Source organism: Rhodococcus sp. NPDC056743 (assembly GCF_042790355.1).
In the GTDB taxonomy this organism is placed as follows: Bacteria; Actinomycetota; Actinomycetes; order Mycobacteriales; family Mycobacteriaceae; genus Rhodococcus_F.
This window is the reverse complement of the sequence record NZ_JBHTZI010000015.1, coordinates 1-57,671: the sequence shown is the minus strand read 5'-3', so window position 1 is coordinate 57,671 and position 57,671 is coordinate 1. Positions and strand designations below refer to the sequence as shown.

Sequence of the window (57,671 nt, the reverse complement as noted above, 5' to 3'; positions counted from 1 at the left end):
GGAAATCCGTGCCGTACTTCGTAAACTTCATGAGTAACTACCAGTTCGGCCAGAAATACGCTGCGGCAGCCGGAGATCGCGAGTCGCGGCTGCTCGATGTCAACCGGATCGACACTGCATCCGTCCGCAAGTTCGGTGAGATCGAGGCCGGAAATGCCCGAACTCGGAAGTTCCGCGACGACACCGTCGATCAAGGTTGGGAGAAGCTGTTGTGGATCCCGCCCAGCCTTCCCTACCTCACTGCAGGTGGACCCTTTGCAGATCCCAATCTCGCGCAGATAACCAAGCGCCTGGTGTTCTCCAGCTGGTCCTCCACGCCGCCGGCTGTCGCTTCAATCTTGAGCTATCACGCGGAGCATCGTTTGATGCAAGGGCATTCATCGATAGTTCCCAATGATTCCGAGAGTCTCCGGGCAATCGGTTCGCCACTGGAGTATCGCGCGTCGAACCCGCAAATGACCACGCTTGCTTTGTTCTGGCCGATGCCACACCTCGCAGCACTAGCTGACCCGCTCGCAACAGCGCGTGATCATGTCGACCCAGTCGACACTACGACCTTCGAACATGTTGTGGCAGAGAAGTTTCGATCGATAGTTCCCCAAGATCGCGAGACCTCGAGCGCAACTGGTGCGCAACACTTCTACTGGTCATGGCCGATGCATGTAGAACGTCAGCATCTGGATTTGTTCGATTTCAGCTCGCACGATTCGAGTTGGCTACGCGATGTCCTTCAAGCTCGCTTTGATCGCGATTCCGATGATGATGAGCCAACCAATATCGATCCATTCCTCGCACTCGCCGAAGGTTCTACTCCGCTAGCTGACGGTCGGATGCCACCCGATCTGGCCGAAGTGACGGCCAAACTCGCTGCACACTCCCCCGCAAACTGCGCTTGGCGCTCACTGAAGCGATTACGAATTGCCCCGGAAGTCACTGAGATCGATATCTGGGGAGCGGCAGCCACAATTGCGGCTGGACTCCGATCTACGCTCAACCGTTGGCAAAGCGCAGTGCTTCTCCGACAGCTGTACCCGGAGCTGCCATATTGGCGACAAGTTCTGCAATACTGCGCCGACGGAAACCTACAGGCCGTACTCGACGAGTATCTCGGCCAGCTGACGCCTAGCCACGAGGACGTACCGCTCGACGCAAATAGGCTTTACGAAATCGCCAATTCGGTGGAGGAGGCAATGTCAGTTCGAGTGGGTCAAAGCCTCTCTCACGACCCCCTCGACGAGGCCGATAACATCCGCTTCCGAACACATCTGGCCGTTCAATACGGCGGTAAGTCGGAGAGCGATGAATCACTACGCCCCGCTCACATCCGGCACGCCTTCAACAGCCCGTTCTGGCCGTTCATCGTGATCTCAACCAGTGCCGGCCAAGAAGGGATCGACTTCCACCCCTGGTGCCATCATGTGGTGCACTGGAATACACCATCGAACCCTGTAGATTTCGAGCAGCGCGACGGGCGCGTCAATCGTTTCCGTGGACATGCCGTGCGACGCAACCTCGTCGAGCGCCACCGCATCAGCATTCTGGGCGCTCATGACGTTCATCCGTGGACAGCCGCGTACACAATTCCCGACGAGGACCTGGGTGGATTGGTCCCGGATTGGATTTATCCCGGCTCGCACAAAGTAATTCGAGAGTTGATGCCCTACGAGCTAAGTATCGATGGTCCGCGGCTTGAAAAGGCAAAGTCAGGAGTTGCCCTGTACCGGCTCGCTTTCGGGCAGCCCCGGCAGGAAGACCTAATCGAACTCCTCAAACATCGCGATGTCGATGGTGAGGCCGCAGCCAATATGCGCCTCGACCTCACCCCGCCGCATCGAGAGAAAGACTGAGATCAGTCTTCATCCACCTCAACGCCGTAGCCGACAGCCATAGCGCCAAGGCCGTGGTTATGCCCCTGACCTACCGCCCGGAGGCGCCAAATATCTCCGCGGCGGTAGATCTCGGCGAGCACCATGGTTCGTTCGACAGTTCCAAGATCGAGCACAAATGTGGCAAATGTTCCGTCGGGACCATCAACGCTGACCGATACGGCACCCAAATCGCCGAAGGTCCGTTCACCGTCCACTGCAGCCGCTATTGCAACACGCTTGCATTCGGCAGGCAGAGAGTCGAGATCTGCACGAATACTCTGCTCGCTGTCCCCGTCGACGGAAAGCTCCACTGCGCCGTCCTCATCCACGGTGTTGTTGTAGAAGACAAAATCCTGATCGGAATCAATCTTGTTGGCGCCGTCCAAGAGGAAGGCAACTACGTCAACGTCGAATTCGTCGCCGACATTCTCGGCCCGCCACGCAACATTGATCGACCAAGTCGGCTGAGCTACAGGAAGATCAACAACCTCGCCACGCATCAAAATAGGTGCAGACAAGCGTGATTCAAGCTTCATATGTGCGGGAACCACACCAGAGACCAACGCCTCGTTGACATCGGATTCTGTAATCTTCGGGAGCCCCCGGTCGGTGACCCTGGCCATCCGCTTGTCGGACTCACCGCCCTCCAAGATCAGAACCTCAGTGACCGCAGTGGTGAAGTTGAGTGACGGACGAGCACCGAGCTGAAGAATGCGTGACCGCATGATCACGCCGTCGAGGTGGCTGCCGCCTAGAATCAGTACCCGGCGCCCCTGCCACGCTTTCGCCTTTCGATTCGCGAGAGGTGATGCAGTCGCGATAGTGGACGGACCGACGACGGGACGAGGTTGCGCCGGTACGACAATCTCCGGCACCAGAACTGCCGCACGCTCGACCTCGATAACCTCAGGGAACGTCGCTGTGTCAGGCTCTGAAACCACGTTGGGCACCACCACCGGAGCACCCTCGCTCTTGATCTCACCCGGCATCGCACGTGCCAACAAATCTTCGAGCTGCTGCTCCGAGATGATGGGAATTCCGTCGGCCTCGGCCTTTCGTACCTTCCCACTCTGCGATGCGGCGTTGTCGCACACCACCACACTCGTCTGTCGACTCACGGTATTCATGACATCGAAACCCGTGTTTGTGAGCCGGGTTGCCAAAGCAATCCGAGGTATGCGCGTCGGACCGCTGATGACTACCTTCATGCCCTGGACCAGCCCACGCGTCAGATCGAGGCGTCCAGGATTCGCGAATGACGACGGCACACGCTTGATCTGCTGCGGGTGAACCGTGACCCGGCGATCCTTACAGCCGACCACTGGAAGCGGGAGTTGCAGTGTGTCGGCAAGTGATGCGCTCCGCCCGAAGACCTCGACCAGTACCCGAGCATCGTCATACGCGTCGTGTGCGTTGAGTTGCTCGATCTTCCAGTACTCGGCCAACGTTGCAAGCCGATGATTGGGCACATCGAGCTCCAGACGACGCGATAGCGCCAGTGTGCACAATCTCTTCTCGATCGGAGTACCGAAACCTGCGCGTTGAAACTCTGCGTCGAGGAAGCCGTAGTCGAACGACGCGTTGTGCGCCACCATAGTCCGGCCCGAGAGCAACTCACCGAATTCCTCGGCAATGTCTTCGAAACGCGGTGCACCGGCCAATCGGTCGGGACTGAGGCCGTGAACGTGGACGGGTCCAGGATCGCATCCCGGATTGAGCAGCGTCGAGAACTGGCGCTCTACCGATCCATCCTCACGCAGGACTAATGCGGCGATACTGAGCGCACGATGCGACGCCGACCGCATTCCTGACGTCTCGACATCGAGAACGACCCAGCGGTGGTCCGCAGGCAGACGAAGCGTCTCGGCGTGGCTCAACGCACTAGTCATCGAAATTCCTCCATCAGAAAACTATTCAAACGATCGGCTGGGTGGTCGATTGACACCGACATCATTCCTGAACCGTCCGACAAATCGTATTACGGGATACTGACAGTCTGTTGGCCCTATCGAAAACCGTTCGGAAGCGGCCCCCGCACCAATCTAGCGAACACTCATAGCAATCTTGCGTTTGGAATCAGATGAAAGTTGAGTCTCGATGAAGTCGTTCAAACGTTCCGGCGTCGTTTCGACGCGGAGCGCGACTTCCAGGATCGACCATGTGTCGTAGTTATCTTGTTCTCCGAAAGTTATGACACCGACCCCATGCTCCGCTGCAGCACTTCGCACTGACAACAAATCATCGGCCAAGGAATCTCTGCGCACCTGTGGAATATGCAGCAATACATAGGCATGAGTGGCGCTCCTCCTGTGCGCTAACGCCTCGTAAACCGCCGTAACATTGATCTGATCAGCAGGCTTGACCTCAAATGACACCACTTCGATGTACTTGCCTGGGAGGTAGTCGTACTCCTTCAGATTGATGGCGACGATGTCAGGCCGGGTCCAGCGACCACCGGTGGAGCGCCTCCCTTGGTCCGAGGTATCTTCGACAACAATCGAATTCGAGCGAGTCTCGCGGCTCCAGGATTCACGAAGCGTGTCGACCAGTGGGCCGTACAGGTGACGTTCTCTAACCCGCGCGGGAATACGCACCCCACCGACCGATTCAACGACCTGGCCTGCGAGTTCAGTTCCATCGACTTGGTCCGGCGCGCGGCGCAGAGTTCCCCCACCACCAAGCCCCGCAATCGCAGCCTGTTTCCGGATCAACCCTTCACGAGTTTCCCAGTATTTTGTCTTCCTCCAACGCAGAGCTTTTCGGGTAGTGATATTCCCCTGGGCAGATCCGTCCTCAGGCAACGCTTGGTAGAGCGTGTATTCGTCGGTATTCAACTGAAAGTCGATCACTGCGGTCTCCAATACGAGAGGAAATTAGGACATCTTTGTTTGAAGTGAAATCAACGGAATGCACTCCCCTTCGAAGTCAGTGCCTTCACCCGCTCGACGGTCCAGACTGCAAGCACATCCACCTTGCGCTTACGACCCGTCTCCTTGTGGGTGTCGATTTCCTGCTCCGCGATGATGTCCTTGATCCCGTCCGCATCGAGGGCCGAAAGACGCTCCAACAGAACTTCTTCCCCTTCAACCTTGAAGATCTCGAACGGGTCGAAGGCCCCCGGCTCGCGTTTCACCTTCGGTGCCGCGGCCCGACGACGCGGTGCCGGTGCAGGAGCTGGTACGACCGCGGATGATCCGTCGGACGGAACCGCAAAAGCTTCTTCGATTGCCTTCGCGAATCGCGGGGTACGGGCGGCCTCCTCCGCGACTACCTGAACCAGCTTGGCCAGCAACACCGATGCCGAGGCATTCGTCGCCCCCAGCTTCAAGAGCGCAGCACCGGTTTCCTGCACCTGCACCCGACGACGTGCTTCATCGATACCCGCACTCATAGCTTCGCCTGCGCTTCCGTGAGAATGTTCTGCGTGATCGCACGCATCTGATCGAACTGACCTGCGTTGCCGTACTTCACTTTCAGGGTGCCGTACGGATGAAACTCCGCTGATGCGGCAATCTGATTCGACTCCGCGAGATATTCGGGCAATACGTGTGGGACGTTGGGATCGCGTCGAAGATTCCTGACGGTGGTCCGGTGCACCGCGGAATTCGACTTGTACTTGGTGATCACCAACCCCAGCTCGAAGAGCTCACGGCCAATTTCCCTGCCGAACTTGGCGATGTGCGTCTGGATCTGCGGAATGCCGTATGTAGAAAGCACATCCGGGATCGTAGGAATGACATAGCCGTCAGCCATAGCCAACCCGTTGAGCGTGATCGGGCCCAAGTTGGGTGGGCAGTCGATCAGCACGTAGTCGTAGTAATCCATCACAGGACCTACAGCGTCGCGCAACAACTCGACCGGCTTGGTGGAACTTCGGTCAGCCACCCGAAGGGCACTGATCTCCTCCTGCAACTCGATCAGATCGAGCGACGAGGGCAGCAGATCTACACCGGTGACGCGCTTGACCGGCGAGACCCCACGCTGAATGGTCCCATGCAAGTCGAAGTTCGACGTACCTTCAACCGCGTCACGGAAGATGGTGGCGCTGGTGAGCCCCTTCTTGTTCAGCTCGAGCCAGTGATCCTCACTGATCATCATGGTGGTGAGGTTGATCTGCGCATCAAGGTCGATCAGCAACACACGCTGCCCGAATTCGAGCGACATGAACTCCGCCAACCCGGCCGTGATCGTCGTCTTACCGACGCCACCTTTGAGGTTGATTGTCGCAATGGTCTTTGCCATCAGAATCCGTCCCTGTTCTTCACCGCTACGCACCTAGTTTGCATCGACTATCGCACCTGTCCCTGATTGTTTCACTCGAAAACCGATCCGCCCCAACGGTTCCGCGGCTTGCGGCAGCGCATACGAGAACAGTGTCGCGAAGTCGCGCGAATCCACCGGACCGGCCTGTGCCCGCTTCAACTGGCGTGGACCCGGATCGTTGGCAAACACCAGAATCAACGCGCCGCGAGTCTTGCGGTGCAGTGCGCCGGCAAGAGGCCCACCGTTCTTCTTCGAACTGCCGGCGATGTGTTCGATGGCATCACGCTCGCGAACGGCGGTGCCTGTGAAGCCCGTCCGATACTCACGCTCTTGACGCTTGCGATTGACGATCGGAAGTTTCTCGTGCCAGCCCTTGATCTCGGTGGCCTCACGCGTCTTCGGCTGTGGCAGAAGAACGGCAAAATCCTCGAGCAAGCCGGATTCGATTGCCGCCGAGAGCGCTTCACGGTGGGGCCCGAAGTTCCAGCCCGTCGCCCACTCGAACTGATCGACTGCGTCCAGAACTACGGGAGCTGGGACGATTCCGTACCGCGCGGTGAAGGACCGCACAACATCTTCCTTGTCCACAAAGTTGAATGTCCCGGAATCGCCGAGCGACTTCAACACCGGACCGACAGCAGCAAAATGTCGGGCATTGATCGAGCCGTCACCGCGCGGCGGCTGCATCGTGAAACTGAAACTCTCGCCGCCCATACCGCGATAAGCCAGCTCGGCGTTGAACATCTTGTTCCGTGCGGTGGGCTTGAGCCACGGAAGCTGCTGGAACACCATTGGCGGCACATCGCGCGGGGTGACCCACGGTTCGCCATTCTCGTTCACGCCGCTGAACCGAGTCAGCTCATTCCGGAACTCTTCCTCGTCCCGCACGATGGCCTCGAACGCCTTGTACATGTCGTACTCGGCACCGGCTGGTCCGCCGACCGTACGACCGATGAACAGTCGCACCAAGTCTCGGTATCCTGGGCGGAAACCGAACCATCGGCCCATCTGCATCAACGTGTCGGCTTGGCCGGTTCTGCGGGTGTAGTACGTGATGGTGAGTCCCTCGACCGTGAAGCCTCGACTCAGCTTCGTACCGCCGACGAGAATCTTCCATACGCCGCGTTCCTGGAAGTCGAGGGAATCCTGCTTGTAGTCCTTCTCGGCCGCACCATTGACCACGATGACGGGGCTAGTACCCTCGGAGATCTTGTCGTAGGCAGCGCCGATGAACTCCTCCAACTCGGCAAACGAACCAGGATTTTCCAGTTCACTGCCCCGAGCCGCACTCACCACCGCAAAGTCTTCGGCCCAGAGCTTGTCCAGCCGGGAAAGACTTTTGGCCTGGCTGTATCCGGCCGATTTCCACAAGGCCTTGAAGTCGTCGGCTACGGCGTCATGCTCGGCCTGCTTCACCGATTCGTGCACCAGCATCGTGTGGTGCCGATACGGCTTGGCGCCCTTCGATTCCCGAAATAGCTTGATTGCCCCGGTCAGGACAAACGAGTCGAGCGCTCGCAACTGCTCGGCTGAGCGATCCTCGTCGCACTCGGCTCGAAGATCCCGTACGTATGCCTTCTCATTCGAATTGGCCGGCGTCTTGTCGTCGTCATCCACATCGTCGAGATCGTGAAAGTCCGCACCACCCATGTACGGGCCGGGCCGCTCGAGGCTGACGATGAAGTCCGAAGGAAAGACGTTGACGCTGTCTTCCGGATCGACAAACACATTGGCAAAAGGTGTTGCGGTGTAACCGATGTACTGGGCACGCTTGAGGAGACCGAGGATCTCGGCGATCTGGCCGTTGATCGCCGTCCGCTCGATCTGCTCGGTTTTCATCTTCTTCGGATCAATTGTGTTCACCGACGCCTGATCTGCCTCGTCATCGATGATCAACGCTGGGATCTGATCGAGTTCGGTGGGAACTTTCTTCAGGTCCGCGACCAACTTCTTGAGGCTCGAGACATTCTTCTTGACCACAGCAATCCGAATATTGCTGGGGTACAGATTCTTCGGATCATTGAGCGGAAGTGAGTGATCCACTGTCTCGAAGTGCAACGCGCTCAAGCCCGCAAGCAGGCTCTTGTAGTCGAACGTCGACGTGGTGAGTCGACGAATTGCGGGAATCTCGTTGGTCTTGTTGGGATCGATTTCGTGCTCGAGAAAGTTCCCGTCGCGCCAATCTTCGTCGTTGGCGTAATCTTCGTCAACGCCCGCGCTGATGTTCTGACGGCCGACCAACTCCATGTCGAGGCGTCGCTGCGTCTGGCTCCTCAGAATCTCGATAGTGCCGGTCAACACGATGACCAAGCGGTACCCGGCGTCGATTGCCTTGGCCACTACGCCACTGAAATTCGCCGTTTTTCCGCTCTGGACATAGCCGACCACCAGTCCCTTGGACTGATACGGTTCCGGCCTGGTCGGGTCGGCGAGCCGGTGAACGACCTCAGTGGTTGCTACATCCAGTTTGCCGATTGTCTTCTCGTCCCAGTTCTTATCCGCCAGAACTCGCTTGTAGGCACGCCAGTAGAAGTCATGCTCGCGCCTGCGCTCTGCGGTGTACCAGGGATCCCACGGCTGCTGAGCCGCAATCACCACGGGCCCACCTTCGCGGGGAAACATCGTACTGAGTTCGTCGTGCACGTGCGCGGGCAGTCCGAGCAATTCGTAGATCAAGGTTCGACGCTCGCTGCTCTGCGCAGCAGTTGCGCCGACCCACGTCTCGACGCTCTCAGCGTCCCACTGACGCAATCGTGAACGCAGAGCGGTCCGCACGGCAACAGCACTGTCGTCGAGGAAGACGTCAACAATGTCGGCGATGGTCAACCCGTCGGGATAGCTGGCCCGCAACCGTGCATTGACCGGGTACAGAACGTCTTCGGGTGGAAACCCTTCGCCCAGTTCGCGTGCCACAGCACGGAAGACTTCCTCGCTCACTGCGCTACCTGCTCTCGATGTGCCGCCATTGCAGAGATCAGGACTTCTTGCCACGCCTGCATCTTTTCCTTCTGCCGCGCGCTGATCCTGATGCCCTCGAACATTTCGCCGACCAGCAGATAGATCAGCGACTTCAGCACCGACGCGTCCGTGGTGTCGAGACTTCGGTGCCCCAGCAGGTCGCGCCGAAAGCGCGCATTGATCCACAAGGTGCGCGTTTTGAGGTCTACTTCGAAGAATTGATCCCTCGCCAATGCGCGCCATCCGATGGCAACCGGATCAGCACCAACGGTGAATTCGAATGCGTCGCTGAACGAATCGAGCACATCCTCGGGCAAACCCGAAGACGGCTCTACGACGCTGATCGGCCGGGGCTGATGACTACGCGCCGCGCGGACCGAGTTTTCGGCGTCGTCGAGATAGGAGCGGAAGTTCCCGGTTCCGCCTGAGAATACCGCGCCATCGAGGGCAGCCGCCGCAGTCGCATCGAGAGTGACTCCCGATTTTTCGGGATTGATCGTGATGTGCTGCAACACGTTGTCGTCGAGGTCGACCGCAACGCGGGCCAATCCGTAATCCGGACGCCCCCGAACAATCCCGTTCCAGCCACCGATCTGCAGGAGCCGATCGTGTCGATAGAAGTACAACCCTTGCTGATCCCTACCGGGCGCACCGCTGAGTCGAAATTCCGGCGCATTGCTCCGAGCCGGCCAGATATGGGCATTGGCGACTAAAACCGATCCGTCGACCGACGCACTCAGCTGCTGCGGGTAATTCGGGGAGCCGGTGCGTGGGTAGGAAAACGGATCGAGCGCACCCACCGAGCGCAACGCCCCGGCCCGGCCTGCCTCGAGGTCGAAGACATCGACCGTCAGTGCGACTCGGCCGGATTCGATCAGTCGATGGAACACCACACCGAGGTGGCTGCGCACGTCGTTGATGGTTTGTTCGAGCCAACTGGTCTGCTCGTCCTCGTTGGCGGACATCAGAAATGTTGTGATGCCGCGCCATTCGACGATGGTGCCGGAATCGAACGGAAAGCGCGGAGTGACGGCATCGAAGAAAGCCGCGGCCTCTGCCTCTTCGATTACCGAAACCGCCTGGCGCCCCTGCCCGGAGTTGATCTCGCGGCCTTGGGTGGGGTTACCCGAGCGCCTCGACCACACCCGCAGCACCCGGGCCTGACTGAGCGACGCGGCCTTCATTCCAACACCGAAGTGACCCAAATCTGCTGCGCCGTAATCGCGTCGGCGCCCGTATGTCATCGCTGCGTCGATCGTGGCGGCGTCCATTCCCCGGCCGTCGTCGATCAACATCATCGAGACAATCCGAGTCCCGTCCTGCACAAAGCGAATCAACACGTGCGCAGCACCCGCGTCGAGACTGTTATCCACCAGATCTGCAAGCGCGGTCGTGATGGTGTGGTGCAACCCCACTGCGCCGGCGAGGGATTCGTCAGCTGATAGCGCCTTGGCGCCGACTGTCGACACCTCCGAGATGTCAGGCATCGCCAACCTCCGAATCTGCGAATCCTGCGGTGTGAACCCAGGCCGCTTCCAACAGATCGAGGATCACATCCTCACCTCGATCTTCGTATGCTCGCAACAGCTTTCGCGGCCGATCCTCGCCGGGGAGACTCACCGCCTCGGCGAGAATGCGCACGACGTGCCGATCGGCGGTGCGCAACGGTTCACGGTTGCCGATTTCGGCAAGTGCTTGTCGCAATGGATCGACATCGGCGTGCACAACGACCGGACGCACCACCCGGAACGTCCCGTCCTGCCACAATTCGAGCAAGATGTCTTCGCCCACGACAGCGGACAGCTCACGGAGGAATCTACGGATTGTGCCGAAGGTCGGCTGAGCACCACTCCACCGAACAGCCTGAACACCAAGATGACTCTCGAGTTCCACGCTCTCGCCTCGCACACAACCGGCTGCGACCGCCACACCGGCCGGCACCGCAAAGCTCGAACCCCGCACATGCTCTGACGTGACCGTCGTACGGTATCGCCAGACATTGCCAGAGCGGTACAGGCGACGCGTCTGCTCCGGCGGTTTGGCAGTATCGCGTGAGCGCTTACGTCGAACGATTCCATCGCCGCCGACGTTGAACTCACTGGGTTCCGGAACAGCTTCGCCTGCAATGGCATCCGCACTACCCCAAGCCTGAAGGTGCCACGAACCGGCGTCGAGCACGACGCGATCATCCGCTTCGAGGGCCCGCTCGATCGACCGTTCGGGGCGATCCGTCTTCAGCAACTCCGCCAATTCGGGAACAGTCTTCGGTGTCCCCAACGCCTCCAACGCGCCGACTGCCAGGTCGGAAATTCGGCGCGCCCTGGTCAAGGCAGACCCGGAAACAACGGTGATTCCGCACCAGTCGAGCCACTTCTCGAGCTCACCTCGAGACATCGACACCGCATCAACGACGTCGCCGAGAGCTACTACGCCGTTGGGTGATTCGAAGTCCTCGAGCAATGTCTGGGTGCGCTTCTTTGCTGCCGCCACCCCGGGCGCGGCAGCCCAACCATCGGTGACCTCGAAGTAGTCGTCGAGCCGATCGAGAACCAACCACAAGGGAACGCCGTACCCGGGCACCTCGGCGGCGATGCTCGGATGCAATTCCAGAAGGCGCTCGAGCGAAGCGACCGGCTGAATCTCGACGCGCAAGCTGGCAAGCAAATTTCCGACTGCAGTTCCGAACCCACAGGCGTCATTGATCTTTGCTTTTACCTCAGCTTCGATTTGCCCTACTCGTCCCGAGCCCACACCAATCTTCGCACCGACCGCTCCTCGCCGCTGCGGCACCGGCGCCACAATGCGCTCCCGCAAGACCAGCGACTCACGTTCGTCGAGTTGTGAAAAGAGGTTGTCGATCTCGTCCATCGCGTCGGTTCGATGCACGGCAGGCAGATCGTTCGGTGTCAACGCGGAAATTCGGGCCGCCAGCTCCTGGATAGGTTCCGGCGACTCGTCTTCGATCTCGACGGTGACCAACGGCCGCGCATCCTGACCGCGGACCCGTCGCCACACTGCCAACTGCTCGAGATCGTCGAGTAAGGCAGTGATCGCGGGCGGGGCCGCTTCGTCGTCCGCCGTCTCGATCCGTGAGCGGGGATCCGTCATCACCGCACACACGAGCAAGCTGTGAACCACATCGTGAACTGTGTGCTCGCTGGTTCCACGAACACCGAAAATCTCCGCAGTGGTGTGAGTCAGCAGTTCGCCGACATTCGCGTGCGAGGCCAAACGGGCCAGCGACGTCACGGCGCGTGTATCGAGCCCGAGCGCACCAAACGGCACACTCGGATCGAGGAGCGGGAAACTCTCCCTCAGAACCGCCGACGAATGGTGGGAAATGTAGAGCGCCGCCAATTCGGACAGCAGTTTTTCGAGATCGACTTCGACGACGGTGAACGACGGCGACTCACTGAACCACCAGTCCGGGGACGGCGCCAGGGGCTCGAGTAGGGCGGCACGGTCGGACACATAGTCGTCCAGCCACGGCAGAATATCGACCCAGAGCGTGTCCGACAGTTCTGTTGCGGGTAGCGAGTTCACACCCAACGTCAACGCACTACTCCCACTCACAGAACTTTCAATGCAGTGTAAAACCGACCACGATGTCGGTAATAAGCTACTGCAGGCTGTGGCTCGTCGCAGCGTCGGACCTGATTACACTCGCCGGCTCAGTCGAGCGCGGTGAAACCCTTCGCCCGATCCGCATCTCCGACGCTCCACAGGTTGGTCGACAGTTCCGCCTTCACGAGGGGAATTACTTCTTCGGCAAACCGGCGCAAGGTGTCCTTCTGCTGCTCGAAGTCGAGGACGTGATTGATGGATACGGACTGGAAGTCGTGACCGTAACTCTCGTGGTAGTCAAGGATCTTCTCGGCGACACGCTCCGGCGACCCGACCAACGCGGGTCCACGGTCGACGGCTTCCTCGATGGTCCGGAAGCTCGTAGTCTTACCGACCGCTTTGGGGTCGTGCTTACGCTTGTCTTGCTGCGCGACAGCCCCCTCGTAGATGGGGCGGAATTCCTCGACGGCTTGTTCGGTGGTGTCGGCGAGAAACAGACCACCTGACCCGGAGCCGACATATGCCTTGGACGGATCATGCCCGTGAGCGAGATACTGCTCGCGGTAGTGGTCGATGAGCACTTTGTAGTTCTCGCGGGGCTGGAGGGCATTGGCCGTGACTATCGGGTCGCCCCACTGTGCAGCAAGCTCGACTGCCTCGAAGGAGGTCGCGGACCCGTGCCAAATACGGAAAGGCCCGTCGTAGGGCCGCGGTAGCGTCGTTGCGTCTTCGAGGGAGGGCCGATGGGTCCCCACCCACTTGACGTTTTCCTCGCTGATCAGGAGTTTGAGGAGTTCGTAGTTCTCGGTCAGGTATTCGTATTGCTTGGAGATATCGAGGCCGAGCAACGGGTACTGCAACACCTCGTTTCCCTTGCCGATCACAATTTCGAGTCGCCCGCGGCTGAGTTGGTCGATGGTTCCGAAGTCCTCGGCCACCCGAATCGGGTCGAGCAACGACAGGACGGTGACACCCGTCGAGAGCAGAATTCGGTCTGTGGCCTGCGCAATTGCGCCCAGGACGACCGTCGGCGCAGAGGACAGAACCGGGCCGGCGTGACGCTCCCCCACCGAGAAGGAGTCGATACCCAACTCTTCGGCGAGAACCGCGAGTTCGACGACGCGATTGAGCCGGTCCGACGGGGCTACTGCCTCTCCGGTTACTGGATGAGGTGGGTTGAAGATGATGTCCAGAACCTGAAAACGCATGACCCGTCTTTCTCGAGAACCGCCGCACGGCGCCTGTCCCTCGACACGCTAGTTCGCTCACCCCCACCGAACCGGCGTGGCGCACTAATGCCCAAACCAATCGATCGCCGAAACATGCACTGTCTCAACAGTTCTCCCTGGAATCCGGCCGATTCGTGGCTAAAACTCTCGCAGATCCGAAATAGAGGCCGCTGGTCACAGATTCCCGCCAAGTAGGACCTGCGTCACGGCCCAAATGAGCGCACGGTAAACATGAAGGACATAGAAACAGATTCCTTAATCGGTAACGAGGTACTAAAGATGAACGGTGCAGCTGCCATCGGAGATGGCATATTCCAGATTCCGGTCCCCATCACCGACAACCCACTCGGCGCAACGCTGGTGTACGCGATGGAGTCCCCGAACGGCCTGATCCTGGTCGATGCCGGTTGGGACGACGACAACGGCTGGCAGGGCCTCAATGCCGGGTTGGCGGAGATCGGTCATTCGGTCACCGATATCGAAGGCGTTGTAGTGACCCATTTCCATCCCGATCACACCGGGCTGTGCGGACGCGTGCGTGAAGCCTCTGGTGCCTGGATCGCGATGCACGAGGACGATCACGACCTCTTCAACAAGATGGCCAGCAGCAAGGGCGAAGAATGGATGACCCACCAGCTGGCCAACATGGCCAAGGCCGGAGCCCCGGAAGCTGATCGCGACGCATTTCGGCAGGCAGCCGACGGGAACCCGCCGACGAGCGCGGACTCTGCTCCCGACAGGATCCTGTCGGACAACGAGATCATCAATCTCACCGGTCGCGGACTTCGCGTCGTCTACACCCCTGGTCACACCCCCGGGCACGTCTGCTTCTATCTCGAAGACGCAAACGTCATGTTCACCGGTGACCACGTCCTGCAGAAGACAACCCCGCACGTCGGCAACTTTACGTACCCCCTCGAGGAACGCGATGCCCTGGCTGATTTCTTCGCGTCACTACGACGCGTCCAGACCATGGACATCACCCGCGGACTCGGCGCGCACGGCATCCCCATCGACAGCGTGGGTGGCCGAGCGGGCGAGCTGATCGAGCATCACGAGGAGCGTCTGGATCACCTACTCGAGGCATTCGGCGATCAGAAGTTGACCGTGTGGGATGTTGCGGCACATATGAAGTGGTACAAGCCGTGGTCCGATATCTCCCCGATGGGCAAGACCATGGCACTGTCCGAGGGCGCGGCACATTTGCGTCATCTGGTTGCGCGCGAGCAGGTTACGCAGGTGTCCGACACCGAACCGGCGCTGTTCGCCCGTACGTACTGATGGAAAAGGTCAGGGCCGACAGCACAGTCGGCCCTGACCCTATTTCGAACAAACGTGATCAGTTGGCGGCAAACCCGGGGAGCCGCTCGATGTCCGCGACGATCGAGAACTCGGACGCGTCGCCCTTGATGATGCGGCTGGACTCGCCGTGGACGTCCACCGGTACGTCGCCGGCCAACGTCACTCGGTGCACACTGCGCGCCTGAGTTCCGTAATCGGAGACACCGTAGTGCTGAGTAGCCTGGTTGTCCCAGATCGCCAGATCTCCCGCTTCCCAGGCCCAACGAACCGTGTTTTCCAACTTGATGATTCGGGCCTGCAGCAGCTGGTACAGAGCAACCGACTCCGACGGCTTGAGACCGACGAACTCCTTGACGAAGTGCCCGAGAAGCAAGGTCTTCTCCCCCGTTGCCGGGTGGATGCGCACCACCGGATGCTCCGTCTCGTAGATCTCGCGAGTGAACTCACCGTAGTTGGTCACACGCTGCGCGTTGCCCTGCTGCACCTTGTCCACGATCTCGGCGTAGTCGTAGGCATTGGTGTGCACAGCACGCAGATTCTCCACCAGAACCTTCAGTGAATGCGGCAACTGGTTGTAGGCCGCCGTGGTGGATGCCCAGGTGGTTGCTCCGCCGTACTCGGGAATCGTGGTGGGGCGCAGGATCGATGCTTTCGGGATGCGGTCGATGAATGTCACGTCGGTGTGCCAGCTGCTGGCGGCACCGTCGAGAACCAGCAACTTGTTGTCCGCGGACTTGAGTGTCGGGTGGGTCGTGGTCTGCGTGCCGAGCGTGCCGGCAAATTCGTATTGCGACACGTCGTCGAGGTGCTGCTGTCCGCGGAAGAACACAACCTTGTGGGCGGCAAGTGCGTAGTTGATTGCATACGCAGTCTCCGGAGACAGGTCGCCCGAGAGGTGGACTCCGTCGATACGTGCGCCGATCAATTCGCCCACCTTGTGGACCGTGATTCCACCGGCTGCATAGATTTCTTCAGGGGTAAGTACGGCGCGGTCGAGTTCGGTGATAGACATGAAATTCTCCTGTGGAGTCAGAGTGAAAGTGTGAGTGTCGTACGTGCGGATCGGTCAGACAGCAACAGTCAGGCTTGGCTCCACTGGTACAGAATCCCGCCCTTGACGCTGGCGCAGCGGATCCGGAAGCGGCACCGCCGCAACCAATTTCCTCGTGTACTCCTGGCGCGGTGAGCTGAATACCTCCGCAGCGGGGCCCTCTTCGACCAATTCCCCACTGCGCAGCACCGCTACCCGGTCGGCCACCTGATGGACGACGGCCAAATCGTGGCTGATGAACAGGCATGCGAATTTGTATTCCTCTCGTAGGTCGGCAAAAAGTGAAAGAACGTCAGCTTGAACTGAAACGTCGAGCGCGCTGGTCGGCTCGTCGGCAACCAATAGCCGTGGTCCGAGTGCAAGTGCCCGCGCAAGCGCCACCCGTTGACGTTGACCACCAGACAGTTCCCCGGGCGCCCGGTGTGCAAACGATCGAGGCAAGCGGACCGATTCGAGCAACTCTTCGACCTTGTTCCGGAGCAGGGCGCCGGTAGCAAAGCGGTGTACCTCTAAGGGTTCGCCGATGCTCTGTCCGACAGTCCGCCGGGGATCGAGTGACGCCGCCGGATCCTGGTGGATCAGCGCCATACCCTTGCGCAGCCCCCTCAGATTGGCCGCAGATATCGTCCCCAGATCGGTTCCGTCAAAGCTCACAGTGCCACTGCTCGCCCGAATGACGCCCAGCGCGCTGCGACCGAGAGTGGTTTTCCCCGAACCTGATTCGCCGACCAGCCCGACTACTTCACCTGGCCGCACACTCAGACTCACCTGATCAACAGCCCGAAACGCCTTGTTGCCCAGACGAGCCGGGTACACGATCGACACGTCGTCGAACTGGAGAATCGGCTCGGCGAGTGAGCGTTCGAGATCATCGACCAGTGCGACTGCCGGTTGAGCGTGCTCGGCTTCCGGCAGCCGTGGGACCGCAGCCAGCAGAGCCTGGGTGTAGCTCGCCCGCGGTGACGCAAACAGATCGAAGACGGACTGCTGCTCCACCACTTGACCGGATTTCATCACGAGCACGCGGTCGGCGATATCAGCGACGACGCCCATGTTGTGCGTGATCAGCAGAATCGCGGTCCCCGACCGATCGCGCAGATCCCGGAGCAACTGCAGAATTTCGGCCTGCACTGTCACATCGAGCGCAGTGGTCGGCTCGTCGGCGATCAGCAGATCCGGAGAGCCTGACAACGCCAGCGCAATAACTACGCGCTGTTTCTGACCGCCGGAGAGCTGATGCGGATACCAATCGACCCGACGCTCCGGTTCCGGAATCTCCACCATCCGTAGCAATTCCACGGCGCGGGCCCGAGCGTCGGCCCGGGATATCTTGCCGTGCGCCCGCAGGACCTGAGCGATCTGCCACCCCACCTTCTGGACGGGGTTGAGTGCGGTCTGCGGCTCCTGGAACACCATCGCGGCCCGGGTGCCACGCAGCTTGTTCAGTGTGGCCTCGTCAGCTCCCAGAACCTGCTGGCCACCGAGTTCGATCGACCCGCTCGCCTGCGCCCCTTCCGGCAGCAGGCCGAGGACTGCGCGCGCCGTCAGCGACTTACCTGATCCGGATTCTCCAACCAGGGCCAGAATTTCACCTTGCCCCACTTCGAGAGTCACGTGGTCGACAACGGTGGTCGATTCACGTCGGGAATCCGCCGTACCGAACTGGATCACCAGATCCTCGATGGCGAGAACCGCCTGCTGCTCTACTGCGTTCATGTTTATGTCCTTGAAAGTGGTAGTTAGGCAGTGTCAGATCCGACGAGCTTTGCCGAGCGCCTGGGCGATCAGGAGAAAGCTCAAGACCAAGGCGGAGACGATGATCAACGGTCCGACGGCATAGGCGGGATTGGCGTCGAGATTGGGAATGGCATCGGAGATGATGGACCCCAATGACGGATCCGGCGGTCGTACACCGATTCCCAGGAAGCTCATCGCACTTTCCGCAAATACGGCCACCGACATCGACAGGGCGATCTGCACACCCAACGGTTCGACGACGTTGGGCAGCACATGCTTACGCAGTACCCACCAACGGCCGGCCCCGATCACTTCGGCGGATTCCACGAACGGCAGCTCGCGAACCTTGAGCACACTGGTACGCACGAGACGCCCGAACATGGGGATCTCCGCGGCCACGATCACGGCGATAACCGGCGTTACACCGGGACCGGTAATCGCTACCAGCGTGATCGCGAGAATCAGCAGCGGGAAGGCAAGGATCACATCGAAGATTCGTTGAGCGATGACATCGGCAACAGGATTGATGCTCGAGATCAAGCCGGCAAGCGAACCGATGATCGCACCCAATGGCACCGCGACAAGCACGATGACGAGATTGATGCGGATACCGTACAGCGATCGTGTGAAGACGTCGCGGTTCACCTGATCTGTGCCGAACCAGTGTTGTGCGCTGGCGCCCAACAGGTTTGCACCCTCAATCTGTTCGTTGGGGCCGTAACTCGTCAGCAATGGTGCTGCAATACCTGCCGCTGCGATGACGAGCACGATCAGGACGCCTGCAAGCCCCTGGCCGTGAGTCAGAGCATCGCGCACCGGACGCGAGCGCCGCGTCGACGGCGCGTCCTGCAGTTGATCAACGACAGTCATTACTGCCCTCCAATGCGGATACGCGGATCAAGGTAGGCGTGGACGATGTCTGTCAGCAACTGAATCAGCACGAAGATCGTGACCGAGAGCAGAAGGAGAACCTGCACCACCGGGTAGTCGCGCCGGCCAATTCCCTGCTGAATCAGTTGACCGATTCCCGGCCAGGCAAAGATGGCCTCGACCAGCACGGCACCACCAAGTAGATGCCCGGTCTGAATTCCGAGGACAGTCAACATGGTCGGCAGCGCATTGCGTAAAGCGCTACGAGTCACCAGGTTCCAGCGTGTAACTCCGGCAGCCTGAGCGGTGATCACATACTGCTGCGCCATTTCGGTGCGCAGGGCCTCCGAGAGAAATCTGGTCAGAGCGGCTGTGACCGGCAGAGCCAAGCACAGCGACGGCAGCACCAGGTACTGAAGCGTGATGTCGGGACGAGCCAGGTATCCACCCGGAGGAACACCACCGGAAGGCAGCACCGGAATCAGCACCGCAAACACCAAGACCAGTAGAACACCTGTCACAAAATTGGGCAGCGCAACAGAAAGCGTATTGAGCACGTTCACCACACTGGTCAGCCACTTCTTCGGCCAGACCACCACGGCGACACTGAGAATCAGGCTCAGCACTACCGCCAGCAGCAACGCGCTACCGGCGAGCACCGCGGTATTTCCCAATCCCGCCAGGACGAGGTCCGAAATCTGACCGCCCAGGACAAACGACCGACCCAGATCCAACGTCAGGACGTCGCCGATCCACGACAGGTACTGAGCCGGGATCGACTGGTCGAGCCCAAGCGAATGACGAATCGCCTCAATCGATTCCGGTGTGGCATCCGGACCCGCCAGCGCCAAGGCCGGATCACCGGGAACCAGTCGCATTACCGAGAAAATCAACAACGACGCAAGAAAGAGAACCACCACCGCCGACGGTAGTCGGCCAAGGACATAGCGAAACATGTTCTCCCCTAAGCCAGGAAAGTGTTGGCGAACTGCGGCTGACGGCCCTTGGTCCATGAAAGATCTCGCACAGTGGAAGCAGCTGATACCTGTTGAACCACCACACCGATCTCGATCAGGAACAACTCGTCCAACAGTTGTGTGCTGAGGTCCGCGTACAGCTTCTTGGCGGCGTCGCTCGAACCTTCCGGCTGCTGCCATGCCGCGTCGGCGGCAGCGGAGTATGCCGGCGAACTGAACTTCGACGCATTGTGTGCGGCGTTAAACGGGTAGGCACTGACGGTCAGGGTCGACGGAACATACTGCGCAAATGTGTGACTGGTCAGCCACAGTCCCTTGAATTCGGCGCCGATCAACTGCTTGAAGAAGACTGTCGCCTCGACTGGATCCAACTCGACTCGAATTCCCGCCTCCGCAAGATTTGCCTGCACGATCTGCGCTGCTGCTTCGAAGTCCGGACTGGCTCCGGTGTACGTCAACGGAATAGTCGGAAGCGTCCCGACCTCACGCACCAACGCCCTGGCCTTGGCAACATCACGCGCATAGGTCGAGTTCTTGGCTGCGTCGTAGGCGGGCGACGACTTCGGCCACGGCAGATTCACGGCGTAGCCGGCGTCGCGGTACACCTCACTCATGATGCGTTCGCGGTCGATGGCATATGCCACGGCTTTCCGGGTTCGCACGTCGGTCAATCCCTCAGCCGTCACGTTCGCGCCGATATAAGTTTGCAGTTCCGCCCCGTCGAGCGCTGTGGTCTCGAAACCATCTGTCTTGCCGACTGTCTGCGAATCACGGAACGTCAGCGCCCCCGGCGATACGAGCGCAACCTGACCCGACTTGAGAGACGTCAGACGCGCTTGTGAATCGGGCACGATACGAGCCTCGACGCGGTCGAGAAAGGGGCGTTCCGCAACCCAGTAGTTCGGATTGCGATCGAAGGAGATCGAACTGTTCGGAGTGCGCGAGGTGAAGACGAACGGTCCTGTCCCGATAAAGGATTCACCGGTGACTGCCTTGTCGAAGGTCTCCGAGTCGAAGATCGGCGCCAGATCCAGCAGGTCGAAGATGTTGCCGGTTCGGTGCGCGAGTGTCAGCACCAGCTTGTTCGGATCAGAGGAATCGTAGCCGCTGATCGCAGCCGCTGTGCTGCGCAGCTGCGCGGAGAACTTGGGATCGGCGTACGTACGCAGCGAAAACTCCGCATCCGCAGAGGTGAACGGGCGACCACTGTGGAAGGTGACATCGTCGCGCAGATTCAGCGTCAACGTCAGACCGTCGTCCGAGAGCTTCCAGTCCTTGGCGAGAAGAGGTTGCGGCACTACGGAATCGAGTGGATAGCGGGTCAACGTCTCGAAGACAAGGCCGGAGATGGTGTTGCCGGCAATTGTCGTACTGGTCAAGAGAGCAGACGGGGTGACATCGTCCGGAATTGCCAGCGTGAGCGTGCCGCCTCGCACCGGATCCACCGATTCATCTGCATCAGAACGCTGTTCACCAACGGCCGAGGAGCACGCTGCCAGCGAGCCAGTACCTAGAATTGCGAGTGCGGCAATAGCGCTGCCACGGAAAAAGGCACGGCGATCGAGCCCGGCCGTCGGAAATGACGAGTTCACGGAGGTGAAGTCCTTCGTATGAGGGTGCGGAGCAACGCGCGCTGAGCGCGGCACGCAAAAGGGAAAGTGGTCGTCCTGGTGGCCTCGAAGAACCCGAACTTCGGATCAGTTCAGCGGGTAATGAGAGCTACACCAGCCGGTGTGGCGCTGAAGAAGTCAGCGCAGACATCGCAGAGGGACGGACACGGTAAACCTTCCGGTCAGATTCAAGGCACTTGCCTTCGTGAACACACTTAATCATTTCCCCTCATGTTGGGGAAATAGTTGGACTCACGGTGATCCGAACTCACCAATCTCACGTCCGCTCAACGAGACCGGACCTACTATTCCCTGCTCATCGCGGTAGCGTCCGGAAATCCCACCCTGATGCCAAGGAGACAGATGCAGCCCGAAAGCCCGGCCGAACAGATCCGAACCACACTTGCGCGGATCGCCCACCTCGCCGATACGGGAACCGTCGACGATTACGTCGAACAATTCACTCGGCAAGCCGAATGGACGATGCCGCCCAACCCGGACCGAGGGTTGCCCCTACAGGTCCGGCGCGGACGCGAGGAAATCGCTGCCGGCGTGCGCGAACGCCGCACCGCAGGCATTCAGGGTCCGGGCACCTTCACCCGCCACGTCACCACCGCAATCGCCGTCGAGGTCACGTCGGACACAACAGCCCGTGCTGAAGCGGTGTGGACGTTTTACGTCGACACCGCCACGACGCCTCGTCTCAGTGGCGTCGGAAGTTACGCCGACGAGTTCGAACTGGAAGACGGCCGCTGGCGACTGTCACGGCGCATCATCGCGCGCGGCTGACGATCAGTCCTCTTCACCGGTGATCGACTCACACCAGTCTTCGACTTGGTCGATCCCCTCCTCTGTCCACTCCGGGCTCTGATCCTCCAAAGCGTCGAAGACACTTTCGCAGGTCAGGGTGTCCGGCAGGCTGTCGGAGCCCGGAGCCGCAGAGCCTTCCGCGGACGCTTGGGCAACGGGACCAGCAACCAGAGCAACTGCCACGGCGCCTGCCCCGACCAGGCTTTTCACACGCATGGCTTCCTCCTCCACACTTGCAGACCTTTTCGGGGTACCCGAATACTCATGCCCTACTCACCGAGTTCGCGATCGGAAAAGGCCGCTGGTCAACGTATCGGCGCGTAGTCGCACGCGGGCGAAAAGCGTTCCTGCCTTAGCCACAATGTTCCCTCGGCCGGTTGCTCCATGACGCACTTCGGTATCGGCGGCACGCATCGCGTCGTTGACGATCGAAGTCAGCCCCGTCCAATCAATCTGTTGCAGTGGAACACCCGGAGAATCAAACTGCGGGAGCTCCGGTAGCGGTGGCAACTCCGGCATCGCCAGTGCGTCGAAATTGCCGTAAAGCCAATTGAACTCGGCGCCTTGCACCACTCGATCGGACAACACCGTCGAATCCAGACCGGTTATGGCCTGTGCAACCCCACCCAGCTCGGGAACTTCGACGAATCGGACAGCGGGTGGGTCGAAGGCATACACGATGTCGCTGGGCCGCTCGGTGGTTCCACTCGGATTTGATGCGATCAGACGGAATTGCCCAGACTGCCTCAACGTCAACCTGTGCCTCGACGCGCTGATGTCGAGTTCTTGAACCTCACCCCACGGAGTTTCGAGCTTAAGCCTCCGGTGACCCTGAACACTCCAGGTGAATTCGATGGATTGATGACGAATCCCGTGTTCGGGATCCGCACCGAACATCTCGATCACAGGTGGAGCCGAATGCGCGATGGTCTGCGAGTACAGATACGCGTACCACTCGACGGCCGACGGGCGCGCGCCAGGATCCGACCCCAGTCCTCGTTCGAACATCTCAATTCCGCAGTGGTCTACACGTCCGACCAACGCCGACAACGGTGACGACTGCGAAGTCTGCTCAGGAGCAGCACCAAGTACGTCGCGAAATATCAACGACAGTTTGAAGAGATCAGTGCCTACATCTTGAACTCTCTCCTCGCCAATGCATTCCGGTGGCGTCATACCCGGCGAATGCACTCCGGGTCCGGGCCACGGAGAGTCGACGGCGTGCATGAACTCGGAACCGATCATGACCACGTCGATGGGTGAATCGCTCGTGACCACGCGCAGCGGCCCGATGTCGCCGAACACAACACCTCGAGAATGGAGGAAGGCCGTCGCGCGCGCGATCTGAGCACAGTAGGCCGAGCGCACGATGATGTCATCGGGTTCGACAATCACCGATGCACCCGCATCTTTCGCGTGGGCGGGATTGTTCAACCAGTCCAGAGTTCGAGCTACCGTCACACGGCCCGAATAGGGTGTCTGCACTTGCTCTTCGAAGCGTCCCGGGACCACGGCAGTCAGGTACCCCACGGCGACACCGCTCGACTCGACAAGTTCGAGTGGCCACAGAAAAGACGCGTCGAGCGTAGAACGCTCCCCCGGCGTCAGGTTCACACGAAAATCGATCAACCAGCGCACATTCGCGACGACACCGTCGCTCGCGTTCTCGAACTCGCGGAAGAGACAGCGGAAACCACGTCCGACTCCCTTCGGAGACTTCACCTCGAACGCCGGAAAACCCTCCGGCGATTCAACATTGCGGAGGATGCTCAGTCTCGTGACATCAACACTCATACCCGACCCACCAGAAAACTAGAGCAATCACGACACCGCATATCCCACACCTCGCATCGCTGCGCTCACAGCAGCGCTTCCGATCAATTCGCCGCACCACTCACCCGGCCGTTCGAGTATTCCTCGCACCAGTATCTGACAGACAGAGACAAAAAGCTCCGGAGTCAACGAGTTGTCAGCGACTGTCCTTCGATCTCTCGGCCCTATCCGACCATGCACCGTCAGCAACGCCGACGCCGCATCATCCCCGATCAACCACACCAACATCGCAGGTGCCGTGGAGATTTCAGCGTTGCCGCGTTGGCTGAGAACGGCGGGAGCCGAGCCGACAACCACCGACACCACGGTTCGAGAAGGTCGTTCCAGGAAAGGCCTACCCTTCTTGCCGTGGGCGCAGTTGACCAGACTGTTGAAGGACACATGCCCACCGACGTGTGTGACGCTGACAGCAAACAGGTCCGAAAGAATCGGGCGACGTGCACACTCGTCGGCTATCCAGTGCGTCAACTGTTCGACAAGGCCGCGAGCCAGCTCTTTCGCGCCGTCGTCGACCACAACACGAACGTCGATGTGCGAGCGGACAATCCCCTCGATCTCGAGTTCGATGCTCATTACTGCATCGACTCGGGCGGCTGTAGGTGTGAAGCCGGACCGTCGGCCCAGGTCGTCTCGGACATCCAATGCGGCAACGGGCCGGCGGGCGCGCCGCCTGTCGCGGGACTCTGCGGATACCCTCCACCGATATACGGAGCCGTGACCGGGTTGCGCGGCTTGTCCAACACCACACCTGGTGCTGACGACCTCGCCGACGGTGATTGCTCCGACCGACGGGTTTCCACGTCACTCGCCCCGCTTTCGGGGCTCAATCGAGCCTCGCCGATCAAACCACGTTCCCAGTCACGTAGCCGTTCGGTCGACACACGCTTTGCATGCCGACTCCATTGTTCGAGTGCCTCGTCGACGACCTCAGCTTGGTGCGCAACTACTGTCTCGTTGACCTTGAGTACTGTTTCCTGCTGCTTGCTGATGCGGTCCTGCTCGGCTTCGAACTCGGCATCTCGGCGGAACTCCGACACCCGTTTGCGGGTATCGATTTCTTCCGTCGCATCGCGCTTCTCTTCCTCTTCGAAGGCTTCGACCAACTCGTCGTACGGCGTGCGGGTACCGGCGTTGGACATGACTTTGAAGAGCACCGGAAGCAATTCGATCAACATGAACAGCACCGAAACCGCCATGTGCGCCATACCCGCGGTGCCGTCGCTGCCGGAGAGATCGTTGAGTGCTTTGAGCCTGGCGATGATTCCCTTGTTTGCCTGTTCGAGCGCATACGACCCGTTCTGGGCGCTGTCGACCTGGGTGCGCAGCGTCTCGACGTTCTGCTCGACCGCCGGTAGATCACGTTCGGCGTCGGCGACGGCCTTCTCACTCTCCTGCAGCAGGACATCCTTGAGTGTGGCGACGACCGAGGCCTTTTCGACTTCCTTCGCCCCGATCTGCTCGACTGTTTCCTGCCACAGCTTCTCGGCGTCGGACGCAAGTCGCTTCTTCTCGACACAAAGCGCCGCACAACCAGGCACTCCCGTTCCGGCAGTACCCTCTTCTTCTTCCAGGGCCCTCGTCCGGGCCGCGTCGTAATCAGCTTTCTGCTTCGCTGCCGTTGCCTCGAGTTTCTCGATTTCGGCCTGGACCAGTCCAACTTCCGGGTTGGCAGCCGGGTCGGCCGTGGGGCCGGCGTTGATCAACGCACGCATCTGCGCCAACTCGGCTTCCGCCTCGGTCAGGTCTGAACTCAATGTCGAATCCTTGAGGTCCGTCCTCAATTGCTCTTGTGACGCAATGATGTTGCGATTGAGCTGAGTTTCGATTTCGGTTTCGAATACCTTGAGCATCAACGGAGTCGAGATGACAAAGCCGATGACTATCGCCAACACTACTCGAGGAATCGCGAGCATCACGCTGCGCCCGATGCGCTTCTCGTGCGAAAGCCCGATTACGAGCAGACGGTCGAGGTTGAGAATCGCCAGCCCCCACACCATTCCGCCCGCAAGAGCTGTCCATCCTGTGGCGATACCAGTGATCGTCAACGCATAGGCAGCTGAAATGGTGGCGAATCCGGCTGTCGTCAACAGCACCGATCCCATGGCCGTCTGCTTGGCGACCGAGCCTGGAAGTCTCTCCAGAACATCGACGCGTGAGCCCGCCAAGCGCGCAAGATAATACTTCTTCGTCATACCGATCCATTTCAATGCCTTCGAGGGAAGTCGAAGGCTACTTGTTCAACCGACCGAATCTGGCCAGCGTAAGGGGGAAGAGGATGTAAATCATGGTGAGAGAACACAACATCGGCAACGCGGTGGGCATCTGCCACATCCGCACGTACCCCACTGCCGAATAGCACGAGTTCGCCACCGTCAGTCCGGTCCATTCTTGAACGAACTGACAGGGTGCGTACGACGGCCGGGTCGGTGTGGAACCGTAAATCGCATCCGGTGTCGTGGCGCCCTGCCACCCGTCGGTCATCTCCGCAACAGTGGTCGGCGCGGCCATTGCCGCGAGATCACCGCGAAAGAAGACTTGCACGACTGGAATGGACAGCATCGCAGCCAGAAGAACGATCACCAAATAGGTTGTAGCGCGGTACATCCTGCTCGTCGACGCTCCCGGACCGATGCGTTGCAATCCGGAACCAATCCAGCGATGCAATCTCTGTACATAGAAGAGTGAGGCAACTGCGACGACATACCCGAGAGGTCGCCACAGGATCGAACCGAACGCTATCGCCGACAGAACCGGCATCATCGTCACCACCAACAGCGACGCCGAGTAAGGATCAGTCAATTGACCACGTACGTAGGCAGTGCGGCGGGTAGCAGAATCGATCACCCGGGGCCGTCCACGACAACGCCGTACGACGTCGCCAACTCCGCGAGGCCACCGTCATACCCCTGCCAGACTGATCGTGCCCGCCAACGGCCTGCCCGAATGTAGAACTCGCCCACGATCATCGCCTGTTCAGTGGTGCCATGCGTACAGATCGAATCGGCGACCGGAACTTCGTTGTCGGTCAGAACTATTCGCAGCGGGTTCAGCTGGCTGAACGACCCGGCCCCGGTGATGACGATTCCCAAGGCCACTCGGTGGTACCGCGGCGCCAACGCTCCGAAATCAATGTCCACACGCTGCGCCTCGGGCGTCAGCACGGACAGCGCAACCGCACCTCCGCCTCCCACCGGGGAATTGTAGAAGACAAAATCCTCGTCGGTGCTGACCGTGCGGCTCTCGTCGAGAAGGAAGGCCACAAGATCAACCTCCAACGGACTCGACCCCGGTTGCGTCCACGACACAGAGCACCCCAATCGCACAGTGTCGGCGGAGAGATCTGCGGCTTCACCCATCAGCAAGGTCCGAATTTCCGGCTGAGCCACAGCAGGATTCGGGGTGGGTGCTTGCACTGGTTCCGGCAACCGGATCAACGGGTCGGGCACGTGAACCGCAGGCTCAGGAGTAGGTCCCGCGGTCAGGCGATCACGCCACGCTACAGCCGCATCGCGGCCGCAACCGCCGGCGACGGCACCCACCGCAAGGTTGAAAAGTTCGGTCTGCTCGACAAGCGCCCAGGGTGAGTGCTCTCGGATAACTTCTGCCGCAGTGCTCATCGACTCGTGCATCTCCGGCGTCGACGCCACTGTCATCGCCAAGGGCCACAACCGATGCAGCGTATCGGCCGCAAATTTCCTGTCTATCGACTCCTGAAGTTCGAACGCCGCGAGCGCTGTCTCAGAATCAACGAGTACCGCCTCAGCCAAGAGCGACCAATGCGTTACGGCGACAGACGTTCCTCGTTCGGTCTGATGTGGGTCGATCGACATCTCCCCCAGACTGCAGTTGTCGTCCTCTCCGATCACAACACCATCGGATCCCGCCCACAGATACAGATTCGCCGTGGATACCGTGATCAGGTGTGCACCGTCGCGAACCTCTTCGCGGCCATCGGCGTGCCGGCACCGGATTGCCTCTGCGGAGCTGGGTGCGCACAACATGGACACCGCGCCGACCCATAGCCGACCCACACGCTCGTCCGCTACTCCCAGAACGACTACAGGACCCCCCTCGACTGCTGCACTTACCGCATCGAGGAGCAGACTGAGCAATCCTGTTCTCCAGGTGCCTGATTCGAGCAGGAAATCGAGGATCTCTGCTCGAGCTTCCCTACCCGCTTCCGGAACCGAGTGAGTCATGACGTCACTGCCAGTGCCACACGCCGCGGGTCGCAAGCACCCAACGAACCGGATCGAGACATCTGAAGGGCGTGATCCCACTGGCGTGCAAGCGATCCCCGACCGGGGATTCACCCAATGCCGATACCGCGAAGTATCGGTTGGACAGCGGGCGTCCGGTGTGCGGCTGGTCTACCGACATCACCATCGGCGTGGCATCAAGCTTCTTGAGGAGGCTGCGGACTTCTTGGTTGAGAAGCTGACCATCACCGTCGTGATACGGCGCCGATCGCAAACTGAAATCTCGGGAGAACGCGGCGCCGGGGTTCGACATGATCCGACTCCAATCGCTTCCCTCGACGCTCTGAAGTGACTGCAGTGCATCAAATTTGGACAAGATTATGGCGAGGTTGGGTGTTCCCAAGCCGATGATGCCGAGGACCGTGCGCAGCACTGTTCGGGGATCTCCGCCGACTCGTTCCTGCGTGGGCACCAGATCGTGCAGTTGGTTGGTGACCGATTCGACTTTGAGCGGATCGAACATGAAGAGCACGCCGTCTGCGTGCGCAAAGAACTGCAACCACGGAGCACGTGCGTTTTCCGGGTTCTCCAAGTCCTCACCGGCGACGTCGCGGATTACGAGGATCTGCGAGACGTTGTTCCAATGACCGAGACTGAAGATCAAAGGTTCACGCTGATAAGGATTGCCGGTGTGCGCTGCGGGTGTCGCCTCGAGGATTCCCCGGGCCTCGTACAGCGGGGTCTCGTAGTGGTCCCGGTACGTCGCCTCAGTGGTGCTGTCGAAGGGTTCGACCACAGCACCCCAACTCTCACCCAGCAATTGCAACTGCTTGATCAACACCGCGATGTACACGGTCTTACCCGTGGCCCGCGCTCCCGCCATGGCGATGCAGGTGACCTGTGCGTTGCGCCAACCGTCCACAAGGACGTAATGGCAGGTCGGGCACACTTCGCGAACGGGTCCACCCAGTTCGAGTTCTGCGTGTTGCGGCGGCGGTGCCCAGCCCGCGTGTGCATCCACCGGTCGGCGCAACTCGATGATCTTGCGCGAGAGCACCTGACCACCGTGGTAAGCGCTCGCGACAGGATCAGCCTCGGTGGTCGTACCCGACGCTTGGGTCCAGGCAAAGTGATCGGGGGTCAAGCTGACGAAGCAGCGTGGGCACTTGCTCACGAGAAACCACCGGTGGTCGAATCGGACATAACAGGAGACAGTAGCTGCGAAATGATCCGCGACAGTTCACTCGGGTCGGACGTGAGAGTTTCGACCGAGCGCGGCGAGATCACTGCGCAGTAGGTGCCCGCCGGAATCGATGCCGGTACCACCTCCGACAGCAGTACCAAATGACGAATAGTCGACGACGAATCCGGCACTTCTGCAGAGAAATCGGCCGGCACCGAGTCGGTGATCGTGTAGACGATATGCCTCGACGCGGCAGCTGCCGGTACGGACGGAACCGACTGAAAGCCCACACCCATCGATGCGGAGTCCAGAACGCCCTGTACCGCAGCCTTCAAATCCCGCAGCGCACATTCCGGTACGAGCGTCGATCGTGCGCCGAGCACCGACACGGTTGGTGTGGCATCGCCGAGCACCGTGGACACCCCGGCCAGCAGATCTGCGACTGTTGCGACACTCGAGTCGTCGAATCGATGCACCATCGACATGGAACTGTCGATATCGATGGCGACCGAGTAGCACTGTGCGTCGCGAAGCCGATCGGTACGCAGGATTCCGCGGGCACTCGAGCGAGCCAGCGATGCCAACTCTCCGAGCGCGACATCGACTTCGGTTCTGCGCGCCGCGATCTCGAGCGATTCGGCGCCCAGCGTGATCGTCGCCAAATCGGCACGGTGCAGTCCCGACACATCCATCGGGCGAAGCTCCGCTCGATCGGGGTCCAGATCGTTCTGACTGTCGACCCCGATCGTGACGCGCAGGACCGTGCCTTGAGGAAACGCGATCTGCCCATCAGCAGGCCTCGCGGACACAGTGGTCACGTCCGCGATTCGCGGAAGAATCATCAGACCAGGACGGGGATGCACAGCGCCCGTCGACTGACCGGACTGCGTTGACGCGGACAGCTCGACGCCCACCCCACCGGCGTCGGCGCTGACGGCCAACGGTCGGCGCGGAAGATCTACTCTCCCAGCTCCATCGAGCACATAAGCGGGCATCAGCGCTTCCTCTTTCCAATCCAGAGTTTGGACAACATTTGATTTTCCTTCGATTCGTATGCTGCCGCCGCGAGATGATCCAACCAACTCCAGGCGTGCGGCCGATACTGATCGATCACGGCCTGTGAATCCACGAAGCGCCGACGCCGTATTTCGTCGCGGAACATGTCGGCGATCGGAGACGGACCCTCTCGGTCGAAGCCCTGGAGATCCGACAGCGATTTCCCGGCCACAGATTCCAGAAGACCGTTCCCATCGTCAGAACCGAGACCTACACGGGTCAGCACATCAGCTTTGCGCCGCTTACTCCCCGGCGCGCCGCTCGTCATGAGCATGACTGTTGCCAGGAGCCACTCACGATCGATGATCCGCGAGGTAATCAGTTCGGTGATATTGGCACTGACATAGCCACTCGATCCGAGGACTGACCGCCTCAAAGCATCCACCTGAGCGGCACCTACAAACGGAACAAATGGCGCAGCGTATCTGTCCCGAGACCACCTGGAAGCGAAGAGTAACAACATCATTCGATCGACCATGTCGCCGGTCAGCGCAGCAATCTCAGCAGCGTTCATTCGGCAAAAGTCGACGAGAGCGGGTCGCATCCGAGTTACCTCGAACTGCAACTCGGCACCGAACTCTGCCCACCGGCCTGTTGAGCGCAACCGTGCCCACGCCACGGCACAGTCATCCTTGCGCTGATTGGGAGGCGTCACAATCACGCTGCCGTCGCGGCGCGTATCGGCTTGGGTCGTCAGCACATGAGCCGCAGACAGAGCAAGATCGACCGAACCTTGATCACCTGTGTGTGACAGAACTATTCGTTGAAGAAATCTCGGCGGTATGATGCCGGGAAAGCGCCAAACCAATTCTTCGAGATCTTCGTCCGGTAAGTGCGTCGAGGTGAGAACCTTGCTCGCATCGCCGACCACAAATCCGCCGTTGTGCGCCTCCCACAAAACCCGCCACAACGCCTGCGGCACAAACTGTCCCCACCCGTTCAGATCATGCTCATCAGAATTGTCGAGCCTCCGAAGCACCAGATCAGAAGCCAGTGCGACGCTGGACTCTGCCACTACCTCCGCGTTCTCCCGGATACTTCCGTCGGTGGGAAGGTCGTCGACAAGCAGCATCCATTCGATGACCGCCTTGGGCACACGCCTACCCAGCGGGCGACTGACGAAGTACGCCGCACCCGTGCCATCGGTAATGCAGCTCCGGAGCAGCGCCCTCAGCGGAGCCTCGACCGACAAAACATCGCGCACGAACTGCGGTGCCACGGAATCGTCCAAGAGAAGTGGCACTACCGCCAGGTCGACAAGTTTCTGCACGACGTTGACGATCGCGTCATCCACGAGGCCGGAGTGCATGATCAGATCTGCAAACCGAAGTATCTCGACCTCGACGAGGAATGGTGTATCCGATTCAGCCGGTGAATCCTTGCCCTCGAGGCGGTCGAAGAAATCTTCCGCTGTCTTCTGAACATCCTCCAAAAGCCGCCGAGAGGGTTGCGATTCGAAGTTGCCGAACAACTTGAGTTGGGTGCCGGATCCCATCGACCAGCCCGGATTGTTTCGGACAAAACGCAGGAACGCAGTCCACCGCGCGTCGATCTCGACAGAAGTGGAGATCGGCATCGCAAGAATATTGTGCAGATTCGGTTCTCCCGACTCCGTCGCCCCAGGTACATGCCCGGGTGCGCGAGCAACGGATACTGCTAGCGCCGCCGCCGGTTCCGGCAGCTGAATCCGTCGCAGTGGCTTGGGGGCACCGTCGAGCACTCGTCGCGCTTCGATGTGTGCATCACTGAAACTGTTGTTCTCGGACACGAGCGCAGCAAGAGGCCAAGCGATTTCGGCGCCCCGCACGGGATCGGTTTTCGCAATCTCGTCGAGCTTCCCCAACGCACCGAGTGCGGTCTCAGCATCGAGGAGAACCGTCTGAGCCAGAACCGACCATTCCGATACCTGGACCTCGGCATTGCGCTCGGTTCGATGCGATTCAGAATTCGATCCGTCGGCGGAACCCAATTCACCGAGGGACGGGGTTTCGACTTCGCTGAGCACAACCGTATTCTCCGGCAGTTCCAAGTCGGCCAGATCCTCGACCGGCACGCACACCACATGCGCATTCAGCGCGTCGATATCCTCCGCGCTGGGTCTACGTTCGTAGGTAGAGAAGTAGAAGTGGGATGCCGCCGACGATGGCATCAGCGCACTCACCGCGCCGATCCACTGTGCGCCGCGGTCAGGATCTTCGACCCCGAGAATCACCGTGCCGCCGTGGTGCATTGCGTGATTGACCGCATCGAGGAGAACACACAACACACCGATCCTCCAGACCTCGGGATCGAGGACGAAGTTCACGATCTGCGACAGTGCCACCGATTTGCCCTCGGGAAAATCCGCGGTAGCGCGCAGTGTCGAACCGGCAACCACATCGGCCCCGTACGGCGTCAGCCACCCGGTCGAGTGCCACAGGGAAATCGGTCGACGCAATGGCGGAAGATCCGGCGTTCGGTCCACGAGTGCGTGGACGAACACGTTGCCTGGGCGACCCGAAGCATCTGAACCGGCCGGTGTGGAATGCCAATACGCAACGGCGCCTGCCGGCAGAGGTCCGTAATGCAGCCGACGTGGCCGTGAATCGATCTGTTCTTGCGTTGGAAACTGCGGCGGCGCAACAACTGTCTCTAGCCGAGTGTTGACGCCCGCGCGCACGACCTCCTGCTCGTTTTCGTCCAGATCGCCTGCGAGATCTTTCACCTGCCAGCCGCCGAGCGCTTGCCCGCGTCCGACGCTTGGCCGGTCGAACGACGTGTACGTCAACTGACCGTACCGAGGCGCGGCAATGTCCGCGCGTGCGATGACTACCGTCGGAAAATCACTCCCGGAGAAGAAGTCACTACTCATCCTGCCTGCCCATCTCTGCCGTCAACCCAGAGCTTCTCGACAGACGGATCGATCAGGGCAAAGGTGCTTCGATGGCTCGGGCGGAGGTCGGCGAACAGACGGATGTATCCGTAGAGTCCCCTGATATCAGCGCTCCACGTCGCTGCCCGATCTGCTCGACTGAGCTGGTGCGGCTGAAACTGCTTCGAACGTCCGTTGGCTTCGGATCCAGCCGACCACACATCCACTGCCGTTCCGTCCGTCGAGCTCAGAGGCAGACGATGGGCGTTGTACACCAACACAAAAGGCGGGGAACCGTTCGTATCGCGTTCCGGCGCAAGAGTGATGTCGACGGTGGAACCCGCGTTACGCAACTCGACGTCGTACTGAACACGCAACAATCCCGGATAATCCACGACGCTCGGAGCGCCAAGTACTTTTGCTCCGGCGGTGTACGACACGGGGACCACATGCACCGAGCAACCGATGGCCGGCAACTGCGCCGGGAAATGCAGCCCACCGTCTCGCTCGTATTTGCTCCTCGAAATCTCGTGCCCCGCAGGCTGAGCCAATGCACTCGCCGAATCCATGTCGCGTGTGCTGACGTATACCTCGATGGCAGCTGCGCCGTCCGGCCAGGCGAACGTGAGAAGTTGTTCTGCGCAGCGCTCGACAACCCGCAGATGCCGAACAGCGCCAAGCGGACGGGTAGCAGAGACCGTCTTCCCGACCTGAACCGTGTTGTCGAGTGTTGTTACCGGTGTGAAGTAGGCGCGTGTCCACCCGCGTGGCCAGGACACCCCCGCCATCAGGCAGCTCCCCGTCTGAGCGCCCTTGATCGGATGAATCAGGCGGGCATCACTCGGCAGTCCGCCAGACGCTTCCAACGCGCCTTCCGCCAGAATCGACTCCTCGATACCGGGTTTCGGGCCGCTTTCCGTCCGGTAGATGACAACCTTGCCCACCGGAGGACTTGTCCACCGCAGGTCGAATCGTGGCTCATCTGCGTCACCGTACGTATCCACCGACAGATCGTGTACCGGAGACAGAACAACTGAGACTTGCACGACTGATTCGACTGCCGGCGACAGTTCGGTTCCGTTGCCTACCGGCACCTCGCAGATCGCACGGTAGAGATAGCGTTGACCGCGCTCGGCTGTCGAATCCACGAAACCGCCGAGATTGTCGTCGTCGGGATGGATTCGAACCGGACCTCCGGCGCCTGGACCACCCGCTATCGCCAACCGCATCACGCGGACGACCTTGACCCCGGGCCAGGTGTCCCACCGGCCGATCACGGTGCCTTCGTCCTCGGAGATCGCCAGATCGACTACGGGACTGATGATTTGAGCGGTGCCGAGGAGAATTGGCTGTTCAGAAGCCGCATTGTCGACAGTTCGCCCGACGTGGCACCACACCTGGACGAATCGCACTGCCGAGCTCGGCCCACGCAGATCCAGCAACGACGTATCCGTCGTGACGCCGAGTAGCTCACCAGCCTCAGGCTTGTATGCCGGGTGTTCCTCGCTGGAGACGACCCGATAGAGGACAACAGAGTCGGAGGCGGCAGCGTACGCTTCCCACTCGATGCGGTGGCCACCCTGTGACTTCTTCGCCGCCAGCTTCGTGTCGCTGTTTCCGTCCGTCGAATAGTCGAACTCGCAGAAATCGTCGGTACTCAGATCCACCAGATTTGCCGCAATCGGTGACTGCGAAACCGCCACAGCCTCGACAACCACATCGTCGGCAGCAGTTGTTCTCGGCGTGGCCGGATCCGAACTCGTCTCACCAAGTCCGGCAATGACATTCGCAATGTGCCCGGCCATCGGCTTGGCCGTGCGCGGCAACATCGATTCGATTTCTGAGCTCGTTCGACGATTCGACCGCGCAATCTGCGTGAGATGCGCGTCCTTGATCACGCCGATCTGCAGTTGGTCGGCGGCAATCGCGCCCGATCGCCATTGCTGAAGTGCCTCGAGTACCTGTGCGCTCATCGCTCAACGTCTCTTTCAGAAGTTCATGCCGTCGATGGACGGCGCACGGAATGGGTCGGAAACGGGTGCCACCGAAGAATGCTTTCCGAAACCGTCGAGGGCGCCGGCGTCCGGCGATACCGGAATCTCGAACGACCGCTCGTCTTCGATCGGCGATTTTTCGCCACCGAACTGAAGTTCCTCGCGCGCAAGGCCTTCACTGAATTGAGTGGTTACCGAAAGCAATCCCAGTCCGAGGCGAACTTGATCCGCTCGGCCACCACACACTGCCGCACGTCCGCTGGTCACTGCGAGATCGGTCAACAAAGTCCTGTCGAAGTGCCCACTCTGCGCAATCTCTCCCGCGGCCCCGACGCCCGCCATGAAACCGTCGAGAGTCAACACACGCGACTGTCCCTGGTCTCGAACCTCGACCGACGACACCAATTCCGTGAGCAACGAAACCTTGGAGTTCCCCAACTCCGCGAGAGCCCGCTCCCAGACAACGTCGGCGCCGTCGAGGGCGATTTCTCCGTCAGCCAGTTTGTCCGACCACACATCGAGGGCCGAACCAGATCCCCAACCCTGCTTTGCGTAGAGCAACTCCGGGCTCTGCCGAACGTCCAGCCCCAAGGCTCCCACATGTTCGCCTGCTGCGCGCGTCAATTCGTCCCACGGTGCGGTCATCCAACCCACCGTGAACAATTCGCTGCGCAGCCGCTCCGCTACCTCCAGAATCCGGCCGGGCTCCGGCCGCGCCGACCCGATGGCGGCCGACCGCGGCAGACCCCATTCGATCTGGCGGCTGGATCCAGAGCGCTGAGGTGCCTTTCCGAGCGGCTCCGCCAAGAAAGTCCCCAACGCCGCACTCCACGAGACATGCTGGCGGTACGCGGCAGACAGCCGATCCAGATCACGCAGTGCCGTGCGAAGATTCGCCTGATCCGCCTCCAATTCACCAGCGGCTCGTCGCTGCCGGTTGATCATCTGGAACAACTCTTGCTGACTTCGGGTGAACAAGATGAACAAACTCGCGAACCACACCACGATGGTCACAACGACAACCAGGGCGCAGTGCCACCACACCATGACGTCGCGGTACGTCAGGTAACCCGAGGCTCCGATGATCAGCACGGCCAGAAGAGTGATGATCTGAGCCCACCGCGCCAGTCCTCGCTGGCGGTTCCGAATACCTTCCGACTGATCTTCGAACCCCGAATGAGCACGCAACTTCCCAAGCAGCGCACTCACTTCGGATCGTGTCGAATGCATTCCTTCAGCGAGAAGCTGGCCGAACGCAAAACCGTACGAACGACGAATGGTCTGTCCCCAGGCGTCCACTGCGCCGACCGTTCGGCGCGCTTCCAGCCCCAGGACTTGGTCTTGTTCGAGTTCACGCAACTGAGCCCGGAAATCGGAGATCGCGAGAACGTCATGCGCATCGAGTCCGGAGACGCCCGTGCTGGCAGCAATGATTCCCGGGACGTCGGTGAACCGCTGAGCCTTGCCAGGAACGATGTCACCTGCGATCCGAATCACCGCTCGATTCGCGCCGACCTGAACCGGAGGTAGTCCCTGCGAACGCTCCCCGGCATCTGCCAAAGTGAGTGCGCCCGCGGAGTAATCGCTCCACAGCCTGGACAGATCGGTGGACGCCGCGTGATGGCGGCTCTCACTTCCCGAATCCAGCGCCGTCATCATCTGATGCGACGCGGCCGTGAATTCGGACCACTTCACCGAACGCCCGTCCGGTCCGACTCCGTTGACGACAATTGTGTATGCCGAGGATTCCGTGCCGAAAACCGCCGCATTGAGCGTCGACGCCACAGCGCCCGAAACACCTCTCGATACCCGGTTGTAAAAGGCCATCGGGGCATTACGGAGGGCAGAACCGATGAAGCTGAAGAACATCACAAGCGCCTGCCACAGACTGATTGCCTGCGAACCCGCATCAGCCGGCATCGGCACTCGCGAGCCGATCAGCGTTCCACGATGCTTGACCCACAGGTTCTGTGCCATGGCTCCGGTCGCGAGTGGAACGTCTTCAACGTAGACCACACTGCCGCCGGCATCGATCGGCAGAGGAAGCGGTCCACCGATATCGAGAACCTGCTCACGCAGATCATGTTCCGCCCCAGATGTTTCGAGCCGACGGTAGAAGGAACGCACCAGTCGAATCGCGTCGCCGGGAACTACATGAAGATCGTCGAAGGGTGCGTGCGCAGCGTGTGACCACAAGCCGACGACGCCGGCAACAACGGGCGCCGCATTTCGCCCTATCACAACGGCATCGGTGGTGGCAGAGAGCGAAACATGGCCCATACCAGGGCCGTTGGAATCTTCCGGCGCAATCAAGAGATTGTGCCAGCCCGCCAGCGCCGGAACTGCCGACGCGGGCGCAGAAGCCCCACCCCGAGTCAGGATCGTCCGGAGCCGGACCAACTGTGCGCTACCCGAATTTGCGACGAGCATATCCGCAATCGCTCGTTCGGATTCGACGCGAACGGGCTGAGCCCCCTCGATGAACGGGACCAGGACGCAGAGTCGCACCCGCGTGACCCTGGTCGAAGCCAACACATTCTGGAGCGCAACAGTGGACACCTCGCCCCCGTCGACGGAAGTAGCGCTCACGCCCGGCAAGCCCGTGGCCACGTCACGTTCGTCGATCCACAGGAAAGGGTCGAGCAACCCAGCCGAGGAAAGGTCGGTCAGGACGTCCCGCACACCGTCAGCCGGTCCGGGAGCCGCGAGGAAAACCGTCAACACACTCATGTCAGAACTGTCCTAAGTCGGGAATCACGATGTCGTTGTCTCCGAATCCAGCCGAAGGCATTGTGGGGAAACTACTTTCAACGGGGCGGAAAGCAGACTCCTCACATTCCTTGACCATGACCGACAGCTCGGCAGTAGCCCAGAACACGTCAGGCGCAAGGTCACGGAAAATCGGCGTCTTGGACGCCTGTCCTCGCGAGGTGATCTGCGAGAAGGTGCCGCCGCCTGCCGCTCCATCCTGACCTGGAGCCAGATAGTGGTGTCCCACAAATGCATTCAGACGTTCCAGCCACTCAACTGTCTTGGCGCTGCGCTCCTCGATCGTGGATAGGCTGTCCGAATCCGGGATCGCGGACGGCCATCCAGTCTGCGTGTCACCGGTGCGGAGCCACTCGGTCAACGCCGACTTCGCCGAGATCTCGTTGATTCCCCGTGCCGGATCTTCCAGCGTCGCATCATAAATCGAGCGGAGCGCTCGATACGGATGCATCGAGGACATTACCGGCTGCTGATGTGACTGAGCCATCGCCAGGAGAACTGATTCGAGCACCGCCGGCAACCAGTCGTTGTTGGCTCCGAAGCGACCGGGCGGAGTGAGCAACGGATTCGGGAAGTCAAGCCACGCGCTCTCTGCCGCCGACCAGACTCGCACCGGTTCCAGGAACGGCGGGGCCGGGATCCGGATCCGCCCGAGTACCAGTCCGAGGAACCACCCGGCCGTCATGGCACGACGCTCGTTCTCGTGCATGGGCAGCGACGCAGCGAGCGGGCGCGACCGTCGCATCGACCAGAATGCCTCCTGCTGCGAAGGAGTGGAATCCGCCCATTGCTTCGCAGCGGGTTTGAGCACGGAATCGTAGGCAAGCGGCGAATAGTTCGGGTACGAACCGAAGATGTCCAGGCGTTTCAATCCACCCTCGTCGGTAAGCAGTCGCCCGAAACCGTCACCCGTCTCGCGGTCGATCTTGGGATTGTGGCTGATTACCTGAGCCAGAAGTTCCGATACCGGAAGATTGAGGAAAGGCACCGCCGAGAACTTGTACCGGTATGCGATCTGCTGACCCGGATGCAACGCCTCCATCGCCTGCTGATTGACACTCGCGAGCGGGCGAGCGAGCGACAGCGCCTCGCCGAACTTCGACAGCAGAAGCGAAGTGCGCTGTTGCAGTTCGTATTCGGGCACTCCCGATGCCACGATGTAATCCCTCAACGTCACCTTGCAGAACCGGTCGAAGGATTCTCCGGTTCGTGAGACGTACGCCCTGGCGCGGCCGAGCAATTCACCGGCCCGCAGATGAACGTCATATCGAGCCGCCGACGGAATAAGCGCCTCGTTGGTCGAGGGGTTGACCGGAAATGCCTTCGACCGCCACGTCGCCGTTCGTTCGATCAGCGGCACTACCTGCCCCGGCGCGCGTGATCCGTCGGTGGTGGGCCACAGACCTGTGACAACTCGTTGTGATGCAATCTGTACGGCCGTATCGAATGGCGGCGGCACGGACGAATCCTCCGCGACTGCCATGGGCAGATCGCTGCGATACTGCGCGAGGAACTCCGCTGACGGTGTCAGCATCACCTCGTTGTTGGCCTCCGCGAAACGCTGCGGAACACGTTCTGCCGCATCGGACGGCCAGGCCGCATACTGATCTGTCTCCAACCGCGCCAAACCGACGTCGATTGCCGGCGTCTTACTGGCAATCCGAAGAACCGTCTGAGATTCGTTGAGCGCCGCCAATAACGGCGTCAAGATTTCCGGCACCAAGGCAGCGACGATATCGCGCACCTTGCCCGAGAGGGTCGAGTAAATCTGCCGATTGACGTTGTTCTGGTACTCGACCACAACTGAATCGATGACGGCACCGCTCATCGGAATCGTTCCGTTGAGGCTGGCCAGTGTTCCGGTGACGCCAGGTGTCGGCGCCGTGATATCCGCAGGCGCCAACTTCGCCAGGTCCTCTGCCGCCGGCCGGATGACATCACGGAGGTATGTCGACAAACGATTGACAATGGCTGTGGCATAGGGCAACCCGAGAGTGGCTACCGCGTCGGCAACCATCGATTCGATGTTGTAGACGATGCGATCCTGCCAACCGAAAGCATGCAGGAGTGCTGCGCTGTCCGACGCGCCACGCAGGGCCGGGCCACGACCACGGATCGCCTGCTGCACATCCGGAACCCATTGTTTGGCGTTCATTCCGTCGCCGGACGGGATATACGGACGGAGCTGTGTTTCCACGATCTGACGCGACATGCGCCCGATTTCGTCCCAGGGCAGAACCGTTCCGGTGATCCACCCGCCGACATTCGCCGGCGACGCTCCGCCCCCGGAATTACGATCAGCCAGGCCGACCCGCGCCAGAATCGACGGCCACTGGCTGTCGAGAATGGCATTGACCTGTTCTTCGTCCGAAGCCGGATTTCCACGCTGCAGGTGACCGCCGAGCAGACGGTCGACGCTACTGCGAGCCAATCGCTGGGCCGCGTACTCCGCATAGCGGTCGCGCCCCATACTAAGGCTGGAGAATCCGAATGTACCCCACGGCAGGCTGTCCCAGGCTCCGGCACCCCAGCCGATATGTTCGCGCAGACCCGCCAGACCACCACCGTTGGTGAGGTCGTACTGAACGAATTGCCGAGTTGCTGCCCCACTCATCATCAACCCGGACAACCCACGGCCCAGCCCGCGGTAGATCGCATTCTGCGAACCGTCGCCGAACGGCGCGCCCTCGGTGCCGACGCGACGGCCGACCGGAAACACGCGAGCGAACGGAACCTCGGCGCCCTCACCGTTCTGCTGTCCCAGCGCCTTCAGAATAGCGACGTCGTGTTCACGTGCCGAACCCATCTGACTTGCGACGATCTCACCCAGCATTGCCAGCGCATTGGCACTGACACCTGTAGTTGCGCTCTTACCCAATGCGTCGAAAATGTCGGGCGCAACCATGAACACGCCCATCATCTTCGGATCCAAACGCGGTATGAGCGTGAGTAATCGGCAGATGTCCAATGCCATCGACGCACCGGCGCCACCGGCCATCGAGGACACCACCAGAACTATCGGCGATTCACCTGGATCGAAGGAACCACCGCCGGGAATGTCGAGTGAACGCATCTCTGTTTCGGTTGCGACGGTGAACAATTCATCCCAAGCCCGTTGCAGTACCTCACTGATACCGGCCGTCTTACTCAGTGTGATCATCCGTCCGAGTGCGCGGAACTGACCGGCCCCCGAACCTATCGGCACAGGCACATTGCGCGGATCCCGCGGCGCCCAGGTGGCGATCGAACTCAACTGCTGTCGAGCTGCGAGTTGATTGGAGAGCGCGTTGTCGAGTACCGCGTACGAATCACCCTGCGGCCCACTGCCGAAGTAGGTACCGCCTTGATCGCGAACGTTGTTCAGTCCGTCCGGCCCCGTCTCGGGCGCGGTCGGAACGTCGAGGCTCACAAATTGCCAGCCGGACGGGATCTTCTCGACGCCGACCGCCGCGAGGTCCGATCGCAGCTGGTCCATCATGTAGGACAACGTGACGGCGCCCGAGCCGCCGCACCCCACTACCAGAAAACGCCTCATGCCGGTCCTCTCCAAATGATGATGCCTACGCTGAATGTCATTGCCTGCCTCGACTGTCCGGCGGTCCGAACGGATCGAATCCGCTCGGGGGCGCAAACGGATCCGCGTTGCCGGCGGGAGCCCCTGGCGGCGTCCAGGTAGATCCGTCTGGCACATACCCACCCGGTTGAGCACTGGACTGATGTGCACCCGCTTGTGGATTACCGAAAGGGTCGGCTATCGGTGAACCTGGTTGCGAGCCGGAATCACCATGTGTGCCAGACGTGTCGACGGATCTCCCTCGCAACTGGGATACCGCGTCGGCCACATTGCGCCGAGCATCGTCAAGCACTCTCTCCACCCGATTGCTGTCCGCATCAGTACCGATCAGCAGCAACAGGGTCGCAGCCTCTGGCGAACCGTTCGGATCATGGAAGACAGCCCACGAGTTGTGCACCGCCAACGGGAGGTGCGCGTTACCGTCCTTGTCCGTCGCCGGATTCGAATTCGACGCTCCCAACATTCCCGGCAGATGTGCGCTCACGTATCCGGCTCCAACCGGCGACAGGCCTACATGCGTGCGCAGTTCGACGCCGGCGGCGTCGAGCAGACGGGTAGCTTCATGCATTCCCCGCACCGAATCGACGAGATCGCGGTCGCGCAGTGCGAAGGGGCGCCCGTCGCGGAGAACCTCGCCATTTCGGATCTCGATCGGGAACTGCTGAGCCTTGAGGCCACCCGGCGGAATCTTGGCGGTCAACCACTTGCCGGCATACAGAAGCAACAGTGGGATACCAGGGCCGAGCAACAGCGCCACAATCAGCGTCAGCCAGAACGTGCCGGTGTCGACCGGCTTCTGGACGTCCGCAGTGAACTGCACTGGAACCGAAATCTCGCGATCGCTTTCACCAACCGGCGACACGAGCAATGACATCGTTCCGCTGACTGTTCCGTTGACTGCATTTTCGATGTCGATCGATACCGGAAGAGTGCCATTCGATTCGAGACACTGGGCTTCCTCGGCTGGACCAGTGAGGGCCACCGAACCGATACCGTCGGGCGAACCGGTGAACGACACCGACTGACTCGAGTCCAATCGAACACATCCGGCGCCGGTGACATCGAGGCTGCGCTCGAAAACGCCGGCACCTTCGAGAGTGCCGAAGTCAACGCGAGCGGGAAGCGAGGGGTAACCGATCGGCGGCGCAATCGGCAGCGCGATGTCGACCGACTGAGCTGTCAGCGCGGTTCCCGGCTCGACACCGCCGTCGATGCGCGGAGCGTCTGCGGTAGTGACGTCCAGTGTCAGGCGAAGCGTCGCATCTCCCGGCGGCACGTCGGTGAGATCGAGTTCGACAGACTCACCGATTCGATCCTTGGGTAGCGGCGCTGCCACGTCGTGGACAGTCCCGGACGAATCCACGACCGAGACGGACAGCTCGGCTGTACCCAGCAATGAGGCTGGATCGATGGGCGCGCGATCTGCGCCGACGATTCCAAGTTCGATGGCACTGGTCTTTTCCCCCGTGTGCACAGCGGTTGTCTTCTGTCCGAGCCAGGCGGGGAACAAATTGCCCGAGATGTGAATGTTCGACTTCGATCGCGCTTGGGCTGCGGTTCCCGTCGGGTCGACGAATACCAGCGCCCACACGCCCTGCCACTGATCCGAGCCGGCATCCGACATCGAGAACGACACCGAATTCGGCGACTCCCAGCGGTAGTTGATCTCGACACCAGCAAGCTGGCCACGAGAATCCATTCGTAGAGCGGCCAGTGGCAGCGCCAGTTGCTCACCGTTCGGGGCCACCACAGTCGGAATCAAACCTTCGGCGTCGGCAAATGCAAGCACGTTCACGGCACTGATCGAACGGTCCAGGACGAACCGATGCTTGCCGTCCTCACACACCTGCTGGACGCAGATACCACTCTCTCGTTCGAGCGGCGCTTGGCCGGGAGTGCTGAAGGAATCGAACGCGAACAGCAGGTCGTCGATATTCTGAGCCAGGAAGAACTCCCCCGGGGATGGCGCCTGTACCGCGCCACACGCCGCGCCGTCACCAGATGCACCCGAGGTGATCGCCTGCATCAGATCGAAGTCGGCAGCAACGGCGGTTCCGGACGCCAGGCCGATGCCGAACACCTTGATACCTGCACTTCTCACCTGATCGGCAATGCCTGCCGGTCGGCAAATCGACTCGGTAGCGGCTGCCACGACCTGCTTTACGCCGTCCGGCGAGCCCAAGCTGACTCCTGATGCGTACGGCTTACTGCCGTCGCGCTCGGTGAAGTCCAATTTTCCGTCCGAGAACCATGCAATTGCCTGACACCGACTTGAACCGTCGGCGTTCTGCGGACGATCGCCCAATTCGTTCTGGGCGCCGTTCATCGCGCCCCAGTAGTCGGTATCGATGCCAGTTGTCCGAGTACGGAACTCTTCGATCGAACTCTTGAGAGTGGGCAAGCTCCCGGAATTCAGAGAAGTCCACCCGGTATGGACGGTGTAGTCACTCGAGAATCCCGCGATCGCGACATTGAGGTCGACCGCTGCCGATTCGCCGAAGGCAGCGAGGCGATCCAGCAGGAAATTCGCCGCAGACACTCGAGCCGCGTCCGGGTCGGAGGTCTGCAGACTCGAGGACTCGTCCACGAGAAGAAGAAGATCTCCAGTCTGCTGCGACGCCAGGCACGATCCGAAATCACCGACGGCCGAGCTCTCGTTTCCGGCCGCCTGCGCGGCGGCCACTCCCAGTCCACCGACCGCATTGAGCAACAGAATTCCGAAAACGAAGAGCGCACCGGTACGCATTCTGCTCACAGCCGTCCAATCCAATCAGCAATGTTCCACGCACTGATCAGTACTGCAATGCATGAAATAGCGAGTACGACACGGGTCGTCGACGACACCCACAGCGGCTCCGTATAGAACGCACTGGCACGCGCCTGTGTGTCGCGATACGTAAAGAGCGCGAGCAAACCGATTGCCACTGGGCCACCGAGAATCCAAGCGACCACTGCGAGCGGACCCGAATCGAGTACGGCGAAGGTAACAACGGCCACGATCAAACCGATCACGGCGACGGCACCTGCGGCGGCAAGCCAGGCGGTTGGTGCGGTGCGTACTTGAACGACAGCGCTCGGGCTTGCGGCACTGAACGAATCACCGGTCGGCATTCCCGGATACTGACTCGGCGCCGACGGGGTATTGAATCCTCCGGACGGCCGGGTGAAATCACCGGCTCCCGGATCGGGTGCACCGCCGTGCCCCGGCTGCGGGCGCGAATAGTCACTGAAGTCGAACGGGTCGGGTGGTCGTACCAAGGAACGCTCCTTGCAATGGGGATAAAACGGTAACCAGAACTCGGAGAGCACTTAATGCTGTATTTCGGTCGATCATGGGTCTTTGCTACATATGCAATGAGGACTGATGCATCTTTCCCACCCCGAATTGCACGAACACATATCACCACATGAGTCGGACAATTTCGTCGTTGGCCCTCAAAATGCACCAAGTCGACATATCGGAGTTAGTCGGTTTTGCCGCTTTGGGCACACCGCAACCCAGCCTTCAAGACCCGGTGAGCCCGACTAGACTGGCCAAACACCGCCATCGCGGGTCCTGTCATCGAAAGGCACGTCATTACACAATCTCCCGCTCCGCACGACATCTACTTCGTACCACCGGAGCAGGACACCACTGAGGCAGTGAAACCCGTCTCGTCCTCCGTGCGCGCTCGATTGGAGGATCGCACGGGAACTGTGCGATTCAAGAATCGGATTGCGCTCCCGATCGTCACCACAACCCCGCTCGAAGCGATGATCGAGGACCTCCTCTTCATCCGCGATATTCTCGACGCGGCCGGTATCGAGTACCTCCTCGTACGCGGCAACGACGAACGAGCGGTCGTCGCGGTCAACTGGGCGAATCGCAAGAAATTGCGCCGCGCGCTGATCGACGGATGCCAGAACACGCCTTTCTATTCGAAGACTCTCGACGCGAAAAAGAGCCCAGCGCTCCTGATTGCCGACGGCGCATTGTCCACCACGGCAAAGGCCCGCATCTTTCGACTGTTCCGGCCTCGGGTTCATCTGGCGAGTGGCCTCAACTACGGCGCGAATATCGGTCTTCAGATCGAACTGTGGTCCATATCCGACACGGAGATTGTTCTGCCGATCGAAAATTCACTGACGCGTCGGACGGTGCGTTCGGAAGAAGCAGTCCGCGGCACGGTGGAGCGTTTCGGCCGACTATGGCCGACGATCGAGAATATGTTTGCCGCCCATGCATCGGACATCAATTTCGACATCGATCTCGTCTTTTCCTGGGTCGACGGTTCTTCCGAAGAATTTCAGGCGCAACGCGCTCTTCGGATGCAGAACTACGTTGTCGGTGAAGGTGACGAATCCGCGGCACGATTCCGTCAGATCGACGAATTGAAGTACGCGCTGCGGTCCGTGCACATGTATGCGCCGTGGATCCGAAGGATCTTTGTCGCCACCGATTCCGATCGCCCGGCATGGTTGGCCGACGATCCTCGGGTCACGTTCATGCCCAGCGAAAAGTTCTTTGCCGACCCGTCGGTGCTGCCCACTCACAATTCTCAAGCTGTCGAATGCCAACTGCATCACATACCCGGACTCTCCGAACATTTCCTCTATTCGAACGACGACATGTTCTTCGGCAGATCCGTCGGCCCCGACATGTTCTTCTCACCCGGAGGAATCAGCATGTTCATCGAGGCGGACACGCGAATAGGTTTGGGGCACAACGACGATGATCGCAGCGGGTTCGAAAACGCGGCGCGCGTCAATCGACGCCTCCTACAGGAGCGATTCGGTTTGATGACAACCCGGCACCTCGAGCATGCCGCCACCCCGCTGCGTAAAAGTGTGATGGCGGAAATGGAACGCGAATTTGCCGACGATTTTGCGGCCACGGCCGCGAGCACCTTCCGGGCGAGCACCAACATTTCCGTCACCAATTCGCTGTACCACTACTACGCACTGATGAGTGGTCGCTCCGTCGTACAGAAGTCGGCTAGCGTCAAATACGTCGACACCACTGCCAAAGCCGGTTTGCGACAGATGAATTCACTACTCAAAGACCGTTCGATGGATTTCTTCTGCCTCAACGACGGTAGTGAACCGGAGATCGATCTCGAACTACGTACCCGCAAGGTCACCGAGTTTCTCGAAAATTACTATCCCGTCAAAGCGCCGTGGGAGGCCTGACGCGCCTTACTACGCAACGGGAATATCGTTGTGCTCACCGATGCGAATGCCGGCGTCAGCCAGACGCACCGCGCCGTCGCGGGCACTGACGGCCTCACCCACCGTGTCGTCGCCGACAACGTCGTCACGCTCGATCGGCACTACCGAGTGAACAATCGTGTCGGCGTACACGTGGACGAGATTGCAGCCTTGTGCGCTGTCTCGGCCACGCTGTCCGCCGACGGGAACGTTGAGATCCTGGGTGTAGCAGGCCGACGATGCCACCGACACAGGAATTCCCGCGAACGTCGCCGTCGTCGAGTAATGCAAGTGGCCCGCGAGGATTGCTCGCACGTCACTTCCCCGGAGCACTTCGGCCAACCTGGACTGATCTCGCAGTTCGACCAGTACAGCCAGATCCTGGATACACGGAACAGGCGGGTGATGAAGGGCCAGAATCGTTCCGTCAGGTGCTGGAGTCGCTAATTGTGTTCGCAGCCAATTCAATTGGGCGTCGCTGATCGATCCGTAGTGGTGGCCGGGAACGGTCGAGTCGAGCGTGATGATGCGGAGGCCGTCGATGTCGTAGACCCGATCGACCGATTGGGTCGACGGTGACTCGTTCAACAACCGCGCCCGGAAGTGTTCACGATCATCGTGGTTACCCATCACCCAGATGACCTCGGCACCAAGTCTGCCGGCCACGGGTTCCACAATCGCCTTCAGCTTCTCGTACGCGTTCGACTCCCCCTTGTCGGTGAGATCACCGGTGAACACCAACGCACGCGGGCGCGCCCCGGAAGCCTCCACGCCGGCAAGAATCTGCCGCAGTCGAGCCGCCGCGTCGACGGCGCCGTACAAGTCCCCATCGTCGACGAGGTGCGTATCGCTCACATGCACCAGGAAATGCTTCGGACGTGGATATTCGGCATGTCGAACGCTCATCGGTCTCTCGCTTCCGCTCGCCGACGCGCAGGTACCGGTGCACCTACCGAACCTCGACACTAGTCATCGAGTCCTCGGCACTCGTTCGGGCACACCCACGAACCGCCCGGAATCACAGGTAGTTGAAGCTACGAGTAGAGTGTTCGCAGTGTTGTTCCTGACCTCTCGACGCTACGTCGACCTTCGCCTGCAGGCGAGCGCAATGTGTCCGCGCTCGGCCTGATCGACGCGCACCAGGAAACATTTTCACGAAACCCCGCCTGAACTTTTTCGACGGCGTGCCGTGTTTCGCTCTCTTCAATTTTTTGAAAGGCATTGTCATGCCCAGCTCCACCTCCACCGGCGTGCCGGAAACAAAGACCAGGTTCCCATCGTGGGCAACATCATTCGGACCGCAGATTGTTGCCGGTCTGGTTATCGGTGTCATTCTCGGTCTGGTTGCCCGCGCGATGCCTGACGCTGCAGACGGCAATGTGAACTGGCTCGTCGGAACTGTCCAGACCATCGGCAGCAGCTACGTCAAACTGCTGACGGTCGCGGTTATTCCGTTGGTGTTCACCGCCATCGTCAGTTCCATCGCAAACCTGCGTCAGGTTGCCAATGCTGCTCGGTTGGCCGTGCAGACGCTGTTGTGGTTCGCGATCACGGCGTTCATCGCAGTCATCATCGGCATCGTCGTCGGCCTGATCACCGATCCCGGTTCACGTACCGACGTCGCTGCCGAAGCCGCCAAGGAGCCGAAGAGTTCCGGATCGTGGTGGGCGTTCATCACCGGCCTGGTGCCGAACAACTTCCTCGGCCTGGGCGCCAAGACGTCGGTCACCGAAGGCGTCGCTACAACCTCACTGAGCTTCAATGTTCTGCAGCTTCTTGTCATGGCGGCAGCAATCGGAATCGCGGCTCTCAAGGTCGGCGCCAAGGCTGAGAAGTTCCTCGAGTTCAACGCGTCTCTCCTGGCCATCATTCAGAAGGTTCTGTGGTGGATCATTCGCCTCGCGCCGATCGGCACCGCCGGCCTGATTGCCACCGCCGTCGCAACCTACGGTTGGGACGCCATCGGATCGCTCGGCGTATTCACCGCAGCGATCTACATCGGACTGGCGATCGTGTTCTTTGTCGTCTACCCGGCTCTCATTGCTGCCCACGGCCTCTCGGTTCGGAACTTCTTCTCCGGCGTCTGGCCTGCAACTCAGCTCGGCTTCGTTTCCCGCTCGTCGATCGGCACACTTCCGCTGACCGAACGCGTCACCGAGCGCAATCTCGGCGTGCCGCGCGAGTACGCGTCGTTTGCCGTGCCGCTGGGTGCAACTACCAAGATGGATGGTTGCGCCGCAATCTATCCCGCAATCGCAGCCATCTTCGTTGCCGGCTTCTACGACGTCCCGCTCAACTTCACCGACTACCTCTTGATCGTTGTCGTCTCGGTGATCGGCTCGGCCGCTACCGCCGGAACCACCGGTGCAACAGTCATGCTCACCCTGACTCTCTCGACTCTCGGACTGCCGCTTGCCGGCGTTGGCCTGCTTCTGGCTGTCGAACCGATCGTCGACATGGGCCGTACCGCTGTCAACGTCACCGGACAGGCACTCGTCCCCGTGATCGTGGCCAAGCGTGAAGGCATCCTGGACACGGCCCGTTTCAACGCGCCGCGCAACGGCAATCCGTTTGCCGAGGAACTTGTCGACGCCTAGTTCGGCCGCATGAAAAGATGTCCCCGCACCGATCGGTGCGGGGACATTTTTCTTCTCAGATACTTTTCTTCTCAGATACCGAGCGCCCTGGACAATGTCGGCCACGCTTTGGGGAAACGCTCACGCCAGTACGGCCACGAATGCGTGCCGGTCGGTTCGAAGTCGACTGTGGCGTCGATACCAAGTTCGTCGAGTCGCTGGTCGAAAGCCTTGGTACACATGTTTGCCACCGCTTCGATGCTACCGCCCACCACCAGACGGTCAGCCAAGTCAGGCGTCTGCAAGGTTTCGTTCGAACCCGCTATGCCTGTACCGACGGACAGGTAGATTTCGGTTCCACGCAGTTGTTCGGCGTTGAGGAGCGAATCGTGTGCTTCCCATTCCGGCCCGCCTGGCACTCCCCACATGTTGTCGGTGTTGCCGCCGCGCGATGTCACAGTCGATTGAATGCTGGCCCGACCCCAGGTGTCCGTGGTCGAGTAGCACCCACTGAAACCCGCTACCCCTTTGTACAAGCCCGGATTTCGGTGAGCGAGCATCATCGCGCCTTGGGCGCCCATCGAAATACCCGCAATTGCATTGACGCCGTTGGTATTCAATCGTGTGTTCAGGAGCGCGGGCAACTCTTTCGCGATGAACGTTTCCCACTTGTGCAGTCCAAGTGCCGGATCCTCGTTCTCCCAATCCGTGTACATGCCGGCTTTACCGCCGTTGATCATCACGACGTTGACGTTCTTGTCGACAAAGAAATCCGGTGCCACCCCATACCTGACCCAGCCGCTGGACGTCTCACGGGCATCCGCACCGTCCAGGAGATACAAGGTCGGTCGTGGTACGGAATTGTCTGCGGGAAGAATAACTTCGAGGCCGACGTCGCGCCGCAAGGCGGGAGATGCCACCGTCAAGCGAACCGACTGCGGTCCCGTCACGCTCTCATCGACAATTGCCGGGGCAGTGATACCGGTCATCAGAGGCGCAAGCGGGCCCGGATCACCCTGCATGGACCCCGGCACGGTCGAGCCGTATTCCAACTGCTCGATACTGCCAGGAGTCGGCGACGCGCCCGCGGACGTGATACCGAGCACCTGCAGTCCCAACACACACGCAGTCGTGACAACAATTCCCGCCCGCCGCACGGGGGTGGGCGGGGTCAGGCACTTCGACATCAGGCTCCCAAACGATCAAATACAGTCACCTGCAAGATACCGTGCAATTCGGACACACTCACCTGTTGGCCCCTCGCACCACGTCTGATCAGCGGCGAAGCGAGAGATGCACACCCGACGTCAGACACCCAGAGCCTTCGACAGTGTCGGCCACGCCTTCGGCAAGCGCTCACGCCAGTACGCCCAGGCATGGGTGCCATTGGGCTCGTAGTCCACGGTGGCCGCGATATCGAGTGAGCGCAATCGCTGATCGAACACCTTGGTACAAACCTTCGCAGCAGCCTCGATCCCGCCGCCGACAACCAGTCGCTCCAACAGTTCCGGCGTCTGCAGCGTTTCGTCCGCGCCGGGGGCACCGTTGGCCGTCGAGATGTAGATTTCCTTGCCACGCAAGCGTTCTGCGTTCAACACCGAATCATGTGCTTCCCACTGCGGCCCGCCGAGTTCTCCCCACATATTGGCCGGGTCACCGCCACGCGAGGTAACCGTCGCCTGCACGCTGGTTCGTCCCCAGGTATCCATTGTCGAATAGCAACCGCTGAACACCGCGACGCCGCGGTACAGATCCGGATACCGATGAGCGAGCATCATCGCTCCCTGCGCACCCATCGACGTCCCGGCAATCGCATTGACGCCGTTGGTACCGAAGTGGGCGTTTATCAATGGCGGCAACTCCTTCGCGATGAAGGTCTCCCACTTGTGCAGACCGAGCGCCGGATCCTTGCTCTCCCAATCCGAGAACAGGCTCGCCGAGCCGCCGTTGATCATGACGACATACGCATTCTTGTCAGCAAAGAAGGCGGGAGCGCCGCCCATGGTCACCCATCCGTTCGAACCCTCACCGCCGTCGACGCCTTGAAGCATGTAGAGCGTCGGGCGCGGAACCGAGTTGTCTGCCGGAAGTAATACCTCGACACCAACCTCACGTTTCAAAGCCGGTGACGCAACCGTCAGACGCGACGCCTGCACGCCGGTTTGTTCTTCGCCAACGATGGCCGCAGCCGTTATGTCGTCACGCAGAACGGGAAGCGGCCCGGGATCATCGCGAAATATCTCGGGAATACTCGATCCGAAATCGAAACTTCCGGTGCTGCCTGTACTCGACTGCGCGTTGGCCGTACCGACACCGATCAGCGGCACAGTCGCGACGCACATCGCGATCAGCGCCGCTCCGACCTTCCCGATCCGGGCAGGCGTATTCACAAGGGCATTCATCCAGGCTCCAATTAATTAATCCCGACGAAGTGAACATACCGTCCAGTTTCAAGTCAGCCGTCATTATCGCTCATTCACAGCGGTGTCGGACGCCCGGATTAGGCTGAAACCATGCAGCCGGAATCAGTCCTAGTCCCCGACCTGGACCAAGTCCGCGCCGTTGTCGGCACAACCACATTTCAACGTGGGCTCGACTATTTCCGCCAAGGAGCTGTACGCGAATTCGAGTGGGACCATGCGACCGAGACTCTCGAAGGCGAAGTCGTCGGCAACGAGGAATACGTCGCAACGGTCTTTCTCGGTCGACGCTCACACAACCACGCCGACAACGTGGTCACCATCCTCCGAGGTCTCTGTACGTGCCCGGTACGGATGAACTGCAAGCACGTCGCGGCGCTTGTCATGGCCGCGGCAGCAAGGTCTTCTCAACGGACTGCACCTCAGAGCTGGGAAGATTCCGTCCGAGCGTTGCTACGACCACGCCCTGCCGAGCGAAACACCAGTGATCTGGGCATCCAATTCACTGTCCGAACCAACGGCCCACGAAATCAGCTACTGATCAAACCGGTGAAACCCGGCGCACGGGGATGGATATCCGGCGGCCTCGCCTGGAACAAGCTCGGCAGCTTCCACCAACACCCAGCTCAGCACATCCGAATACTCAACGATATCCACCTATTGATGAACGGCCGAACGGCGTACCGCCACTACAACGCCACCGATTTTGATCTGTCGGCTTTCCCGAGCCCTGGGTTGTGGGCTTTACTCGCCGAGGCGCAGAAGGCCGGTATTCCGCTCCTCCACGCCAAAGCAAGCCTCGGACCGGTCACAATCGGCGACGGAGTAGATGTCTGCATCGATGTGACGCAGGGGCCGGACAACGGACTCCAGGTCACACCGCGCCCCTTCTTCATCAGAGGCGACGAGAGAACCTCGGAGCCAACCCCACCGACCTGGGGAACAATCGGTAGTACTGCGCACGGCGTCTACGCAGTCGATCACGACGGCAGGATCCGGCTGGCGCCGTTGAATACACCGGTCTCCCCCGCACTCGAGGACTTCATCGACGCAGGCGACGTCATTGACATACCGGCGCAGCACCGCGAAACCTTCGACTCCCGCTTCGCGGTCAGACTCAGCTCAATTGCCGATATCGTGTCCACCGATAATTCGTACGCGTCACCCGAGATCAGCGGCCCGGTTCTGCACCTGCAAGCGAAGTACCACGATGATCATCGTGTTGACCTGACGTGGGAATGGCAATACACCATCGGAAACGATCGGTTGACCGTCGGCGTCGACCAACAGACCGAGCCACTCGACGCCCGCTCACCTGCCAAGGAACGATCCATCCTCGACACCGTGAGCCCCCTGTTCAGGCGCAACGACGCCACTGAGTCGCACTCCCGAGAACTGGTGCACGGTCCACTGACCGGGCTGGACACCATGCGATTCACCCTCGATGTCCTTCCACAGCTCCGCGACCATCCAGATGCTGACGTCACGATCGGCGGGACACCCGCCAACTATCGCGCCACCGACGATTCACTTGTCATCGGGCTCTCCACCAGCACTTCACCAGAGGGCGCCGGATCCGATTGGTTCGACCTCGGGGTCACCGTCAACGCCGACGGTCAGGAAGTGCCGTTTGCCGACATCTTCTCCGCGCTCAGTATCGGCGCCACCGAACTGCTATTGCCCGACGGTGCGTACTTCAGCCTCGACAAACCGGAACTTCGTGAACTGCAACGGCTCATCGCGGAAGCACGCTCACTCCTCGACCGCCCCAACGGCCCGCTGAGAATCAGCAAGTTCCAGGCCGGACTCTGGGACGACCTGACCTCACTCGGAATAGTCGAACATCAAGCAGCGCAGTGGAAGAAGCAAGTTGACGGGTTGCTCACCCACGCCTCCATCGACCAAGTGGACGTCCCGTCGACATTGCTGGCCACACTGCGTCCCTATCAGATCGACGGATTCCGGTGGCTCAATTTCCTTCTGGAACACGGACTCGGCGGAATACTGGCCGACGACATGGGCCTCGGTAAGACACTCCAAACACTGGCGATGATTGCCCGTGCACGCCAATCCAATCCGAGCGCACCACCGTTTCTGATCGTTGCCCCCACCAGCGTAGTCTCGAACTGGAAATCCGAAATCGACAGATTCACACCAGATCTCAGTTCAGTAGTTGTCTCCGGGACACTCAAACGACAGAACCTTGATCTCACCGATATTGTGGTCGGCGCCGACATCGTGATCACGTCGTACGCCTTGCTCCGCCTCGACTCCGACGCCTATTCGGCCAACAGTTGGTCCGGACTGATTCTCGATGAAGCCCAGTTTGCAAAGAACCACAAATCCAAAGTCCACCAGTGCGCCCGCAAGATCGAGACTCCGTTCAAACTCGCCATCACCGGCACCCCCATGGAGAACAACCTGACCGAACTGTGGTCACTGCTTGCAATCACCGCTCCCGGACTATTTCCGAATTCCGCCAACTTCACCGAGTTGTACCGGCGACCGATCGAAAATAACGGGGACACAGAGCGATTGGAACAACTGCGCCGTCGGGTCAAACCACTGATGATCAGGCGCACCAAAGAGCAGGTGGTTCGCGACCTACCGGCAAAGCAGGAACAAGTACTCGAGATCGACCTCTACCCCAAGCATCGCGCGCTCTACGACACCCATCTCCAACGCGAGCGCCAGAAGATTCTCGGCCTGCTGTCCGACGTCGACAAGAACCGCTTCACCATCCTCGCTTCACTGACACTACTGCGCCAACTCAGCCTCGACGCCTCGCTGATCGACGACAAGAACGCCACGATTCCATCAGCCAAAGTAGACGCGCTACTCGAGCAATTGGACGACGTCATTGCCGGCGGGCACCGTGCCTTGATCTTCAGCCAGTTCACCGGTTTCCTCAACTCCGTTCGCCGTCGCCTCGACGCCGACAACATCGAGCACTGCTATCTCGACGGCAGCACACGTGATCGCGGTGGCGTGTTGGAAAAGTTCAAAACCGGTACTGCGCCAGTGTTTTTGATCAGTCTCAAAGCCGGTGGCTTCGGCCTCAACCTCACCGAGGCCGACTACTGCTTCATTCTTGATCCGTGGTGGAACCCTGCAACCGAAGCTCAGGCCGTGGACCGAGCGCACCGCATCGGCCAAACCAAGAACGTGATGGTGTATCGCATCATCGCCAAGGACACGATCGAAGACAAGGTGATGGCCCTCAAAGCAAAGAAATCAGCACTGTTCGCCAGCGTCATGGACTCCGATGAACTGCTCAGTTCCACTCTGGGCGCAGAGGACATCCGTTCGCTCTTCGAGTGAACGCAGGCTGGTTCCGCCGCACAATCGTCGGGAACGGTATGGTTATTTGCGAACGGACAACACAGAACTCACGAATGCGGCCACCACCACATTCGAACGAGAGGAACCTGAATGGGCGTCACACTTGCCAAGGGCGGCAACGTATCTCTGTCGAAAGCTGCACCCAATCTGACCAAAATTGCTGTCGGGCTTGGGTGGGACGCGCGCAGCACCAGTGGCGCGGACTTCGACCTCGATGCGAGTGCATTGGTCACCGGCCCGGAACGCAAGGTACTTTCCGACCTACACTTCGTGTTCTACAACAACCTCCGATCCCCCGACGGGGCCATCGAGCACACCGGTGACAACCTCACCGGCGAGGGCGACGGAGACGACGAGGTAATCAACATCGACCTCCCAGCGGTGCCACCCAACGTCACCAACATCTTCTTCCCGGTATCGATCCACGACGCCGACGCTCGACTCCAGTCCTTCGGCCAGGTCACCAATGCCTACATTCGTGTGGTCGACCTCTCCACGGGATCAGAACTTGCCCGATACGATCTGTCCGAAGATGCGTCCACCGAGACGGCCATGCTCTTCGGTGAGGTATACCGGCACAACACCGAGTGGAAGTTCCGCGCAATCGGCCAGGGATATGCGTCCGGCCTCGCGGGTATTGCCCGCGACTACGGCGTCAACATCTGACACTGCGCCAAGCATCTGGGTCCGAGCCTGATTCAGGCTCGGACCCAGATTCGTTCCAGCGATGCGTCTAGCGTTGAAGGACGGCCCGTGCAAGATGCTGTGCCCAGGGCATATCCGACGTCGAGCCCATCCCAACCAAGTCGTATCCAATGGCCCCGAGCAGATCCAGAATCTCGATGGTGGTGCCGGCAGACTTGCCAGAGATCACGGGATCTGCGACCAACGCCTGTGATGATCGGATCTGACCAAGTGTTCCTGCAACAAGGTGATGCCGATCCGACGGTTCCAGCCCTGCAGCAACAGCAAGGAGGACGAGAAGCTCAACGGCCCGCGTGAGTCCCGTCGACGCAACAGGGACTCCCTGAACAATGCAATCCCACAGCACGTCGGCATCTGCACTCGCTGAACGCCCACGACGCGTCAGGACAATCCTGCCCTTCAGTTTCCTGGCTAAACCCCAGCTTCGGAGGAGAACTAACAATCGCTCAGCCTTGGGGAGATTAACCGGCTCGAGTTCCGGCTGGTCCAGCGCAGCGTCGACGGTCGACAAGAACGAGTCGACCACGATTCCGTCTTCACCGACCAACGTCAACAACATCTGAACGCGAGCACTCGCAGCAGCACGTACCTGCGACGGAAGCTCAGAACGATCGTCAAGTCCCGCCATCGCAAACACGTCGTGCAGCTCAGGGGTACTTGCCGGCGCGAGCAATTCGAAAAGATTCCAGATATCGAAGGTGCGAGGGAACGACTCGATGACGGACTCCCGCGCCACCGTTCCGACACAATGAGCCAATCGTTCGTTAACCTCCGCCAACACAAACCTGTTCGGCTGGAAATCGGTTTGTGCCCACTCCAGTGTCCACTCACGAGAGCGCAGTTCCTCCGAAAGCAGAACCCTCAACAGCTGCTCGAATTCTTCAGGTCCGGCACACTCTTCGGGCGGGCACGCACCAACACCTTCAATACAGACCGCAGATTGGTCCGCGGCTTCGTCGTCGACCGATTCAAGAGTCACAGAATGACGCCAGGCACCCGCCCGACCGTAGCGGTACTGGATCATGTCGCCAGGCGACAATAGAACTTCGTCGACGTGGACTTCGTTCTCGGCGACGGTGTTCTGGCCGCTTCGACGACGATCTGTCACGCGATCGCGCGGAGCATATTCCAAGAAATCACCGGGAAAGCGGGTGCCGATTTTCCGCCACGAATGTCCATGGATATCGTGCCAACCCATAGCCCGTTGAACCACAGCATGTAAATCATCGAGCGTGAAGTCGGAATCGACAATCAACCGCCGTGATATCTGCGTGGACACCTCTTCAAGCCGAATCGAGATTCGTAGACCTGCCGGCATTGAACGGCGGTGTCCACGCGAGTTTCTCGCGGGAAGTCCGGACACATCAGGAGCCTGCTGTGAAGCGGAAGTTTCTTGCGAATCAAATCCTGTCGGCACTAGTCGCAGGTGCGAGCCACTGGAGTTGCGGAGGCCAGCCATAGCTGTTCACTATGCCATGAACTGCCGACAACCCTTCAGTTCTGCCGACCTACACGACCCAATTTGCGGAGTTTTAACCCACACCTTGATCGCGTGAACGTACCGCCGCCCCTGTCCAGCAGGGTGAGCGATACGTTCACCCCGACCACTGGTACCGACTTACCGGCATTGGGGTCCGGGAACGACGAGAAAGCCCCCCAACAATGTTGGGGGGCTTTCTCAAGTTGTGTTCGGCGGTGTCCTACTCTCCCACACCCTGTCGAGTGCAGTACCATCGGCGCTGA

General features: G+C 60.3%; 38 protein-coding genes (1 of these 38 running past the window's edge). 7 read left to right on the top strand and 31 right to left on the bottom strand.

What is annotated here, in order from left to right; all coding sequences use genetic code 11:
* A protein-coding gene (locus ACFRFQ_RS28865) for a helicase-related protein (RefSeq protein WP_378665034.1) crosses the window boundary here: on the top strand, window positions 1-1,847 show its 3' portion. It extends 1,267 nt beyond the left edge of the window; the window shows 1,847 of its 3,114 coding nt (coding positions 1,268-3,114); its start codon lies beyond the left edge, outside the window; its stop codon occupies window positions 1,845-1,847.
* A gap of 2 nt (window positions 1,848-1,849) precedes the next feature.
* Here the strand turns inward: ACFRFQ_RS28865 and ACFRFQ_RS28860 are convergent, their stop codons facing one another.
* The 8 genes from ACFRFQ_RS28860 to ACFRFQ_RS28825 all read right to left on the bottom strand — a co-directional run bounded on the left by ACFRFQ_RS28860 (window position 1,850) and on the right by ACFRFQ_RS28825 (window position 13,861).
* Window positions 1,850-3,757: a TerD family protein gene (locus tag ACFRFQ_RS28860; RefSeq protein WP_378665033.1), complete on the bottom strand. Its 1,908-nt coding sequence runs from the start codon at window positions 3,755-3,757 to the stop codon at window positions 1,850-1,852.
* A 153-nt stretch (window positions 3,758-3,910) separates the two neighbouring features.
* Complete coding sequence (locus tag ACFRFQ_RS28855; protein ID WP_378665032.1) at window positions 3,911-4,717, bottom strand: hypothetical protein; 807 nt, start codon at window positions 4,715-4,717, stop codon at window positions 3,911-3,913.
* A gap of 50 nt (window positions 4,718-4,767) precedes the next feature.
* Window positions 4,768-5,259, bottom strand: coding sequence for a hypothetical protein (locus tag ACFRFQ_RS28850; protein ID WP_378665031.1), 492 nt, complete (start codon window positions 5,257-5,259; stop codon window positions 4,768-4,770).
* A complete protein-coding gene (locus ACFRFQ_RS28845) occupies window positions 5,256-6,110 on the bottom strand; it encodes a ParA family protein (RefSeq protein WP_378665030.1) in 855 nt (284 codons plus the stop codon). Before ACFRFQ_RS28845 ends, ACFRFQ_RS28850 begins: the two co-directional genes overlap by 4 nt.
* A gap of 33 nt (window positions 6,111-6,143) precedes the next feature.
* Entirely contained in the window at window positions 6,144-9,068 is a 2,925-nt protein-coding gene (locus tag ACFRFQ_RS28840; RefSeq protein ID WP_378665029.1) for a Z1 domain-containing protein, read from the bottom strand.
* The gene (locus tag ACFRFQ_RS28835; RefSeq protein ID WP_378665028.1) at window positions 9,065-10,576 is read right to left on the bottom strand and encodes an ATP-binding protein; all 1,512 of its coding nucleotides are present in this window, start codon (window positions 10,574-10,576) and stop codon (window positions 9,065-9,067) included. The genes ACFRFQ_RS28840 and ACFRFQ_RS28835 overlap by 4 nt, the downstream gene beginning before the upstream one ends.
* On the bottom strand, window positions 10,569-12,662 hold the full coding sequence (locus ACFRFQ_RS28830) for a hypothetical protein (protein WP_378665027.1): 2,094 nt from the start codon (window positions 12,660-12,662) through the stop codon (window positions 10,569-10,571). The genes ACFRFQ_RS28835 and ACFRFQ_RS28830 overlap by 8 nt, the downstream gene beginning before the upstream one ends.
* Window positions 12,663-12,760: 98 nt before the next feature.
* Window positions 12,761-13,861, bottom strand: coding sequence for an LLM class flavin-dependent oxidoreductase (locus ACFRFQ_RS28825; protein ID WP_138872655.1), 1,101 nt, complete (start codon window positions 13,859-13,861; stop codon window positions 12,761-12,763).
* 300 nt (window positions 13,862-14,161) lie between these two features.
* Here ACFRFQ_RS28825 and ACFRFQ_RS28820 point away from each other — a divergent pair, with 300 nt between their 5' ends.
* Complete coding sequence (locus tag ACFRFQ_RS28820; RefSeq protein WP_378665026.1) at window positions 14,162-15,163, top strand: MBL fold metallo-hydrolase; 1,002 nt, start codon at window positions 14,162-14,164, stop codon at window positions 15,161-15,163.
* A 58-nt stretch (window positions 15,164-15,221) separates the two neighbouring features.
* Here ACFRFQ_RS28820 and ACFRFQ_RS28815 read toward each other — a convergent pair whose 3' ends face one another.
* From ACFRFQ_RS28815 to ACFRFQ_RS28795, 5 genes are read right to left on the bottom strand one after another with little or no spacing between them, the layout of a single operon-like run.
* Entirely contained in the window at window positions 15,222-16,196 is a 975-nt protein-coding gene (locus ACFRFQ_RS28815; protein ID WP_378665025.1) for a TauD/TfdA dioxygenase family protein, read from the bottom strand.
* 54 nt (window positions 16,197-16,250) lie between these two features.
* Complete coding sequence (locus ACFRFQ_RS28810; RefSeq protein ID WP_378665024.1) at window positions 16,251-17,951, bottom strand: dipeptide ABC transporter ATP-binding protein; 1,701 nt, start codon at window positions 17,949-17,951, stop codon at window positions 16,251-16,253.
* A 33-nt stretch (window positions 17,952-17,984) separates the two neighbouring features.
* Complete coding sequence (locus tag ACFRFQ_RS28805; protein ID WP_378665023.1) at window positions 17,985-18,842, bottom strand: ABC transporter permease; 858 nt, start codon at window positions 18,840-18,842, stop codon at window positions 17,985-17,987.
* On the bottom strand, window positions 18,842-19,798 hold the full coding sequence (locus ACFRFQ_RS28800; protein WP_378665022.1) for an ABC transporter permease: 957 nt from the start codon (window positions 19,796-19,798) through the stop codon (window positions 18,842-18,844). Before ACFRFQ_RS28800 ends, ACFRFQ_RS28805 begins: the two co-directional genes overlap by 1 nt.
* 8 nt (window positions 19,799-19,806) lie before the next feature.
* Window positions 19,807-21,411: an ABC transporter substrate-binding protein gene (locus tag ACFRFQ_RS28795; protein WP_378665021.1), complete on the bottom strand. Its 1,605-nt coding sequence runs from the start codon at window positions 21,409-21,411 to the stop codon at window positions 19,807-19,809.
* Window positions 21,412-21,792: 381 nt separating this feature from the next.
* On the opposite strand from ACFRFQ_RS28795, the gene ACFRFQ_RS28790 reads away from it, so the two are divergent.
* Window positions 21,793-22,218 carry a nuclear transport factor 2 family protein gene (locus ACFRFQ_RS28790; RefSeq protein WP_378665020.1) on the top strand — a complete coding sequence of 142 codons (426 nt, stop codon included), beginning with the start codon at window positions 21,793-21,795 and terminating at the stop codon, window positions 22,216-22,218.
* Window positions 22,219-22,221: 3 nt separating this feature from the next.
* On the opposite strand, the gene ACFRFQ_RS28785 is transcribed toward ACFRFQ_RS28790, so the two are convergent.
* Genes ACFRFQ_RS28785 through ACFRFQ_RS28720 form a run of 14 tightly spaced genes read right to left on the bottom strand, consistent with a single transcriptional unit; the run spans window position 22,222 to window position 44,956 of the window.
* The gene (locus ACFRFQ_RS28785) at window positions 22,222-22,455 is read right to left on the bottom strand and encodes a hypothetical protein (RefSeq protein ID WP_138872646.1); all 234 of its coding nucleotides are present in this window, start codon (window positions 22,453-22,455) and stop codon (window positions 22,222-22,224) included.
* 57 nt (window positions 22,456-22,512) lie between these two features.
* Complete coding sequence (locus ACFRFQ_RS28780; RefSeq protein ID WP_378665019.1) at window positions 22,513-24,033, bottom strand: hypothetical protein; 1,521 nt, start codon at window positions 24,031-24,033, stop codon at window positions 22,513-22,515.
* A gap of 27 nt (window positions 24,034-24,060) precedes the next feature.
* Window positions 24,061-24,645, bottom strand: a complete 585-nt coding sequence (locus tag ACFRFQ_RS28775; RefSeq protein ID WP_138872644.1) for a hypothetical protein — start codon at window positions 24,643-24,645, stop codon at window positions 24,061-24,063.
* The gene (locus tag ACFRFQ_RS28770; protein WP_378665018.1) at window positions 24,645-26,264 is read right to left on the bottom strand and encodes a DUF4407 domain-containing protein; all 1,620 of its coding nucleotides are present in this window, start codon (window positions 26,262-26,264) and stop codon (window positions 24,645-24,647) included. The genes ACFRFQ_RS28775 and ACFRFQ_RS28770 overlap by 1 nt, the downstream gene beginning before the upstream one ends.
* A 37-nt stretch (window positions 26,265-26,301) precedes the next feature.
* A complete protein-coding gene (locus tag ACFRFQ_RS28765; RefSeq protein ID WP_378665017.1) occupies window positions 26,302-26,916 on the bottom strand; it encodes a hypothetical protein in 615 nt (204 codons plus the stop codon).
* Window positions 26,913-28,271 carry a TerD family protein gene (locus ACFRFQ_RS28760; RefSeq protein ID WP_378665016.1) on the bottom strand — a complete coding sequence of 453 codons (1,359 nt, stop codon included), beginning with the start codon at window positions 28,269-28,271 and terminating at the stop codon, window positions 26,913-26,915. The genes ACFRFQ_RS28765 and ACFRFQ_RS28760 overlap by 4 nt, the downstream gene beginning before the upstream one ends.
* 4 nt (window positions 28,272-28,275) lie before the next feature.
* Window positions 28,276-29,445: a hypothetical protein gene (locus tag ACFRFQ_RS28755; RefSeq protein WP_138872640.1), complete on the bottom strand. Its 1,170-nt coding sequence runs from the start codon at window positions 29,443-29,445 to the stop codon at window positions 28,276-28,278.
* Entirely contained in the window at window positions 29,442-30,449 is a 1,008-nt protein-coding gene (locus tag ACFRFQ_RS28750) for a hypothetical protein (RefSeq protein ID WP_378665015.1), read from the bottom strand. Before ACFRFQ_RS28750 ends, ACFRFQ_RS28755 begins: the two co-directional genes overlap by 4 nt.
* Window positions 30,449-33,361, bottom strand: coding sequence for a hypothetical protein (locus ACFRFQ_RS28745; RefSeq protein ID WP_378665014.1), 2,913 nt, complete (start codon window positions 33,359-33,361; stop codon window positions 30,449-30,451). The genes ACFRFQ_RS28750 and ACFRFQ_RS28745 overlap by 1 nt, the downstream gene beginning before the upstream one ends.
* On the bottom strand, window positions 33,358-35,334 hold the full coding sequence (locus tag ACFRFQ_RS28740) for a hypothetical protein (RefSeq protein ID WP_378665013.1): 1,977 nt from the start codon (window positions 35,332-35,334) through the stop codon (window positions 33,358-33,360). Before ACFRFQ_RS28740 ends, ACFRFQ_RS28745 begins: the two co-directional genes overlap by 4 nt.
* 15 nt (window positions 35,335-35,349) lie before the next feature.
* The gene (locus ACFRFQ_RS28735; protein ID WP_378665012.1) at window positions 35,350-38,085 is read right to left on the bottom strand and encodes a magnesium transporter; all 2,736 of its coding nucleotides are present in this window, start codon (window positions 38,083-38,085) and stop codon (window positions 35,350-35,352) included.
* 1 nt (window position 38,086) lies between these two features.
* On the bottom strand, window positions 38,087-41,659 hold the full coding sequence (locus ACFRFQ_RS28730; RefSeq protein ID WP_378665011.1) for a tubulin-like doman-containing protein: 3,573 nt from the start codon (window positions 41,657-41,659) through the stop codon (window positions 38,087-38,089).
* 37 nt (window positions 41,660-41,696) lie between these two features.
* Complete coding sequence (locus tag ACFRFQ_RS28725; RefSeq protein WP_378665076.1) at window positions 41,697-44,444, bottom strand: vWA domain-containing protein; 2,748 nt, start codon at window positions 44,442-44,444, stop codon at window positions 41,697-41,699.
* Window positions 44,445-44,449: 5 nt separating this feature from the next.
* The gene (locus ACFRFQ_RS28720) at window positions 44,450-44,956 is read right to left on the bottom strand and encodes a hypothetical protein (protein WP_378665010.1); all 507 of its coding nucleotides are present in this window, start codon (window positions 44,954-44,956) and stop codon (window positions 44,450-44,452) included.
* A 495-nt stretch (window positions 44,957-45,451) separates the two neighbouring features.
* On the opposite strand from ACFRFQ_RS28720, the gene ACFRFQ_RS28715 reads away from it, so the two are divergent.
* Window positions 45,452-46,867: a stealth family protein gene (locus tag ACFRFQ_RS28715; protein WP_378665075.1), complete on the top strand. Its 1,416-nt coding sequence runs from the start codon at window positions 45,452-45,454 to the stop codon at window positions 46,865-46,867.
* Window positions 46,868-46,876: 9 nt separating this feature from the next.
* On the opposite strand, the gene ACFRFQ_RS28710 is transcribed toward ACFRFQ_RS28715, so the two are convergent.
* Window positions 46,877-47,791 (bottom strand): phosphodiesterase, encoded by a 915-nt coding sequence (locus ACFRFQ_RS28710; protein ID WP_378665009.1) that lies wholly within the window; start codon window positions 47,789-47,791, stop codon window positions 46,877-46,879.
* A gap of 320 nt (window positions 47,792-48,111) precedes the next feature.
* Between ACFRFQ_RS28710 and ACFRFQ_RS28705 the strand changes: the two genes are divergently transcribed.
* The gene (locus ACFRFQ_RS28705; RefSeq protein ID WP_378665008.1) at window positions 48,112-49,482 is read left to right on the top strand and encodes a dicarboxylate/amino acid:cation symporter; all 1,371 of its coding nucleotides are present in this window, start codon (window positions 48,112-48,114) and stop codon (window positions 49,480-49,482) included.
* A 71-nt stretch (window positions 49,483-49,553) separates the two neighbouring features.
* Here the strand turns inward: ACFRFQ_RS28705 and ACFRFQ_RS28700 are convergent, their stop codons facing one another.
* Complete coding sequence (locus ACFRFQ_RS28700) at window positions 49,554-50,648, bottom strand: alpha/beta hydrolase (RefSeq protein ID WP_378665007.1); 1,095 nt, start codon at window positions 50,646-50,648, stop codon at window positions 49,554-49,556.
* A 120-nt stretch (window positions 50,649-50,768) separates the two neighbouring features.
* The gene (locus ACFRFQ_RS28695) at window positions 50,769-51,863 is read right to left on the bottom strand and encodes an alpha/beta hydrolase (protein WP_378665006.1); all 1,095 of its coding nucleotides are present in this window, start codon (window positions 51,861-51,863) and stop codon (window positions 50,769-50,771) included.
* A 111-nt stretch (window positions 51,864-51,974) separates the two neighbouring features.
* Here ACFRFQ_RS28695 and ACFRFQ_RS28690 point away from each other — a divergent pair, with 111 nt between their 5' ends.
* Together ACFRFQ_RS28690 and ACFRFQ_RS28685 are read left to right on the top strand one after the other, a co-directional pair.
* Window positions 51,975-55,202 (top strand): SNF2-related protein, encoded by a 3,228-nt coding sequence (locus ACFRFQ_RS28690; protein ID WP_378665005.1) that lies wholly within the window; start codon window positions 51,975-51,977, stop codon window positions 55,200-55,202.
* A gap of 111 nt (window positions 55,203-55,313) precedes the next feature.
* On the top strand, window positions 55,314-55,889 hold the full coding sequence (locus ACFRFQ_RS28685; protein ID WP_378665004.1) for a TerD family protein: 576 nt from the start codon (window positions 55,314-55,316) through the stop codon (window positions 55,887-55,889).
* Window positions 55,890-55,956: 67 nt separating this feature from the next.
* Here ACFRFQ_RS28685 and ACFRFQ_RS28680 read toward each other — a convergent pair whose 3' ends face one another.
* Entirely contained in the window at window positions 55,957-57,246 is a 1,290-nt protein-coding gene (locus tag ACFRFQ_RS28680; protein ID WP_378665003.1) for a plasmid pRiA4b ORF-3 family protein, read from the bottom strand.
* Window positions 57,247-57,671: the final 425 nt, after the last annotated feature.

Bases quoted from the DNA above. Each gene is read 5' to 3' on its own strand.
- ACFRFQ_RS28680 (WP_378665003.1), bottom strand. From the start codon at position 57,246: ATGCCGGCAGGTCTACGAATCTCGATTCGGCTTGAAGAGGTGTCCACG.
- ACFRFQ_RS28775 (WP_138872644.1), bottom strand. From the start codon at position 24,645: ATGAGCATCGAACTCGAGATCGAGGGGATTGTCCGCTCGCACATCGAC.
- ACFRFQ_RS28735 (WP_378665012.1), bottom strand. From the start codon at position 38,085: ATGAGTGTGTTGACGGTTTTCCTCGCGGCTCCCGGACCGGCTGACGGT.
- ACFRFQ_RS28835 (WP_378665028.1), bottom strand. From the start codon at position 10,576: ATGCCTGACATCTCGGAGGTGTCGACAGTCGGCGCCAAGGCGCTATCA.
- ACFRFQ_RS28745 (WP_378665014.1), bottom strand. From the start codon at position 33,361: ATGAGTAGTGACTTCTTCTCCGGGAGTGATTTTCCGACGGTAGTCATC.
- ACFRFQ_RS28710 (WP_378665009.1), bottom strand. From the start codon at position 47,791: ATGAGCGTTCGACATGCCGAATATCCACGTCCGAAGCATTTCCTGGTG.
- ACFRFQ_RS28740 (WP_378665013.1), bottom strand. From the start codon at position 35,334: ATGAGCGCACAGGTACTCGAGGCACTTCAGCAATGGCGATCGGGCGCG.
- ACFRFQ_RS28770 (WP_378665018.1), bottom strand. From the start codon at position 26,264: ATGACGAAGAAGTATTATCTTGCGCGCTTGGCGGGCTCACGCGTCGAT.
- ACFRFQ_RS28760 (WP_378665016.1), bottom strand. From the start codon at position 28,271: ATGACTCACTCGGTTCCGGAAGCGGGTAGGGAAGCTCGAGCAGAGATC.
- ACFRFQ_RS28705 (WP_378665008.1), top strand. From the start codon at position 48,112: ATGCCCAGCTCCACCTCCACCGGCGTGCCGGAAACAAAGACCAGGTTC.
- ACFRFQ_RS28785 (WP_138872646.1), bottom strand. From the start codon at position 22,455: ATGCGTGTGAAAAGCCTGGTCGGGGCAGGCGCCGTGGCAGTTGCTCTG.
- ACFRFQ_RS28725 (WP_378665076.1), bottom strand. From the start codon at position 44,444: ATGCGTACCGGTGCGCTCTTCGTTTTCGGAATTCTGTTGCTCAATGCG.
- ACFRFQ_RS28805 (WP_378665023.1), bottom strand. From the start codon at position 18,842: ATGACTGTCGTTGATCAACTGCAGGACGCGCCGTCGACGCGGCGCTCG.
- ACFRFQ_RS28750 (WP_378665015.1), bottom strand. From the start codon at position 30,449: ATGCCCGCTTATGTGCTCGATGGAGCTGGGAGAGTAGATCTTCCGCGC.
- ACFRFQ_RS28780 (WP_378665019.1), bottom strand. From the start codon at position 24,033: ATGAGTGTTGATGTCACGAGACTGAGCATCCTCCGCAATGTTGAATCG.
- ACFRFQ_RS28700 (WP_378665007.1), bottom strand. From the start codon at position 50,648: ATGTCGAAGTGCCTGACCCCGCCCACCCCCGTGCGGCGGGCGGGAATT.
- ACFRFQ_RS28815 (WP_378665025.1), bottom strand. From the start codon at position 16,196: ATGTCTATCACCGAACTCGACCGCGCCGTACTTACCCCTGAAGAAATC.
- ACFRFQ_RS28695 (WP_378665006.1), bottom strand. From the start codon at position 51,863: ATGAATGCCCTTGTGAATACGCCTGCCCGGATCGGGAAGGTCGGAGCG.
- ACFRFQ_RS28845 (WP_378665030.1), bottom strand. From the start codon at position 6,110: ATGGCAAAGACCATTGCGACAATCAACCTCAAAGGTGGCGTCGGTAAG.
- ACFRFQ_RS28690 (WP_378665005.1), top strand. From the start codon at position 51,975: ATGCAGCCGGAATCAGTCCTAGTCCCCGACCTGGACCAAGTCCGCGCC.
- ACFRFQ_RS28810 (WP_378665024.1), bottom strand. From the start codon at position 17,951: ATGAACGCAGTAGAGCAGCAGGCGGTTCTCGCCATCGAGGATCTGGTG.
- ACFRFQ_RS28730 (WP_378665011.1), bottom strand. From the start codon at position 41,659: ATGAGGCGTTTTCTGGTAGTGGGGTGCGGCGGCTCGGGCGCCGTCACG.
- ACFRFQ_RS28825 (WP_138872655.1), bottom strand. From the start codon at position 13,861: ATGCGTTTTCAGGTTCTGGACATCATCTTCAACCCACCTCATCCAGTA.
- ACFRFQ_RS28820 (WP_378665026.1), top strand. From the start codon at position 14,162: ATGAACGGTGCAGCTGCCATCGGAGATGGCATATTCCAGATTCCGGTC.
- ACFRFQ_RS28800 (WP_378665022.1), bottom strand. From the start codon at position 19,798: ATGTTTCGCTATGTCCTTGGCCGACTACCGTCGGCGGTGGTGGTTCTC.
- ACFRFQ_RS28860 (WP_378665033.1), bottom strand. From the start codon at position 3,757: ATGACTAGTGCGTTGAGCCACGCCGAGACGCTTCGTCTGCCTGCGGAC.
- ACFRFQ_RS28790 (WP_378665020.1), top strand. From the start codon at position 21,793: ATGCAGCCCGAAAGCCCGGCCGAACAGATCCGAACCACACTTGCGCGG.
- ACFRFQ_RS28685 (WP_378665004.1), top strand. From the start codon at position 55,314: ATGGGCGTCACACTTGCCAAGGGCGGCAACGTATCTCTGTCGAAAGCT.
- ACFRFQ_RS28715 (WP_378665075.1), top strand. From the start codon at position 45,452: ATGATCGAGGACCTCCTCTTCATCCGCGATATTCTCGACGCGGCCGGT.
- ACFRFQ_RS28850 (WP_378665031.1), bottom strand. From the start codon at position 5,259: ATGAGTGCGGGTATCGATGAAGCACGTCGTCGGGTGCAGGTGCAGGAA.